The following is a 56,068-nucleotide window of genomic DNA, read 5'->3' as shown; positions in this document are numbered from 1 at the left end:
CCCAGCCGCCGGGGCCGGGATTGCCTTTGCAGGCGCCGTCCGTGTAGATGTCGATTACGGTGTTCGATGCAGATTCGTCAGTCATCAAGGCTCGATGGAAGTCTCATTGCGCGTATGCGGAGCGGCGACCGGCGCGAGGCCGGCTGCGAGCGCGGATTTTTTCAGCTTGCGCGGGCCGATCAGGCGCATGCCGCGCACGCGCTTCACGGCCGTGATCATGTACGCCGCGCCGAAGATGGGCCACCAGCGGTCGCCGGCGGGCTCCATGAATTGATAGCGTTGCAGCCACTTGTCGGTGACGAGCGGCGGACGATAGCAGCCGAAGCGGCCGCGTTCAAGGTCGAATCCGAGCAGCTTGATCCAGTCCTTGATGCGCGTGAACGCGATCATCTCGTGCGCCGACGGCACGAACGGCCGGCCCGCCACCTTGCCGAGCGATTGCCGCGCGCCCCACAGGCTCAGCGAATTGAAGCCGAGGATGATCAACTGGCCTTCCGGCAGCAGCACGCGTTCGGCTTCGCGCAGCAGCCGGTGCGGATCCGGCGAGAATTCCAGCGTGTGCGGCAGCACCAGCAAGTCGACGCTCTGCGCTTCGAACGGCAGGTCGAGCAGGTCGCACCAGACGGTGCTGCGGCCATCGGGCGCGCTGGCGGCGGGCAGGGCGCTGACGCCGGGCGTGGCGGCGCGCGGCGGGGTGAACGGCGCGCTGGATGCGCTTTCGGCGTCGAGCACGAGCGCGCGGCCGGTCATGCGGTTCTCGCGCAAGGCGTCGAGCTGCGGCATGCCGAGCTGCAGCGCGTGATAGCCGAAGATGTCGGACACCACGTGATCGAGCTGCGCCTGCTCCCAGTCGAGCACGTAGCGCCCGGGCGCAGAGCTCGTCCAGGTGGGCCAGTCTATAATCGCTCGGTCAGACATGTTCGGGTTGACGCATAGATGATCGCTATGGATTCGCTTGACGGAAGCTCGCCGGCTCAGAAGCCGAATCAGGAAGCACTGGAATACGTGCCGGTGCCGGCGTTCGAGGACAACTACATCTGGCTCGTCTCGGACGGCCGCGATGCAGTGGTGGTCGACCCCGGCGACGCCGCGCCCGTCGAGGCGTATCTCGCCAAACGCGGCTGGCGGCTGACCGCTATTTTACTCACGCACCATCATCAGGACCATGTCGGCGGTGTGAAAGCGCTGCTCGATCACCGAACGGCCGAGGGCGGCGTTCCGGTCTACGGCCCGGCCAGCGAGCGCATCGAGCATCTGACACAGCGCCTCTCGGGCGGCGACCAGGTGAACATCGCACACCCCGCGCTCGCGTTCTCCGTCATCGACGTACCAGGCCATACGGCCGGCCACATCGCCTATTTCCAGGCGGCCGATCCGCGCGGCACATCCCATCTGTTCTGCGGCGACACGCTGTTCGCCAGCGGCTGCGGTCGCCTGTTCGAGGGCACGCCGCAGCAGATGCTCGCCTCGCTCGATTCACTCGCCGCCCTGCCGGACACCACCCTGGTGCACTGCGCGCATGAGTACACGCTGTCCAATATCCGCTTTGCGCGCGCGGTCGAGCCGGACAACGACGCCCTTGCGCGCTGGGACGCCGCCGCGCAGGCCTTGCGTGTCTCCGGCAAGCCGACGCTGCCTACCACCATCGCTCATGAGAAGGCAGTGAATCCGTTTTTGCGCGCAGACGTCCCGGCCATTCACACGCGTCTGGAAGCGCAATTCGGCGCGCCGGTGGCCGACCGGCTGGCGGCTTTTCGCATGATGCGCGGCTGGAAGGATAAGTTCCGCTGAGCCGGATTTTTCGGGGCGACTTAATCCGAAACGTTGGAAACGCCAGTAGATCGCGGATTTTGCAGGGCTTTCGCGTGCGTTTTTATTGACGTCCTTGGTGTGGTTCCGTACCATCGGCTGCAAATTTCCAAGCCTCATCCTTTGGAAGCCGAGACGTTCCATGCGACTAATTCTTAGCGCGCTGTCCGTCCTGATGCTCGCCGCGTGCGCGAGCCAAGGGCCGACGGCGTCTGATCCTCTTGTCAACACACCTGCCACAGCTTCCGAGCAACAGCAGCAGAAAGTAGCCGATACCATCCGTCGCACTGCGGCCGCCAAGGAAACCATCGACGTCGACAAGACCCCGGTCACCTCACTGGTGGGTTCCGCCGATCTCTGGAGCCGCATCCGCGCGGGCTTCCAGATTCCCGATCTGCAGAGCGACCTGGTCGACATGCAGGTCAACTGGTACGCGCAGCGCCCGGACTACGTCGAGCGCATGACGGGGCGCTCGCAGAAATACCTGTATCACATCGTCGAGGAGCTCGAGCAGCGGCACATGCCGACCGAGCTGGCGCTGCTGCCGTTCATCGAATCGGCGTTCAATCCACAGGCGCTGTCGGTGGCGAAGGCCGCCGGCATGTGGCAGTTCGTGCCGGGCACCGGCCGCGACTACAACCTCAAGCAGAACATGTGGCAGGACGAGCGCCGCGACGTGCTGGCCTCGACCAGCGCCGCGCTCGACTATCTCTCGCGTCTGCACGACATGTTCGGCGACTGGCATCTCGCGCTCGCCGCGTACAACTGGGGTGAGGGCAACGTCCAGCGCGCGATCGCGCGGAACGAGGCCGCGGGCCTGCCGACCGACTATGAAAGTCTGCGCATGCCCAACGAGACCCGGAACTACGTGCCGAAGCTGCAGGCGGTGAAGAACATCGTCAGCAATCCGCAGATGTACGGGCTCACGCTGCCGGACATTCCGAATCACCCGTACTTCGTGACGGTCACCACCGCGCGCGACATCGACGTGACGATGGCCGCGAAGCTCGCCAGCATGAGCGTCGAGGAGTTCCGCTCGCTCAATCCGTCGTTTGCGAAGCCGGTGATTCTCGGCGCGACCAACCCGCAGATCCTGCTGCCGTTCGACAACGCCGCTTCGTTCCAGCGTAATCTGACGTCGTATTCGGGGCCCTTGTCGTCGTGGACCACGTACACCGTGACGGAGCGGGCGCGTCCGACGGCAATCGCCGAGAAGATCGGCGTGGACGCGGAGACGCTGATGTCGGTCAACCGCATTCCGGCGGGCATGCGCCTGAAGCCGGGCTCGACGATCGTCGTCCCGCGCACCGATGACGACGACGAAGACATCAGCGCCGACGTCGCCGCGAACGCGACGCTGGCCGTCGAGCGCGATGTGCCCGACACGCGCCGGCTCGTGATCCGCGTGCGCCGCAAGCAGTCTGTGTCGACGCTGGCCGATCGCTACGACGTCTCCACCTCGCAGGTGAAGTCGTGGAACCGCACGCGCGGCGACATGTTCATGCCGGGGCAAGTGGTCGTGTTGCACGTGCCGTATGGCCGTCCGGTGCCGGCCGAGCCGGGTCCGGTGCGGGTCGAAACGGTGGCGGCGTCGAGCCGTTCGTCGGGCGGGGTGTCGAAGATCGGCACGCGCGTGCCGGAAGCGAAGTCGCGCGGCAAGGCGCCTGCGCATGCGTCGGGCAAGGTGACCAAGGTGTCGGCGGCGCCCGCAGCCAAACCGGCCGCCGCGAAAACCACCGCCAAGCACGCTGCCGCGAGCACGAAAACCAGCAAGAAGAAGTAGCGTCGGACGCTGGTCGCCGGGGCGCTATCCCACGCCGTCACCAAGGTGACGGCGTTTTCTTTTGCCGGCCCCGATTAAACTGGCGGTCCAGAAGAATCAGGAAATACCCGTTCCACATGCTGTCCTCCGTTCGTCTCCGCGTCTTCTTCCTGTTTGCCGCCGGCTATTTCGTCTCGTATGTGTTCCGCGGCGTCAATCTCGGCTTCGCCCCGCTGATCACCCACGACCTGGGCCTTTCCGCCGCCGATCTCGGGTTGCTGACCTCGCTTTATTTCATCGGCTTTGCGGCTGCGCAGATTCCTGTCGGCGTGCTGCTCGATCACTTCGGGCCGCGCCGCGTCACGGCCGGCATGCTGGTGTTCGCGGCGGCGGGCATCGGCGTGTTCGGTGCGGCGCAGGGCATCGCCGGGCTGATGATCGGGCGGCTGTTGATTGGCGTCGGTGTGTCGGTGTGTTTGAGCGCGGCTTTCAAGGCGTCCGCGCAACACTTCGCGCTCGCCCGCCTGCCAATGGTGAACGGCTTCACGATGGCGGTCGGTGGCCTGGGCGGCGTCGTGGTCGGAGCGCCGCTGGCGTCGCTGCTGCACGTCGCGACGTGGCGGGAAGTGTGCTTCGGCTTGGTGGCGTTCACGCTTGTGGTCGCCGCGGCGATCCTGCTCGGTGCGCCAGCCAAGGCGGAAACCGACCCGCACCAGCGCGCCGACGTCATCACGCAGTTCCGGGGCACCTGGAGCATTCTGAAGAGCGGCGTGTTCTGGAAGCTCGCGTCGTTTTCGGTCGTCACGCAGGGCGTCTTCTTCGCGATGCAGTCGCTGTGGATCCGCCCCTTTCTGCTCGACGTGATGGACCTCGCGCCCGCCCATGCCGCGGCGTTGGTGTCGGTGCTGGGTCTCGCGATGATGCTCGGCTGTGTCGGATTCGGCGTGGCTGCGCGCGGCATGGAGCGGCGGGGCGTGTCGGTGTACGCGTTCTGCGGCACCGGCATGGTGCTGTACGTCGTCACGCAGATTCTGATGGTGCTGCGCGTGCCGCTGCCGCCGTCCGTCCTGCTCGCGGCGTACGGTTTTTTCGGCGGCACGGGCATCCTGAGCTACGCGGTCGCCGCGGAATATTTCGCGCCGCACCTGATCGGGCGAGTGCATACCACGCTCACGCTTGTGATCTTTCTGTTGATCTTCGGCTTTCAGGTGGGCGTCGGCGCGATGCTGTCGCTGTGGCACGCCAATGGCGGCCGCTATCCGGCGGCGGCGCACGTTACCGTGTGGATCGGGCTGATCGCGCTGCAGGTGGCGAGCGCGGTGTGGTACTTTCTGCCAGGCCGGACGATGCGCAAGGACGCCGCCGAGGCGCCTCAACCGCTCTCCTGACGGCGCTGGAGACATCCTGAATCTGGCGAAGATGGCCGTTCCACGCTATACTTCGAAGGTTTGAGCATTTCAACCCGCACCCTAGCGCCTACCTCCCATTCACCGTCGTTCGCTGCGCCAGCCAGCGCGCGCCGCACGCCGCCCTTCGCCTGCTTCGAAACCCCGCTTGCCGCGCGCGAGCGAGCCGGTCCAAGCCGCGATGCGCGCCTCGCGAGCCGCCGCCGTCACTGTGCGAAGGAAACCCGCGCGCCTTGAGCGCCTCGAGTAGCTTGAGTACCTCGGGCAGCGGGAAGCCAAGCCTGAATTTCGGACAGACAGGTCGGTAACAGGGTGTTCCCCAAGGAGCTTCCCGTGTTGCCGTCATTTTCCCCCGCACTTCTCGCACTTGCCGACGGCACGGTCTTTCGTGGTCAATCAATCGGCGCGCCCGGTTCGACGATCGGCGAAGTGGTCTTCAACACCGCCATCACCGGCTATCAGGAAATCCTCACGGATCCCAGCTACGCCCGCCAGATCGTCACGTTGACCTACCCGCACATCGGCAACTACGGCGTCAACGCCGAGGACGTCGAGGCCACCAAAGTCCATGCCGCCGGCCTCATCATTCGCGACCTGCCGGTGCTCGCCTCCAACTTCCGCTCCGAACAGACGCTCGCCGACTATCTGAAGGCGCAGGGCGTCGTCGCCATTTCGGGCATCGACACCCGCAAGCTCACGCGCATCCTGCGCGAGAAGGGCGCGCAGAACGGCTGCATTCTCGCCGGCAGCGATGACGAATCGAAGGCGCTCGGCCTCGCGCGCTCGTTCCCGGGTCTCGCGGGCATGGACCTCGCGAAGGTCGTGTCGACGGATAAGAGCTACGAATGGACCCAGACCGAATGGCGTCTCGGTAGCGGCTACGGCAAGCAGGAAGCGCCGAAGTTCCGCGTCGTCGCATTCGACTACGGCGTCAAGTACAACATCCTGCGCATGCTCGCCGAGCGCGGCTGCCATGTGACCGTGCTGCCGGCGCAGTCCACCGCGGCCGACGCGCTCGCGCTCAACCCGGACGGCATCTTCCTGTCGAACGGCCCCGGCGATCCGGAACCGTGCGACTACGCGATTGCCGCGACGCGCGAGTTCATCGCGAAGGGCATTCCCACCTTCGGCATCTGTCTCGGCCATCAGATCATGGGCCTCGCGGTCGGCGCGAAGACCATGAAGATGAAGACCGGCCATCATGGCGCGAATCATCCGGTGAAGGACATGGACGACGGCCGCGTGGTGATCACGTCGCAGAATCACGGCTTCGCAGTCGATGCCGCGACGCTCCCCGCCAACGCCAAGGTCACGCATGTCTCGCTGTTCGACGGCACGCTGCAGGGCTTCGCCCTCACCGACAAGCCCGCGTTCTGCTTCCAGGGCCATCCGGAAGCGTCGCCCGGCCCGCATGACATCGCGTATCTGTTCGACCGCTTCATCAAGCTGATGGAGTCGACGAAGGTCACCGCATAAAGAACATCACAGAGCACAGTTATGCCGAAGCGCACAGACATCAAGAGCATTCTCATCATCGGCGCGGGCCCGATCATCATCGGCCAGGCGTGCGAGTTCGACTATTCGGGCGCGCAGGCCTGCAAGGCGCTGCGGGAAGAGGGCTACAAGGTCATTCTCGTCAACAGCAATCCTGCGACGATCATGACCGACCCCAACACGGCCGACGTCACCTACATCGAGCCCATCACGTGGGAAGTGGTCGAGCGCATCATCGCGAAGGAACGTCCTGACGCAATCCTGCCGACCATGGGCGGACAGACCGCGCTCAACTGCGCGCTGGACCTGTTCCATCACGGCGTGCTGGAAAAGTACAAGGTCGAACTGATCGGCGCGTCGCCGGAAGCGATCGACAAGGCGGAAGACCGTCAGAAGTTCAAGGAAGCGATGACCAAGATCGGCCTCGGGTCGGCCAAGTCGGGCATCGCGCATTCGATGGAAGAAGCGCTCACCGTGCAAGCGCAGATCGCCGAGGCCACGGGCAGCGGCGGTTATCCCACGGTGATCCGTCCGTCGTTCACGCTGGGCGGCTCGGGCGGCGGCATTGCGTACAACAAGGAAGAGTTCGAGGAAATCTGCCGTCGCGGTCTCGATCTCTCGCCGACGCGCGAACTGCTGATCGAAGAGTCGCTGCTGGGCTGGAAAGAGTACGAGATGGAAGTGGTTCGCGACCGCGCGGACAACTGCATCATCGTCTGCTCGATCGAAAACCTCGACCCGATGGGCGTGCATACCGGCGACTCCATCACCGTCGCGCCCGCGCAGACGCTCACGGACAAAGAGTATCAAGTGCTGCGTAACGCGTCGCTCGCGGTGCTGCGCGAGATTGGCGTGGATACGGGCGGCTCGAACGTGCAGTTCGCGATCAACCCGAAGGATGGCCGCATGGTCGTCATCGAGATGAATCCGCGCGTGTCGCGTTCGTCGGCGCTGGCGTCCAAGGCTACGGGCTTCCCGATCGCCAAGGTCGCCGCGAAGCTCGCGTGCGGCTACACGCTCGACGAGTTGAAGAACGAAATCACCGGCGGCCAGACGCCGGCCTCGTTCGAACCGACCATCGACTATGTCGTGACGAAGGTGCCGCGCTTCGCGTTCGAGAAATTCCGTGAAGCGGACTCGCGCCTGACGACGCAGATGAAGTCGGTCGGCGAAGTGATGGCGATGGGCCGCACGTTCCAGGAATCGTTCCAGAAAGCCCTGCGCGGTCTGGAAGTGGGCGTCGATGGTCTCGATGAAAAGACCACGAGCCGCGACGAAGTAATTCGCGAGATCGGCGAACCGGGCCCGGACCGCATCTGGTATCTCGGCGACGCGTTCCGTCTCGGCCTGACGACGGAAGAGATCTTCGAAGAGACGTCCATCGACCCGTGGTTCCTCGCGCAGATCGAACAGATCATCCTGAAGGAGAAGGCGCTCGAAGGCCGCACGCTCGAGAGCCTCACGAAGGACGAACTGCTGTACCTGAAGAAGAGCGGCTTCTCGGACCGGCGTCTGGCGAAGCTCACCGGCTCTGATCAAACCGACGTGCGCAAGAAGCGTCACGAAATGAAAGTGCGTCCGGTCTACAAGCGCGTGGACACGTGCGCGGCCGAGTTCGCGACCAAGACCGCCTACATGTACTCGACCTACGAGGAAGAGTGCGAAGCGAATCCGACGGACAAGAAAAAGATCATGGTGCTGGGCGGCGGCCCGAACCGGATCGGCCAGGGCATTGAGTTCGACTATTGCTGCGTGCACGCCGCGCTCGCGATGCGCGAGGACGGCTATGAAACCATCATGGTCAACTGCAATCCGGAAACCGTTTCGACCGACTACGACACGTCCGACCGCCTGTACTTCGAATCGCTGACGCTCGAAGACGTGCTCGAAATCGTCGACCTGGAAAAGCCGGTCGGCGTGATCGTGCAGTACGGCGGCCAGACGCCGCTCAAGCTCGCACTCGATCTCGAAGCGAACGGTGTGCCGATCATCGGTACGTCGCCGGACATGATCGACGCAGCCGAAGACCGCGAACGCTTCCAGAAGCTGCTGCAGGATCTCGAGCTGCGCCAGCCGCCCAACCGCACCGCGCGCGCTGAAGACGAAGCGCTCAAGCTGGCCGAGGAAATCGGCTATCCGCTGGTGGTGCGTCCGTCGTATGTGCTCGGCGGCCGCGCGATGGAAATCGTCCACGAGCCGCGCGACCTCGAACGCTATATGCGTGAGGCCGTGAAGGTGTCGAACGATTCGCCGGTGCTGCTCGACCGCTTTCTGAACGACGCGATCGAATGCGACGTCGACTGCATCTCCGACGGCGACGACGTGTTCATCGGCGGCGTGATGGAGCACATCGAGCAGGCGGGCGTGCACTCGGGCGACTCGGCGTGTTCGCTGCCGCCGTACTCGCTGTCGAAGGAAACCGTCGACGAGCTCAAGCGGCAAACCGCCGCCATGGCAAAGGCGTTGAATGTGATCGGCCTGATGAACGTGCAGTTCGCCATCCAGCAAGTGCCGCAGGAAGATGGCTCGAAGCAGGACATCATCTACGTGCTGGAAGTGAATCCGCGCGCATCGCGCACGGTGCCGTATGTGTCGAAGGCCACGGGCTTGCCGCTCGCGAAGATCGCCGCGCGCGCGATGGTCGGTCAGAAGCTGAAGCAGCAAGGCGTGACGAAGGAAGTCATTCCGCCGTACTTCAGCGTGAAGGAAGCCGTGTTCCCGTTCGTCAAATTCCCGGCGGTCGATCCGGTGCTCGGACCGGAAATGCGCTCGACCGGTGAAGTGATGGGCGTGGGCCGCACGTTCGGCGAAGCGCTCTTCAAGTCGCAGCTTGCAGCGGGTTCGCGTCTGCCGGAATCCGGCACGGTGCTGCTGACGGTGATGGACGCCGACAAGCCGAAGGCCGTCGAAGTCGCGCAGATGCTGCACGAACTCGGCTATCCGATCGTTGCGACCAAGGGCACGGCCGCGGCGATTGCTGCGGCAGGCGTACCGGTGAAGGTCGTCAACAAGGTGAAGGACGGCCGTCCGCACATCGTCGACATGATCAAGAACGGTGAAATCGCGCTGGTTTTCACTACCGTCGACGAAACGCGCGCGGCTATCGCCGACTCGCGGTCCATCCGCATGAGCGCGCAGGCCAACAAGGTCACTTACTACACGACCATGTCGGGTGCGCGGGCCGCGGTGGAAGGTTTGCGTTACCTCCGCGATTTGGAAGTCTATGATTTACAAGGTCTGCATGCTCGCCTAAACTAAGGCTTCGATTACAGGTCCAAGCCTCACGAGCCGCGGTTAAGCGGTGTCCTCCCGCCAAGGGGGATGCGCTTAACCGCGGTAATTTTTTTACGGCTGTTTTTGTTTGTGGGTTGTTTATGAGCACGATTCCTTTGACGAAGCGCGGCGCGGAGCTGCTGCGCGACGAATTGCAACGCCTGAAGGCTGTCGAGCGCCCGGCAGTCATCAACGCAATCGCCGAAGCGCGCGCGCAAGGCGATCTGTCGGAAAACGCGGAATACGATGCCGCGAAAGAAAAGCAAGGCTTCATCGAGGGCCGCATCGCGGACCTGGAGTCGAAGCTTGCCGCGGCGCAAGTAATTGATCCGACGCAAGTGGAAGCCGAAGGCCGCGTGGTCTTTGGCGCGACCGTCGAACTGGAAGATCTGGCGTCGGGCGATACGGTCACGTATCAGATCGTCGGCGACGACGAAGCCGATCTCGATCATGGTCTCATCTCGGTCAGTTCGCCGATTGCGCGCGCACTGATCTCGAAGTCCGAGGGCGATGTCGCGGCCGTGCAGGCGCCGAGCGGCGCGCGCGAATACGAAATCATCGCTGTGCGCTACGTCTGATGGCGCACCGGGTCTTTCGCCTCGTTTCCATGGTGTGGGTCGGCAGCTTGCTGACTCTCGGCCTCATTGCGGCGCCGGTCCTGTTCTCGATGCTGGATCGGACCGAGGCCGGCTCCGTGGCCGCGCAGCTGTTTCGCATCGAAGCGATCATCGGCGTGGTGAGCGCACTGGTGCTCATCCTGATCGGCAATCGCTATGTGAAGAGCGGCATCGTCGACTACAAGCGCGTGCGCTGGATTGTCGCGATGATGCTGCTGTGCGTGCTGATCGGCTATTTCGGCCTGCAGCCGTTCATGAACTCGCTGCGCATGGCCGCGCAAGAAGCCGGCACCGACCTCGCGAACTCGCCGTATGCCAAGCAGTTCGGCGTGCTGCACGGTATCTCCAGCGCGATCTATCTGATTGAATGCCTGTTCGGCATTGCGCTCGTCTGGCGCTTGCCGGGAGCAGCGCCGGTGGCCATCGTGCCGAAAAACAAGTCGGCGAAGATGGCCGCGAAACGCGCGCGGAGCTGATTTCACTCACGCCCGCCGGGTTCGCGCGGCGCGTGTGCTTCAAGAGAAGCGCACGCGCCGTTCATCATTTCGACGATTGATGTTGACGCTTGGTGCTCGGCTGGCGCTTCTTCGCGCGCTTGACGTTGCCGCCCGCTGTCACGCGTTCGTTGCCCAGCACTTTCAGGGTTTGTTTCTTCGGCTTCTTGAAGGCCGGCGCGTCGCGCGAGATCTTCACCGCCTTGACGATGCGCGGCGCGCGACCCTTGGTTTCACGCTCGGCGGCTTCACCCGCGCTCGGCGGCATGGTGCTGCGGGTGCGGGTGACGCGGCTCTTCTTCGGCGCGGCGCCTTCGGGCCGCCAGACCACCAGCAGCTTGCCGATATGCTGGATCGGCGCGGCGTTCAGGCGATCGCAGATTTCGTCGTAGACCGCGACGCGTGCTTCGCGTTCGTCACCGAATACGCGCACCTTGATGAGCTGATGCGCCTCGAGGTGGACGTTGATTTCCTTGAGCACGGCATCGGTCAGACCCTCCGCGCCGACGAGCACGACGGGCTTGAGCGCATGGGCCTGGGAGCGCAGGTCGGAGCGCTCGGCGGGGGAGAGTGTCAGGGCTGGCATGAGAAAATAGGGACTCGACTAAAATGTGGGCGGCCGGGTAACACGTAGCGACACGTGCGCTGTTGCGACGATTCGACGCGACGCGTGACTGAGAACGCATGACGCGTGACGTCGCCCACCATAAAACAAAACAGGCCGGAAGCGGGGTTTTGGAACGCGCGAGCGCCCTAAGACCGGTCCGGCCAGCAAGCCGCGTATTATCCGCTAAAAGCATCACGCGATGCAGCAAAATACGCACCGGGCGTGCAGCGCGCTTTCGTCGCTGGCGCCACCTCACTTTCGTTTCAATGGCAAAGAACCGTTTCAATCAGTCGTGGCTGCACGACCACATCAACGATCCCTACGTGAAGATGGCGCAGCGGGAAGGTTATCGCGCGCGCGCCGCCTACAAGCTCAAGGAGATCGACGAACAGGACAAGCTCATCAAGCCGGGCATGGTGATCGTCGACCTGGGCTCGACGCCCGGCAGTTGGAGCCAGTACGCGCGCAACAAGTTGGCGCAAGGCTCGAAGCGCGACGCCGAGCGCCAGGGCGGCATCGACGGCACGATCATCGCACTCGACCTCCTGCCGATGGAGCCCATCTCCGACGTCACGTTCCTTCAAGGCGACTTCCGCGAGGACGATGTGCTCGCACAACTTGCTGAAATGGTCGGCGAGCGTCAGGTCGATCTTGTTATTTCAGACATGGCCCCCAACCTGTCTGGTGTTGCGAGCGCGGATGCGGCTCGCATCGAACATCTCTGCGATCTGGCGCTGGAGTTCTCCCAGAACCATCTGAAACCGGAAGGTGCGCTGTTGGTCAAATGTTTCCATGGCAGCGGCTATAGTCAGATTGTCGAGAAGTTCAAACACCAGTTCAAAGTGGTGGCGCCGCGCAAACCGAAGGCGTCTCGCGACAAATCGTCGGAGACATTCATCCTCGGGCGCCGGCTCAAGCATCCGGGCTGATCGGGCTCCTTAAACAAAATCGGCGAATAAGAGCGATATATTCGCCGATTATGCCGAAAACACTGCCCCTGCCGCTATTTATGCGGTAGTTAAACCTTATGGCAGGGGTTAGCGGTCTGGATTAGAATGCTTTGGTGGCGCCGCAAGGTTTATGTAGGCGCCCGTCTATGAGTGAGGAGTGGTGCTTTGAACAACAATATGTTCTCTAAGGCGGCAGTGTGGCTCGTGATCGCACTGGTGCTGTTCACGGTGTTCAAGCAGTTCGACAAGCCACGCGTGCAGGAAGGGGTGTCCTATTCGCAGTTCATGGACGACGCGAAAGCCGGCAAAGTCAAGAACGTCACCGTTCAGGGCCGCAATCTCACGGTGACTCCGGCAGATGGCCAGAAATACCAGATCGTGTCGCCGGGCGACATCTGGATGGTCGGCGATCTCATGAAATACGGCGTTCAGGTCAGCGGCAAGGCTGACGACGAACCCAACGCTCTCGTTTCCGCGCTGTACTACCTCGGGCCGACAATTCTCATCATCGGCTTCTGGTTCTACATGATGCGGCAGATGCAGGGGGGCGGCAAAGGCGGGGCGTTTTCATTCGGCAAGTCGCGAGCGCGGCTGATCGACGAGAACAACAACGCAATCAATTTCACCGACGTCGCGGGTTGCGACGAAGCCAAGGAAGAAGTGTCCGAGCTGGTGGATTTCCTGCGTGATCCGCAGAAATTCCAGAAGCTGGGCGGGCGCATTCCACGCGGCGTGCTGCTGGTCGGCCCTCCGGGTACCGGCAAGACGCTGCTGGCACGTGCCATCGCCGGCGAGGCGAAGGTGCCGTTCTTCAGCATTTCGGGTTCTGACTTCGTGGAAATGTTCGTCGGCGTGGGCGCGGCCCGGGTCCGCGACATGTTCGAGCAGGCCAAGAAGCATGCGCCGTGCATCGTGTTCATCGACGAAATCGACGCTGTCGGCCGTCATCGCGGCGCAGGCATGGGCGGCGGCAACGACGAACGCGAGCAGACGCTGAATCAGATGCTGGTTGAGATGGACGGGTTCGAGGCGAATTCGGGCGTCATCGTGATCGCCGCCACCAACCGTTCCGACGTGCTCGACAAGGCGCTGCTGCGCCCGGGCCGCTTCGACCGCCAGGTGTATGTCGGTCTGCCGGACATCCGTGGTCGCGAGCACATCATGAAGGTGCACCTGCGCAAGGTGCCGATCGCCAACGACGTCGACGCGTCGGTCATCGCGCGCGGCACGCCGGGCTTCTCGGGTGCGGATCTCGCGAATCTGGTGAACGAAGCCGCGCTGTTCGCGGCGCGTCGCGGCAAGCGCATCGTCGAGATGCAGGATTTCGAAGACGCGAAGGACAAGATCTTCATGGGTCCGGAGCGCAAGTCGGCTGTCATGCGTGAGGAAGAGCGTCGCAACACGGCGTATCACGAGTCGGGCCACGCCGTGGTGGCCAAGCTGCTGCCGCATGCCGACCCGGTTCACAAGGTCACGATCATGCCGCGCGGCTGGGCGCTGGGCGTCACTTGGCAGTTGCCCGAACATGACCGCGTGAACCTGTACCGCGACAAGATGCTGGAAGAAATCGCCATCCTGTTCGGCGGCCGCGCAGCCGAGGAAGTGTTCCTGAATTCGATGTCCACGGGCGCCTCCAACGACTTCGAACGCGCAACCAAAATGGCGCGTGACATGGTGACGCGCTACGGCATGTCGGATGTGCTCGGCACGATGGTCTACGTCGATACCGAGGAAAACGGCATGTTCGGCAAGATGGGCGCGAAGTCGGTGTCCGAGGCGACGCAGCAGAAGGTCGACGCGGAAATCCGCCGCATCCTCGACGAGCAATATGGGCTCGCCCGCAGGCTGCTCGAAGACAACCGCGAACGGGTCGAGGCCATGACGAAGGCGCTGCTCGAATGGGAAACCATCGACGCTGACCAGATCACCGACATCATGTCGGATCGTCCGCCGCGTCCGCCGAAGAATTTGCCGCCGCCGTCGGGCGACACGCCTCCGGGCGGCAGCAGCGGCACCGAGGTCAAGCCGGGCAACGCGCCGGCCACGGCCTGAGTTTCACGCTTCCGTTGATGGGCCGGTGTGCTTTGCACGCCGGCCCATTTTCAATTTCAGGGCACGGAATGCAGTCCTTTCCTTCGCCTGTTTTGTCCTGGCCACTCAGCTTGAGCAACCTGCACGCATCTTCACCGTCAGCCGAACCGCTGCAATGCGGCCGCTTCGTGCTGCGCTTCGAACGCCCGCTCGTCATGGGCATTCTCAACGTCACGCCGGATTCCTTCTCGGACGGCGGCCGCTTTCTGTCGCGTGAAGACGCGCTGGCCCGCGCCGAGAAAATGCTCGCCGATGGCGCCGACATGATCGACATCGGTGGCGAATCGACGCGGCCTGGCGCGCCGCCGGTGCCGCTCGACGAGGAACTCGAGCGCGTGGTGCCGATCGTCGAGGCCTTGCGCGCCGTCAACGTGCCGCTTTCCGTCGATACCTATAAGCCCGCCGTCATGCGCGCCGTGCTCGATGCCGGCGCGGACATGATCAACGACATCTGGGGCTTGCGTCAGGAAGGCGCGTTCGACGCCGTGAAGCACAGCGATTGCGGCCTGTGCGTGATGCACATGCTCGGCGAACCGCGCACGATGCAGGTCCACGAGCCGTTCTATCAGGACGTTGTCGCGGACGTGCGCGGCTTCTTCGAAGCGCGCCTGGCCGCGCTCGGCAACGCGGGCATCGCGGCTTCGCGTGTCGTGTTCGATCCCGGCTACGGTTTCGGCAAGACGGTGGCGCATAATTACGCGCTGCTCGCTCATCTGCGCGAAACATTGCCTTCCGCCACGAATGTTCCGCTGCTCGCCGGCATGTCGCGCAAGTCGATGCTGGGTGCCGTCACCGGCCGCGGCGCCGGCGAACGCGTCGCGGCGAGTATCGCGGCGGCCGTCTGCGCGGCGGAGCAGGGCGCGGCGATCATCCGGGTACACGACGTCGCTGAAACCGTCGATGCCCTCAAGGTCTGGCAGGCCACTCACGAGGCCGCGTCCGGCAGGCATGATTGACGGCGGGCTTCGAACGGCAAGGATCACGGTGCAGGCGCGCGCACCGGTTTAGAACGAACGTCAACACATCCGCGGGCCTATAACAGGCGCCCTATGTCCGCGAGGAGGGTCAAGCAACGATGGCACGTCAATATTTCGGCACGGACGGTGTGCGGGGGCGCGTAGGCGTGGCTCCGATCACGCCGGATTTCGTCCTCAAGCTCGGCTACGCAGCCGGCAAAGTGCTCGCCGGCGCAGATCGCGCTCATTCCAGGAAAGGCAATCGTCCTACGGTGCTGATCGGCAAGGACACGCGCGTCTCCGGCTACATGCTGGAAGCGGCGCTCGAATCGGGCTTCTCGGCCGCGGGCGTCGACGTGATGCTGGCCGGCCCGATGCCGACGCCCGGCGTCGCCTACCTGACGCGGGCGTTGCGGCTGTCGGCGGGCGTGGTGATCAGCGCATCGCACAATCCGTACAACGACAACGGCATCAAGTTCTTCTCGGCGGACGGCAACAAGCTGCCCGACGAAGTCGAGCTGCAAATCGAGCAACAGCTCGAACAACCGATGGAATGCGCGCCCTCCGAGCGTCTCGGCAAGGCACGGCGTCTGGACGACGCCGGCGGCCGCTACATCGAGTTCTGCAAGAGTACGTTTCCCGCGAACTTCGACTTGCGCGGACTCAGACTCGTCGTCGATTGCGCTCATGGCGCCGCCTATGATGTCGCGCCGCATGTCTTCCACGAACTCGGCGCGGAAGTGGTGTCGATCGGCGTGGCGCCGAACGGCTTCAACATCAACGATGGCGTCGGCGCCACCGCGCCCGACGCGCTCGTGCGCGCGGTGCTGGAGCACAAGGCCGATCTCGGCATTGCGCTGGACGGCGACGCTGACCGCCTGCAGATCGTCGATGCGACCGGCCGGCTCTACAACGGCGACGAACTGCTCTACGTGCTCGTCAAGGACCGCATCGCGACCGACGGCCAGGTGCAGGGCGCGGTCGGCACGCTGATGACCAACATGGCCGTCGAAGTCGCGCTGAAGGAGGCGGGCGTGCAGTTCGTGCGCGCCGCGGTGGGCGACCGCTACGTGCTCGAAAAGCTGCGCGAGAACGGCTGGCAACTGGGCGCCGAAGGCTCGGGCCACATCTTGTCGCTGGACCGTCATTCGACCGGCGACGGCATCGTCTCGGCGCTGCTGGTGCTGGCGGCGATCCAGCGCAGCGGCAAGTCGCTGGCCGAGTTGCTCGACGGCGTCAGTCTGTTCCCGCAAAAACTCATCAATGTGCGCATGAGCGCCGGCGCGGACTGGAAGAGCAGCGAGGCAATTCGTCGCGCAGTGGAGCAAGCCGAGCGTTCCCTCCAATCGCACGGGCGGGTGTTGATTCGCGCGTCCGGCACTGAACCGGTGCTGCGCGTGATGGTGGAAGCCGCCGCGCAACAGGACGCCGTTCAGCACGCGGAAACGATTGCTCAGGTGGTGAAGGAAGCGACTTCGTGAGCGTTTACTGAAATTTGTCACATTTCGCTAAAAGCGGGCGCATGCCCGCTTTTTTATTTGCGATCAATCATTTGACAAATCCGCCACCTGCCGACTTTCAACGCGTAAGCAGAATGACACGTTGCCTTCACGATTAGTCATATTACTGTCACGAACTCCTCCTATATTTCGCGGTGTCGTCTCTACGCACACGACACACGCTCACTACTGGAGATCAAGAATGAAATTGATGCACACCGCGCTGGCCGGACTGATTGGTGCACTCTTCGCCGTTTCTGCCCAAGCAGCCGACCTCACCGGCGCGGGTTCCACCTTCGCAGCCCCGATCTACACCAAGTGGGCGGATGCCTACCAGAAGTCCGGCGGCGGCAAGGTGAACTACCAGGGCATCGGCTCGTCGGGCGGGATCAAGCAGATCATCGCCAAGACGGTGGATTTCGCCGGTTCGGACGCTCCGCTGAAGGACGACGAACTGGCCAAGGACGGCCTGTTCCAGTTCCCGACGGTGGTGGGCGGCGTCGTGCCTGTGATCAACGTGCCGGGCATCAAGGCCGGTGAAGTCACGCTGTCGGGCCAGGTGCTCGGCGATATCTACCTCGGCAAGATCAAGAAGTGGAACGATCCGGCGATCGCTGCGCTGAACCCGAAGGCGAAGCTGCCGGATACGGACATCGCCGTGGTCCGCCGCGCCGATGGTTCGGGCACCAGCTTCATCTGGACGAACTACCTGTCGAAGGTCAACGCGGACTGGAAGTCGAAGGTCGGCGAAGGCTCGACGGTGAACTGGCCGACGGGTACGGGCGGCAAGGGCAATGACGGCGTCGCGGCCTTCGTGCAGCGTCTGCCGGGCGCGATCGGCTATGTGGAATGGGCCTACGCGAAGCAGAACAAGATGACCTACGTCGGCATGAAGAACTCGGCGGGCACGGTGGTCGAGCCGAAGACGGACACGTTCAAGGCCGCTGCTGCGGGCGCGGACTGGTCGAAGTCGTTCTACCAGATCCTGACGGATGAGCCGGGCAAGAACGCATGGCCGATCGTCGGCGCAACGTTCGTGCTGCTGCACGCCACGCAGGACAAACCGGCGCAAGGCACGGAAACGCTGAAGTTCTTCGACTGGGCGTTCAAGAACGGCGGTCAGGCTGCCAGCGACCTCGACTACATCTCGCTGCCGGATTCGGTCGTTGCCGAAATCAAGACGCAATGGAAGGCGAAGGTCAAGGACGCTTCGGGCAAGGCCGTCGCAGAGTAAGGCACTTGCCGTTTGAAACTGTCCTAAGCTGTTGAGGCGGCGGACAGTCAGCAGCAAAGCAAGCCGGGCGGCAGGCCGAAAGGCCTGTCGCGCGGTCTGACACGTAGCGAAACCAAGGCTCCCATGTCGGACATCAACTTATCGTCGGCTGTGCCGGCAGCGCACACCCAGCGCGCGCCCAGCCCGCTCGGCGACCTCATTTTCGGCGGCGTGGCGCGGCTTGCAGCCGTCATCACGCTGCTTCTCCTGGGTGGCATCATCGTTTCGCTGCTCATCGCGTCGATGCCGACCATTCAAAAGTTCGGCCTGTCGTTCCTCTGGCGTGCCGAGTGGGATCCACCCAGCGATGCCTTCGGCGCGCTCGTGCCCATCTACGGCACCATCGCGACCTCGCTGATCGCGCTCATCATCGCCGTGCCGGTGAGCTTCGGCATCGCGCTGTTCCTGACCGAACTCTCGCCCGCGTGGCTGCGCCGTCCGCTCGGCGTCGCCATCGAACTGCTGGCCGCGATCCCGTCGATCGTCTACGGCATGTGGGGCCTGCTCGTGTTCGCGCCGATCTTCGCCGAATACTTCGAGAAACCGCTCGGCAAACTGCTCGGCGGCGTGCCCGTGATCGGCATGTTCTTCCAGGGCCCGCCGATCGCCATCGGCATCCTGTGCGCCGGCGTGATCCTCGCGATCATGATCATTCCGTACATCGCCTCGGTGATGCGCGACGTCTTCGAAGTCACGCCCGTGCTGCTGAAGGAATCGGCGCATGGCATCGGCTGCACGACCTGGGAAGTGATGTGGAAGATCGTGCTGCCCTATACGCGTGCCGGTGTGATCGGCGGCGTGATGCTCGGCCTCGGCCGCGCGCTCGGCGAAACCATGGCGGTCACCTTCGTGATCGGCAACACCAACCTGCTCGACAACGTCTCGTTGTTCTCGCCCGGCAACAGCATCACCTCGGCGCTCGCGAACGAGTTCGCTGAAGCGAGCCCGGGCCTGCACACGTCGGCGCTGATGGAACTCGGTCTGATTCTGTTCGTGATCACCTTCTTCGTACTCGCGCTTTCCAAGCTGATGCTGCTGCGCATGGAACGTGGGGAGGGCCGTAAATAATGAGCCGTCCTGCTACTTTCAACCAGGATCCGGCGCGCCTCCAGGCGACGCGCCAGAAACTGCAAAGCCGCCGCCGCGGCACCAATGCGATTGCGCTGACGCTCTCGCTCGCAGCCATGGCCTTCGGTCTGCTGTGGCTCGTGTGGATTCTCTATACGACGCTCAAGCTCGGCATCGGCGGGCTGTCGCTGGAACTGTTCACGCAGTCCACGCCGCCGCCGAATACCGATGGCGGCGGTCTCGGCAGCCTGTTGCTGGTCGTGATCGCCACCTTCGTCGGCACGCCGCTCGGCATTCTCGCGGGCGTGTATCTCGCCGAGTACGGCCAGAAGCGCTGGCTCGCGAGCGTGACGCGCTTCATCAACGACATCCTGCTGTCGGCGCCGTCGATCGTCGTCGGTCTGTTCGTGTATGCGATCGTCGTGGCGAAGATGGGCCGCTTCTCGGGCTGGGCCGGCGTGATTTCGCTGGCGCTGCTGCAGATCCCGATCGTGATCCGCACGACCGAGAACATGCTGAAGCTCGTGCCGAATGCGCTGCGTGAAGCGGCCTTCGCGCTCGGTACGCCGAAATGGAAGATGGTGATGTCGATCACGCTGAAGGCGTCGGTTGGCGGCATCGTCACCGGCGTGCTGCTGGCGGTCGCGCGTATCACCGGCGAAACCGCGCCCTTGTTGTTCACGGCGCTGTCGAACCAGTTTTTCTCGATGGACTTGAATCAACCGATCGCCAATCTGCCGGTCACGATCTACAAGTTCGCGATGAGTCCGTTCCCGCAGTGGCAATCGCTCGCGTGGGCCGGTGTGTTCCTGATTACGCTCGGCGTGCTGGGTCTGAATATCCTGGCGCGTGCGATCTTCTCGAAGAAATAAGGGCGGAGTGATTCCATGAATATGGTCGAAAGTGGTGTCAACCACCTGAACGCGAAGACTGAAGACAAGCCGGTCGAGCGCGGTCCGGTGCCGGGCAGCGTGCGTCCGACGCACGGCGCGCCGTCGCTGGATTCGATGAAGCCGAAGATCGAGGTGAACAACCTCAACTTCTTCTACAACAAGTATCACGCGCTGAAGAACATCAACCTGCGCATTCCCGAGAAGAAGGTCACGGCGTTCATCGGGCCGTCGGGTTGCGGCAAGTCCACGCTCTTGCGCACCTTCAACAAGATGTACGCGCTCTATCCGGAACAGCGCGCCGAAGGCGAGATCCTGATGGACGGCGTGAACCTGCTCGACACCACCAAGGACATCTCGTTGCTGCGCGCGCGTGTGGGCATGGTGTTCCAGAAGCCGACGCCGTTCCCGATGTCGATCTACGACAACATTGCGTTTGGCGTAAAGATGTTCGAGCAGCTGTCGCGTTCGGAAATGGACGATCGCGTCGAATGGGCGCTGACCAAGGCGGCGCTCTGGACCGAAGTGAAGGACAAGCTGCAGCAGAGCGGCTATGGTCTGTCGGGTGGTCAGCAGCAGCGTCTGTGCATTGCGCGCGGCATTGCGATCCGGCCGGAAGTGCTGTTGCTCGACGAGCCGTGCTCGGCGCTCGATCCGATCTCGACGGGCCGCATCGAAGAGCTGATCGCCGAACTGAAGAGCGATTACACGGTCGTGATCGTCACGCATAACATGCAGCAAGCGGCGCGTTGTTCGGACTACACTGCCTATATGTATCTGGGTGAACTGATCGAATTCGGCGATACCGAAAAGATCTTCATCAAGCCGGCCCGCAAGGAAACGGAAGACTACATCACGGGCCGCTTCGGCTGATCGTCAGCCCAGGCAAAACACACAGGCTTAAGGAGCACACATGTCCGACAAACATCTTTCAAGCCAGTTCGACGCTGACCTCAATGCGGTGTCGTCGAAGGTGCTGGAAATGGGCGGTCTGGTCGAGTCGCAGATCATCGCGGCGATGCAGGCGCTGAACGAATTCGACATCGGCATTGCCGACCAGGTGATCGTCGCGGAAGCGCGTCTGAACACAATGGAAGTCGAGATCGACGAGGAGTGCAGCAACATCATCGCGCGTCGCCAGCCGGCCGCGCGCGACCTGCGTCTGTTGATGGCGATCTCGAAGACCATTACGAATCTCGAGCGCGCCGGCGACGAAGCCGAGAAGATCGCCAAGCGCGTGAAGCGCATCAACGAAGACGGCGCGGGCCGCACGGTGAACATCGCGGAGATCCGTTTGTCGGGCGAGATGGCGGTGTCCATCTTGCGCCGCGCGCTGGATGCGTTCGCGCGTCTGGACACGGTGGCGGCCGCGCAGATCGTGCGCGATGACAAGGCTATCGACGATGAATTTCGCGCCTTCGTGCGCAAGCTCGTGACGTACATGATGGAAGACCCGCGCACGATTTCGGCGGGGCTGGACTATCTGTTCATCGCGAAGGCGGTGGAGCGCATTGGCGACCACGCGAAGAACATTGCCGAGTTCATCATCTACATCGTCAAGGGCACGGATGTGCGGCACAAGTCGCGCGATCAGCTCGAACGCGAGGCGTTGAGTTAATCCGCCGCGTATCAACCCAAGTAAAAAGGTCCAGAGGTGCCGATGCCCAGCAGTATCCTCGTCGTCGAAGACGAACCCGCGATCTCCGAGTTGATCTCGGTGAATCTCCAGCATGCGGGGCATTGCCCCATTCGCGCTTATAACGCGGAGCAGGCGCAAAACCTGATCAGTGACGTGCTGCCCGATCTCGTGCTGCTCGACTGGATGCTGCCCGGCAAGTCGGGCATTGCATTCGCGCGCGAGCTGCGCAACAACGAGCGCACGAAGCACATTCCGATCATCATGCTGACGGCGCGTGGCGACGAGCAGGACAAGGTGCTCGGACTGGAGATCGGCGCGGACGACTACGTCACGAAGCCGTTCTCGCCGAAGGAGCTGATGGCGCGCATCAAGGCGGTGCTGCGCCGGCGCGCGCCGCAGCTGACTGAAGATGTGGTGGCGATCAATGGTCTGCGGCTCGATCCGGCGACGCATCGCGTTGCGGCGAGTCATTCGGGCAACGACATCAAGCTCGATCTCGGCCCGACCGAGTTTCGTTTGCTGCACTTCTTCATGACACATCCGGAGCGTGTTCATAGCCGCACGCAATTGCTCGACCAGGTGTGGGGCGATCACGTGTTCGTGGAGGAGCGTACGGTCGATGTGCATATCAAGCGTTTGCGTGCCGCGCTCAAGCCGGCGGGCTGCGATGCTATGATCGAAACGGTCCGCGGCAGCGGGTACCGGCTCGCGAAGAGCGCCTGAAACGTGGCCTGACGCGGCCTGATGCGGCCGGGCGGGTTTGACGCTTGAGGTGCTGCCGGGTTGTTGTCGGGCTGTTGTCTGGTTTGCCGGCGGGATTGCTGGTTCAACGTCACTCAGATTCATCGCCACCATGAACATCATCTGGACGCGTGCGATCGTGTCCTTCGCGCTGCTCGCTGGCATCAGCGCCGCGCTTGGCGCGCTGGCCGGCGTGCGGGTCGCGCTGGCCTTCGCGGTGCTCATGCTTGTCGTGCAGGGCTTCTTCGTCACGTATCACATGCAGCGTCTGTGGCGTCTGCTGGAAGCGCCGGTCTACGGCGAGGTGCCGAGCGCGCTCGGCGTCTGGGGCGAGATCTACTACCGTCTGCACAAGCTCGCGAAGCGCTGGCATGCCCAGGTGCGGCAGGTCGAGCAGCAGCATGCGCGTTTCATCCAGGCTATCCAGGCCTCGCCTAACGGCGTCGCGATGCTTGACGACCACGATCAGATCGAATGGTGCAACGCGATTGCCGAGCAGCATTTCGGGCTCGATGCGAAGCGCGACTTGCGTCAGCACATTACGCATCTCGTGCGTCATCCCGACTTTATCCGCTATCTGAATTCACACCATTACGAAGAGACGCTCGTGATGCGCGGCATGGGCGTGAACCGCAAGTACACGGTGTCGGTGCAGGTGTTTCCGTATGGCGACAACCGCAAGTTGGTGCTTACGCAGGACATTACTGAGCTGGAGCGCACGGACTCGATGCGTCGCGACTTCGTCGCCAATGTTTCGCATGAACTGAAGACGCCGCTTACGGTGCTGTCGGGCTTTCTCGAGACGATGCGCGAGTTGCCGCTCGATGAAGCGGATCGCATGCGTTATCTCGACATGATGAACCAGCAGGCGCTGCGCATGCAGAACATCGTTCGGGATCTGCTGGTGCTGGCGAATCTCGAGGGCGACATGCGTCCGCCGGGCGATGAGGTGCTGGACATGCGCTCGGTCATCAGGCATATCGAGGACGATGCGAACAATCTTTCCAATGGGCGGCATCGGATTACGTTTCATAGCGACGACTCGCTGACCGTGGCGGGTGTTGAGACGGAAGTGATGAGTGCGCTGGGTAATCTCGTGACCAACGCAGTGCGGTATACGCCTGACGGGGGGACGATTGATGTGTCGTGGGAGCGGCAGCAGGGCCGTGCTGTGTTCTCGGTGCGGGATAGTGGGTTCGGTATCCCGGCAGAGCACATTCCGCGGCTCACGGAGCGGTTCTATCGCGTGGACAGGAGCCGTTCGAGGGATACCGGTGGAACCGGTTTGGGTCTTGCCATCGTCAAGCATGTGCTGCAACGGCATCATGCAGAGCTTGATGTCAAAAGTGAAGTGGGGAAGGGGAGTACGTTTGTCGTCAGGTTTCCCGCTTCGCGGACGGCTTTGAGGAAGTCGTTGGCAGCTTAGGGGGTTTGCTGGCGCTTGATGTTTTTCGCTTGCGCTTCTATGGACTTCCCGTGTTCGCGTCGGTCTGTTAGCACTGCCCCTCCCCGGGGCGGGGGTAACTTTCTTTGCCGCTGCAAAGAAAGTCACCAAAGAAAGCAGCTTTCTTACCGCCCAGCGTAGTCACACGGACGCAGCACAGAACCCGGTTTCTGGCCCGGCAGTAGCGAGTGCCCTCACAGGCCTAACCGGGCTTGGATCGCGGACCCACTGTGAAATCGCACCATTGAACAGACTGGTGCAGCCCCTCAAAGCTCCGGCGCTGCGCTACGCGCCGCCGTCCGGTCAATCGGGTCTGCGGGTTCTCTGTTGCTAACGCCTCCATCTCTTGCTCTTGCCTCCCACCGGTTTCCCTTGCATACCCTGCGGCAGCGCGTAGCGCTGGGCCGGCGCTTTCAATGGCTGCACCAGTTCGTTAAACGGCAGTTTGTCCCAGTGGGTCCGCGATCCAAGCCCGGTGTGGCCTATGAGGGCACTCGCTAGTGCAGTGCCAGAAACTTGGTTCTGTGCTGCGCTGCTATGCGGACCTTGGGCGGGAAGAAAAGCTGCTTTCTTTGGTGACTTTCTTTGCAGCGGCAAAGAAAGTTACCCCCGCCCCGGGGAGGGGCAGTACTAACAGACCGACGCGAATACAGGAAGTCCATAGAAGCGCAGGCAAACCAAACACAAGCACCCCACGCGAAGGACCCGAGCGAAGACCGGGGCAGTGCCAACAGACCGACGCGAACACGGGAAGTCCATAGAGGCGCTGGCAAACCAAACACAAGCAACCCACGCGAAGGACCCGAGCGAAGACTCCCGCCCCGGGGAGGGGCAATACTAATAGACCGACGCGAAAACGGGAAATCAATCGAAGCGCAAGCGAACCAACCCAACCCGCGCAAAAAATCAAGAACAGAACTTCGCCAAGAGCCCCAACTGCGCATTGCGAATAGACTTCCCGGGCCGGCGCTTCCGATAGTGCCCATCGCTCTGCATGACCCAAGCCGACTGATTATCCCCGAGACAAACCGACAACCCTTCAGCAATAACCCGCCGCTTCAACCGCCGATCGCGGATCGGAAACGCGACCTCCACCCGGCGGAAGAAATTGCGATCCATCCAGTCCGCGCTCGACAGAAACACATCTTCCTTGCCATTGGCATAAAAATAGAAGATCCGATGATGTTCGAGAAACCGCCCGACGATCGACCTCACGGTAATGTTCTCCGAAAGATCCTCCACACCAGGCTTCAGCGAACACACCCCACGCACGATCAAATCGATCTTCACGCCCGCCCGTGAAGCCTCATACAACGCTTCGATCACAGTAGGCTCAAGCAGCGCATTCATCTTCGCAACAATGCGTGCCCGCCGCCCGAGCCGCGCGTGCTCCGCCTCCGCGCGGATCGCGTCGATCAGCTTCGCGTGCAGCGTGAACGGCGACTGCCACAACTGATGCAGCGCGATCTCCCCGCCGATACCGGTCAGCTGCTGAAACACATGATGCACGTCCTCGCACATTTCCTGGTCAGCGGTCATCAGCCCGAAGTCGGTATAAAGACGCGCCGTGCGCGGATGATAATTACCCGTGCCCAGATGCGCATAACGCTTCAACACCAGCTTGCCGCCCTGCGACACGCGACGCACGATCAAGACCATCTTCGCGTGGCATTTGTGCCCCACCACGCCATACACCACATGCGCGCCCACCGCCTCCAGCTGCGAAGCCCAGCTGATGTTCGTTTCCTCATCGAAGCGCGCCAGCAGCTCCACCACCACCGTCACTTCCTTGCCATTGCGCGCCGCCTGCATGAGCGCGTCCATCAGCGGCGAATCCGTGCCCGTGCGATAGATGGTCTGCTTGATCGCGACGACTTGCGGATCCTTCGCAGCCTGCAGCAGCAACTCCAGCACAGGCTGAAAACTCTCGTACGGATGATGCATCAGGATATCGCCCTGATCGATCGCATCGAAGAGATTGGTCGTGTTGGCGATCGCCTTCGGCACCGACGGAATATGCGGCACGAACTTCAGATCCGGCCTATCAACCATTTCGGGCAACTGCATGAGCCGCACCAGGTTCACCGCCCCGTTCACGCGGTACAGGTCGCGCTCGCTCAACTGGCTTTCGTCGAGCAGGCGGCGCACGAGATGCGGCGGCGTCTCCGCCGACACTTCGAGCCGCACCGCATTGCCCAGATGCCGCGCCGGCAGTTCGCCCTGCAGCGCGACCCGCAAATTGGTGATTTCATCTTCGTCGACGAACAGCTCGCTGTTGCGCGTAATGCGAAACTGGTTGCAGCCCCGCACGATCAGATGCGGAAACAGGTCGTTGACGAAATGCTGCATGAACGAGCTCAGCAGCACAAAACCGTGCGGATAGCCCGACAGCGCTTCCGGCATGCGCACAAGCCGCGGCAGCGCGCGCGGCGCCTGCACGATGCCCATCATCGCCTGTCGCCCGAAGGCATCCGTGCCCTCCAGTTCAACAACGAAGTTCAGGCTCTTGTTCAGCACGCGCGGGAACGGATGCGCGGGATCAAGGCCGATCGGCGTCAGCACCGGCAGCAGTTCATTGTGGAAATAATCGCGCGCCCAGGCGGTCTGCTGTTCGCTCCAGCTTTCGGCGCCGTGAAAGTAGATGCCTTCCATTTCGAGCGCCGGCAGTACGATGTCATGCAGCATCGAGTATTGCTGGCGCACGAGACGCTGCGCGCGTTCGGACACGAGGTCGTACACATGCTGCAACGACATCCCGTCCGGCGAAAGCGTGCCAGGGTTGTCGCGCATCTGCTCTTGCAGACCCGCCATGCGGACTTCGAAGAACTCGTCGAGATTGCTGCTGGTGATGCAAATGAAGCGCAGGCGTTCCAACAAGGGTACCGTCGTATCGGCGGCTTGCGCGAGGACGCGCTCGTTGAAACCCAATATGCCCAGTTCGCGGTTGAAAAGCGGATAGCGGATGGACATCGGCGGGATGGAAGGTGTCTCGATCAAATGGGCAAAGGTGCTCTCGGATGCTCTCACAGTTTGATGTATTTTTGATGACAGAACGATTTTCACAAATTCTACTCACAATGCGAATAGCGTCTCCGGAGCGTGCGCACCAGGTCCAAGAAGGGACTGTCAGAAAAGGGCGGACGCGGAAGGCGCGGGCATGCAATAGAATTTGTGCGGAATTCGTGCGCTGCAACAGCGCCGCTGCCACCGCGCCGAAATAGCAATGCCGAAGTAACAAGGCTTTCCCACATCACGTTTTCTGGATCTCCGATGGTCACACACCCCCATCTTCTTGCCGCAGTCGACCTCGGATCGAACAGTTTCCGGCTGATCGTCGGCCGGGTCGAGGAAACGCCCGCCGGTAGCCAGATCTATCAGGTCGATGCACTGCGCGAGCCGGTCCGCCTCGGCGGCGGGCTCTCACGGGACAAGCTCCTCGACCGCGCCTCGCAGGTGCGCGGCTGGGACGCGCTGAAGCGTTTCGGCGAACGGCTGCGCGATTTTCATCCGGACCAGGTGCGGGCGGTCGCCACCAATACCTTGCGCGTGGCGAAGAACGCGCATGACTTCCTCGCCGAAGCCGAAGCGGCGCTCGGCTTTCCGATCGAAGTCATCGCCGGACGCGAGGAAGCGCGCCTGATCTATGCCGGCGCCGCGCATTCCGTGCCGGCGATCGCGGGCCGGCGTCTGGTCGTCGACATCGGCGGCGGCTCGACCGAATTCATCATCGGCTCGCATTACACGCCGATCCACATGGAGAGTCTTTACATTGGCTGCGTGAGCCATACCCTCCAGTTCTTCCCGTCCGGCAACGTCGACGAATACACGATGCGCCAGGCCGAACTCGCCGCCAAACGCGAGATCCAGATCATTTCGAGCGAGTACAAGCAGACCGGCTGGGATCAGGCGATCGGTTCGTCGGGCACGGCGCGGGCGCTGGCGGAACTGATCGAGGCGAACGGCTTCAACGACGAAGGCATCACGCACGGCATCTCGCGCGGCGGTCTCGAGCGGCTGAAGCGCGCGCTCATCAAGGCGGAAAACGTCAATCGGCTGAAACTCACCGCGCTCAAGCCGGATCGCGTGCCGGTGCTGGCGGGCGGACTCTCGATCATGCTCGGCGTGTTCGAGGAACTGGGCATCGACTATGCGGACACGACCGATGCCGCGCTGCGTCTCGGCGTGCTCTACGACCTGCTGGGCCGTTCGCAGCATCAGGACATGCGTACGGTCACCGTGGAGGGCTTCAAGCGGCGCTATAGCGTCGATGCGGCGCAGGCGGACCGCATCGGCGAGCTCGCCATCAGCTTCCACGATCAACTGGGCGAGCCCAACGAAGACCTGCGCGCGGAAAATCGCATGTTCCTCGCGTGGGCGGCGTCGCTGCATGAGATCGGGCTGTCGATCGCGCACAGCGCCTATCACAAGCATTCCGCGTACATCGCCAGCAACGCCGACATGCCGGGCTTCTCGCGCACCGATCAGGCGCGCCTCGCCACGCTCGTGCTCGGGCACGCCGGCAAGCTAGGCAAGCTCGCGCAGACACGCGACGTCGACTGGACGCTCCTGTTCTGTCTCCGCCTTGCAGCGCTGCTGTCGCGCCGGCGCGCGGAGGTCGGCTTGCCCGGCATCGAGGTGCGTGCGGCGGGCGGCGGCTTCGAGGTGCGTCTGCCGAGCGACTGGGTCACGAACAATCCGCTCACCGATTACAGCCTCGTCCAGGAGGCCATGGAATGGGAGAAGATCGGGCGTCCGTATCGCGTGGTCTATACGGGTGACTGAAGCGTCAATGAAGCGTCAATGAAGCGCCGATGTCTGAATGGAGAAGGCCCCGCCGCCATTGCGCACCGGGGCCTTTTTCTTGAGCGCGCCGCAAGTGCGGCTCAGCGTCCCTGCATGTCGCCGATGAAGTGGCGCGCATAACGCGCGTTGATATCGGAGAGACGGAACAGCGTGAGGAAATCGGCGGTATTGAAGTCGGGATCCCACGCGGGCGCGCCGCAAATCTTCGCGCCCAGCCGCAGATAACCCTTCACCAGTGGCGGCGGGCTGACATTCGCGCCGGTACGCAGCTCCTCGACCGGCAGCGGCGTATGCGGGAACGCGCGATATTCGGGCGCCGTGAGCGCATCGGCGGCAAGCGAGGTGTAAAGATTCGCCGCGTAGTGACCGCCGTCGATCATGCCGACGCTCGCGCAACCCAGCATCGTTTCATAGCCGTTCTGCATCATGTAGGCAGCGAGGCCGCCCCACAGCGACATGATCACCGCGCCATTGCGATAGTCGGGATGCACGCACGAACGGCCCACCTCGACGAGCTTCGGACGCAGGTGCGTGAGGCGCGATACGTCGAACTCGCTTTCCGCGTACAGGCGGCCGATGCGCGCGGCCTGATGCGGCGGCAGCACGCGATACGTGCCCACCACTTGCAGGCTGTCGAGATCGCGGACGAGAAGGTGATCGCAATAGGCGTCGAAGACATCGACGTCGAGTCCGGCGGGACCGGAAAGACGCGCGCCCATCTCTTCCGAGAACACGCGATAGCGCAGGCGTTGAGCGTCGCGCAGGGCGTCGTCGTCGCGTGCCCACGAGACTTGCAGGCGCTCGCGTCCAGTGTGGGTTTCTGACGTGCGCGGAAGGTGACGGCGCGATTCGAGCGAGAAGGATGCCGCTCCGAGTTGCAGGACGGGCGTCGGCAGATCTTGCATTGGCTTTCCTCGACAGGACGTGGCTGTGGCTGGAGTCCTCGCCAATGTAGTAATCCGCGATGACGCTCGCATGGCATGGCAATGACGTTTCGGTGAAACGCCTTGGGGCCCTGTCATGTGCCGCCGTCCGCGTGATGCGCTTCAGTTCATAGCAGGTCCGGATTGATGACCGCGCGCAACACCGTCTGACCGTCGCCCAGGCGTGTGCGCGACTGAAACCACCAGACGCCCGATTTCTTCACCGACCATTCGGCTTCCGTACCCGTCATGAGGAGGGCGGCAAGGCGGCCGAGCGTCGGCTGATGGCCGATCACCACGACCGTCTCGCCGATGCCGTCGGGCCAGCCCGCGGCGTCGAGCACGGCTTGCGCGCTGTTGCCGGGCGCGAGCGCATCGACGACACGATACCGGTCGCCAAATGCTTCGGCCGTCTGGATCGTGCGCGTCGCGGGGCTGGCGAGCAGGAGGGCGTCGTCGCCGACGCGCGCCTTCAGCCACCTCGCGACGCCCTGCGCCTGCTTGCGCCCGCGCGACGTGAGCTGGCGGGCGAGATCGCTCGGCGCCTGATCTTCGGCTTCGGCATGGCGCCAGAGAATGAGGTTCATCGCTTGTCTCCGCTGAGAAAGGGGTGATGCGCAGGATGCATAGGCAGGAAATTGCATGCCCGCGCGTAGCTGCCAAGAAGCATGCATGTCCGGCATTGCGGATGCGTGGCCGGCACGCTACAATTCGCGGCTCGTCGGAGCGTAGCGCAGCCTGGTAGCGCATCTGATTTGGGATCAGAGGGTCGTAGGTTCGAATCCTATCGCTCCGACCACCACACACGAAGGGGTTACAAGTTACGGCTTGTAACCCCTTTGCCGTTTCTGAAGATCAATCGGCTCGTTGATGAACGTGTCGATGAAGAACGTGTGGATGAAGATCCAGTGAGATTCAATCAGCCGGGCGTCCAGCCGATGCTCGGTCCAATCCTGTCCAGGAGCACCATGCCGCGTATCGTTCTCGCATTTGTCACTGTCTCCACACTGGCGCTCGGCTTGTCCGCATGCGCGGAACCTCCGAACCAGAAACATCCGCCGCAGGACCCGCCCGATTACAAGGGCGTGCCCACCGACATGACGCCGCCGATGATCATCGCACCGGCACAACCGCAATAACGCTCACGACGGCCAGCGCCTAGGCGAAGCCCCGATGCAGGCACACCGGGCTTCTGACCCGCGCCGACCGTTCGCGCGGATACCGCGCACGGGCTGAAGACATTCTAAGAAGGCGCGCAGGGCAGGGCTGTGTGCGCTTGTTTCGGAGCGTAACGGGATGCAAAGGCAGAGTGAAAGGCGCCCAGTCTGCAAGATACGGAAATAGCTACCTACCGCACACACTGACGAATCATTCGAGCGAATATTTTGCTGGAAAGGTATGATCCAACAAATTGTTTCAAAATGTATCGATCATGAATCTGCTGTGGGTTTTCGCCGTCGTCGCCCCTTTGGGTTTGGCCTCGCTGTTCGCGTTTGCCGCGCGTATCGATCCGTTGTCGGGACACTGGCGCGCGCCGGCCGCCCCGGTCCCGGAGGATCACGCCATGGCCGCCGACGCCTGAAACAGTACGCGTGGGGGGGCGGCCGTCACGCCGCCGTGGCAACCGTTATTGCTTGCAGCGAATCACCATCGAGCGATTTTTGATGTTCGCTCCGAAGATGCCTCCCACCGAACCGCCGGCTGTCGCGCCGTTGTCGGTATCCTTCGAAATCACGTCGTAGCCGTATGAGCCGCAGGTTTCTCCCGCCTGCTTGTAGCAGGCAGCCCAACTGGTGGAGGCGTCGCCGCCGCTGCAGTTGATGGCGAAGCCGGTATCGCCCGAGGGCAGATAGGTCATCTTCGTCGTATGCGCGCAGCCTGCGAGCGCACCGGTCAATGCGAGCGCCGCGCAGACGGCCACAGCGTTCATCGTGTTCTTCAAATTCATCGATCTTCCTTGTAACGTCCGCCGCGCGTTCAGCGCGACGGCAGATAGCGCGCCGGGTCCACCGAGCGGCTCATGTAGCGCACTTCGAAATGCAGCATCGTGCGGTTGCTGTCGGTATCGCCCATCTCGGCGATCTGCTGGCCCTGCTGCACGGTCTGGCCTTCCTTCACCAGCAGGACGCGGTTGTGCGCGTAGGCGGTGAGATAGTCGTCGTCGTGCTTGACGATCAGCATGTTGCCGTAGCCGCGCAGGCCGTTGCCCGCGTAGACGACGCTGCCGGCCGCCGCCGCGATGACGGGCGTGCCCGCCGCATTGGCGATGTCGACGCCCTTCGAATTCTTGCCGTCGAAGCCACGAATCACGCTGCCCTGCGCAGGCCAGACGAGCGACACGCCCGGTCCGGCCTTGGCCTGTGCCGCCGGTGGTACTGCCGACTGCGTGCCGGAACTCGTGTCCGTCGAGCCCGACGAGGCCGCGGCCGCGGAGGAGGTCACGCTGCCGGCGGGCGGGGCGACGCGCAGCACCTGGCCGACCTCGATGGCGTCGGGGTTGGAGAGCCCGTTCCAGCGCGCGATATTGGCGACGCTGGTGCGCTTTGCGCGCGCGATCTTCGATACCGTGTCGCCGCGTTCCACTCGATAGAAGCCGGGCCCGACCGGCGCCGAGCCGCAGGCGGCCAGCACCGCGATGAGTGACGTGCAGACGAGCCGTCGCATTCCTGTTTGCAAACCTGACCTCGCAAGGCGTCGCCACGCGGAGTCGGAGCACTGCCGCGCGGCGGAAAGAAAGGCAGGATTTTACAGGCTCGGGTTTGCCCGAACAGAAAGCCGCCCGCAGTGCGTCATGCCACGGGCGTCACGACCAGTCTGAGCGACGCCGTTTCGGTCTTGCCGGGCGCGAGCCAGCGCAGGCCGCGGCCGTTGTGGATGGCGTCCGGCAGGCCGATCCACGGCTCGACGCAGTAGAAGTCCGAAGTATCCGATTCAGTCCAGGTGGTGACGGCGTACCACGGCACCGAGTCGGGCTGTTGCAGTTCGAAGCGCACCGCGCGGCCGAGACCGGGCAGATTCAGCTGCATCGGTTCGTCGAGCTGGCGCGTGAGACAGTGAAACACGTCGACGATGGCTGGATCGGCCAGCGAATAACTCGCGAGGCCCGCTTCGGCGGCGGTGATGCATCCGTCCGGCAACTGCCGGCGACGTTCGGTGTGCGGCAGCTGCACACTGCTTTCGGCGCGCTGGCCATGCGGCAGATGGAAGTAGAAGTGATGTCCGGCGTAGTACGGCAGCGGCACTTCGCCCGGGTTCGACGTGGTGAGTTCCACTTCGAGCGTGTGCGCATCGACGATGCGGTAGGCCGCCTCGAAGCGGAACGCGAACGGATAGCCGGCGCGGGTGGCGTCGCTGTCGACGAGGGTCATGCGCACGCCGTGGCCATCCGCGTCGCGTGTCCAGGTGAAGGGCAGGTCGCGCGCGAAGCCGTGCGTGGGCAGCGCATGGACGATGCCTTCGGGATCGCGCCAATGCCCGATCTGCCCGTCGACGAAATGCCGCCCGAGGAACGGGAACAGCAACGGGTTGCCGCCGCGGATCTTGGCGGGCTTGGACCAGTCGGGCGCGTCGGGCCAGTGAATGACGGGCTCGCCGCCGACCCGCCAGGTCATGAGCCGACCGCCGGCATGCGGCGCGAGCAGAAGGGCGGCGCCATCGCGCTCGATTTCGATGACTTCCTGTTCCATTGACATGATGGCCATGCGCTCCGTTGAGGGTAGGGCTTGCGCGCGTCGTGATGAGGAGATGGCGCTGCTCGCGAGTGGGATGATTCTGCCTCAGATTGTCTACAGGGAAACCCTTTGCGGGAAATTGCGACTGACCGATGCCCGGTCGATATGGTCTTATAGTTCCCAGTGTTGGGAACCAGACGGACAAGGAGTGACCATGGATCTGGCGATGGCGATGGGTGTCGCGATGTTCGGCCTCTTCGGCGCGAGCACGGCGCTTTTTCTGTACAAGCTGAAGGCCTGACTGGCCGTCGCGCAGCCAATTGCACAAGGGCGTTTCTTTCGGATTGCCTTTGAATTGCTTTCGTTCGTTTATCGATTCGCCGACGATTGTCTGTCGGTGTCTTTTGTGTGCTGTTTTGTGTGCGGTAGCGCTTGGCGCTCGATAGGCCTGTCGGCATAATCGGGTCCGTTCGTGCGCCGTGTCACCCTGCCTTCCTGCCTGATCTCCCTGTACGCCTCGTCTGGCTTCGCGCGACGCGCGGGATGCCGGGGTGCAATTCCACGGCGCGTCCCTCCCTTCCCGAAAAAGGACCGACGCGTGACTCTGTGGTTTCTCGTATTCCTGAGCGTCCTGCAGGGCGTTACCGAACTCTTCCCCGTCAGCAGTCTCGGCCATACCTTGCTGGTTCCCGGACTGATCGGCATGCATATCGACAAGCATGCCCCGCAATTGCTGCCGTTTCTCGTCGCGCTGCATCTCGGCACCGCGATCGCCTTGCTGTGGTATTTCCGCGCGCGCTGGGTCGCGCTGATCCGCGGCTTCTTTGCGTCGCTCGGCGGCCGCAAGAACGACGACGGCCACATGATGTGGGCGCTCATCATCGGTACGATTCCGACGGGCATCGTCGGCTTGCTGCTCGAAAAGCGCCTTGAGGCACTTTTTCACGATTTGCGGATCGTGGCTGCGGCGCTGATCGTCAATGGCGTGTTGTTGTGGTTCGGCGACCGTCTGCAGAAGCGCCGCGCGCTGCAGGCGCCGGAGAAGCTCACGTTCAAGCAGGCGTTTCTGGTGGGGCTGGCGCAGATCGGCGCGCTGATTCCGGGTTTCTCGCGCAGCGGCCTGACGATGATCGCGGGCGTCGGCGCTGGCCTGACGGCCGAGGCGGCGGCGGAGTTTTCGTTTCTGCTCGGTACGCCGATCATTTTTGCAGCCGGCGTGCTCGAACTGCCGAAGCTGTTCCATGCGCCGGGCCAGCTGTTCGATTCGGTGCTCGGCGGCGTGCTGACGGGCATCGCGGCCTATCTCAGCGTGCGCTTCCTGATGCGTTACTTCGAAGGGCACGGCAAGCTGGCGTCGTTCGGCGTGTACTGCGTGATCGCGGGGATCTTCTTCCTCGGCTGGTTCATGCTGCATCCGCAGCCGCTCTAGCCAGACGAAGCGGGGCGTGGGCGCCCCGGAATGAGGTAAAATCGCCGTCTCTTCAGATGCGCGGTCCGGTTTCTCCGGGCCGCGCGCGTCGATATCCGCCCTTAGCTCAGCTGGATAGAGCAACGGCCTTCTAAGCCGTAGGTCACACGTTCGAGTCGTGTAGGGCGGGCCAGCAGATTCGAGCGCTTACGCGACTCATTCTTTCTCGTACGGCCCCGCTGTGTTGTTTTACGCGATTCGTGACCCCGGTTTTCGTTGTGTCAGGATATCCGGGAACCCCGCATCAGCAGCCCATCTCACGTTTCGCCATGGCGGAGGCGGGTGTTGATTGGTGAGCCCGCCAAGTGAATGATAGCCGCACGGCGCATCTGAAGTTGCTTGCGACGGCTTCATCGCCATGATCACGCCGTGCCCCCTCGCGATCCAGACGTCAATCGATCCCGATCCCGCATCGCTCCGCGTGGCTCGCTCGCTTGGCCCAGTTCCTGCCCGTCCTGACCCAATGCCTGCTGGGTGGCCGCTTGCTGCTGCGGCACACTCCCCGCCCTGCAACGCATCCACAGTGTTTCAGTAGCCCACGACACCCAATCACGCCGCCCGCCCACGGTGCGCCCATGCGCCAACATGGCGCGCGATGCGCCGCACTGGTGACGCGTACGGGTCAACCGTCCGCAAGCAAATCGGAAAGGACCGCAAAAAGGATCGACGCCTTGAACAACCGCGCCTACGAAACCAGCCCGTCGCAGTGCTCGCGATGGAACCGCAAGCAGACGCGCCTGCGCCCGGAGGCGCGGCGTGTGCTGCTCGCATTGCCGGAGCGCGTGCTCGGCGCCTCGCTGGCGGCGCTGTTCGAACTGAAGGGTTTCCCAACGCACCTGGCGTTGGACGCCGCGGCGGTCAAACTCAGCATCGCCGAATGGCGTCCTCATGTGCTGTTGCTGGATACGCGTATCGGCGGCAGCGCCAACTACGCGCTGGTGCCTGATCTGCGCGCCGCCGCCGACGACGCGGACCGCCTGATCGTCGCGATGAGCGGCTTCCTCCCGGAGGAGCCCATTGCGCTGCTCAAGGATGCGGGCTACGACGGCCACTGCCGCCGTCCGTGTCCGGTGTGGCAGATGACCGATCTGCTCGACGAATACTTCGCCTGCCACGCCGTGCGCTGACGAGCGGCACGTGACGCACGCTCGTGCGCGGCCCCATCGCACGCGCATACCCCGAAGGTCCGAACACGCCGCTCAGCGCCAGCATCGCGACGAGGCTCGCGGACAGCATCATCCACGTCATCGAGAAGCCGCTGCTCAAGTCGCGCACCACACCCGCCACGACCGGCGCCAGCGCCGCGATCACGAAGCCAACGCCCTGCACGAACGCGACGAGCCGCGCGGCAAGCGCGTGATCGTCGGCGTGATCGAGCGTCAGGACGAGCGACAGCGCGAACACGCCGCCCAGTCCGCCGCCCATCAGCGCGACCGTCACGACGGGCGCGGCAAGCGGCGCGAGCAGCAGCAAGCCGAAGCCGCCCAACTGCGCGACGAGGCCCAGCGCGAGCCACGGACGACGATCCTTCGCATGCCCGAACCAGTGTCCGAAACGCGCGGCGGCCATCGGCAGGAGCAGGGCCGAAGAAGCCTGAAAAACGGTCAGCAACGCGAGCAGCGCGCCGCTTGCGGTCACGCTTTGGCCGAGTTGCTGGTAATACGCGGGCATCCATGCGACGAGACTCGTATAGCCGCCATTGACGAGCCCGAAGAAAACGCCGAGCGTCCACGCGCGTCGATTCAGAAAGAGCGACGGCGCCGCCGCGGCGGGCTGCATCGAGGAAGGACGCGGCAGCGCATCCGCGCGCATCAGCATCAGCCAGACGGCCAGCGCGACGAGCGCGGGCAGCGCCCAGACCGCGAGCCCCGCCTGCCACGACACGCGTGACGCCACACCCGGCGTGATGCTCGCGCCGAGCCCGCCGCCCGCCATGATCGAAGCGGAATAAAGACCCATCGCAAACGGCAGGCGCGCCGCGAAACGCGCCTTCATGACGCCCGGCAAGAGCGCCTGGATCACCGCGACGCCCGTCCCCGCGACCGCCGCGCTGACGATCAGCGCCGTGGCGTTGCCCGCGAACCAGCGCCCCGCGCAAGCCGCCGCGATCGCGATCAGCCCGAGCGCCACGCCGCGCGGGTTGCCGACTGCCCGGGCGAGTGCGCTCGCGCCGAACGCGCACACGCCCATCGCGACGACCGGCAAGCCGGTGAGCATCGATGCCCCGCGAAACGACAGCCCCGTCTCAGGCAGGATCACGCTCATCAGCGGGCTGACCGAGGTCAGCAGCGGCCGCAGATTCAGGCCGATCACGACGATCACCACGAGCCACGCAAGGTCCGAAGTACGCGGCTTCATCGCGCGGGATCCGGCAGCCATGAGCAGACGATGCAGTTCGATTTTTTCATGAAGCGGCCCTCGGTAAATCGTTCGTTTGGTTGACCATTTTAACGATTTTTGGTCAACCAAGAATACGCGCACGCTGATACACCGGATTCGTGCGCCGGCGCAGGCACTCGCTACAATGCGAGACAATCCAGGCACCGAACGCACCATGGCCGCAAGCAATCCCCACCCGGAAAACGATTCCCCCACGAACCCACCCGCGCCCGAAGCACGCGTCCATGCGGCGATCACCTCCGCGCTGCTGCAGGGCAAGCTCGCGCCGGGCGCGCAACTGGTCGAGCGCGAGCTTGCCGCCGCCTTCGGCTGCACGCGCGGCGCGATCCGCAAGGTGCTGGCGCGCCTCGGCGCGGAAGGCAAGCTGACGCTGGAAGCGAATCGCGGCGCGTTCGTGCCGTCGCCGACGGTGGCCGATATCCGGGCGGCCTATCGCGCGCGGCAGGTGGTGGAGGCGGGCATCGTCGCGTCGCTGTGCGGCGCGCTCGGCACGCAGGCGAAGCGCGCGCTGCGGGCCCATGTCAAAGCCGAGCAGCGGGCGGTGAAGGCGGGCAGCGTGGAGGAATGCGTGCGTCTCGCGGGGCGCTTCCATGTGTTGCTGGCGGAACTCGCGAACGTTCCCGAGGTGCAGGCGTTCCTGTCGAAGCTGGTCGCGAAGACCGAGCTCTACAAGGCGCTGTTCGATCCGTCGAAGGTGTCCAACTGCGCATCGGACGAACACGAGCAGCTCGTCGATGCCCTCGAAGCCGGCAATCTGGACGCAGCGCTCGCGACGATGCGCCTGCATATCGACGAGCTGGAATCGCGCGTGCTCGCGCAGGCCGGGGCCGCGCGCGGCAACGATCTGGCGACGCTCTTCGCGGGCGCCTGACACGAAGCGCATCGACGAAGCACATCGCACTGAACCGCAAGAACGCAACGGGCCGCGGTCAACCAACCGCGGCCCGTCTTGTTACAACGCTGCTGAAAGCTTATTGCGAGAAGTTGAGCGCGTTCGTCAGATCGCCCATCTTCGCTGCGCCGTTCGTCGTCAGCGCCGCGTCACGCGCGGTCAGGCCCGGCAGCGACGGCAGGTTGAAGCGCTTGGTGATAAAGCGCAGGATCGACGTCGTGTCGTATTGCGTGTGATCGACGAAGCCCTTCTTCGCATACGGCGACACGATCAGCGCCGGGATACGCGTGCCCGGACCCCAGCGGTCGCCCTTCGGCGGCGCGACGTGATCCCAGAAGCCGCCGTTCTCGTCGTAGGTCACCACGACGACCATGTTCTTCCACTGCGGGCTCTTCTGCAGATGGCTGATCAGGTCGGCGATGTGCTGGTCGCCCGACGCCACGTCGGTATAGCCGGCGTGCTCGTTCAGGTTGCCCTGCGGCTTGTAGAACGACACTTGCGGCAGCGTCCCCGCGTCGATCGCCTTGATGAACTCCGCACCGTTGGTGCCGCCGTCCAGCAAGTGCTGCGCGCGGTTGGTCGTGCCCGGCGCCAGATCGGCGAAGTAGTTGAACGGCTGATGGTGGGTCTGGAAGTCAGGCACCACGTTGACCGCGCCATTGATGACCGAACGGTCCGCCAGCGCCGCACCCCACGATCCGCCGAACCACGCCCAGCTCACGTTGGCCTTGTTCAGCAGGTCGCCGATGTGCTGTTGCGTCTGCGGCGGCAGCGTCGTTGCCACGGTCGGGTCCGCGAGGTTCGCGTCGCCGCCCGTCGCCGGCTTGTTGCCGCTCGGTTGATACGGCGGCTGCATCGTGTTGACCGCGTAGAAGTCGGGCGTCAGGTTGCCCGAGTTCACGAACAGCCCCGACGTGTTGGCCGTGAGGGCCGAGCCGGCGGCCGTCGCCAGTTTCAGCGACACACCGTCCGGATTCACCGCCGAGATCGAGCCCTTCGCCACGCTCGTATCCGCATTCGGATAGACCGGCGTACAGGCGCAGATCAGCCACTGGTGGTTCAGGAACGAACCGCCGAACGCGCCCATGAAGAAGTTGTCCGCCAGCGTGTATTGCTGCGCGATCTTGTAGAGCGGCAGCTTCTCAGCCGGCGTGTCGTAGTGACCCATCACCAGCGCGCCCGAATCGCCCCAGGCAACGAACTTGTCGTTCTTGCCGCCGTCGATCTGCATCTGGTTCTCGTAGAAGCGGTGATACAGATCCCGCGTCGTCACGTTGAGCGCCGTGTTGAAGCCCTTCGGATCGTCGATCGCGAAAGGGGCGTTCGGGAGATTCGTGGTCATCGCCGCGGTGATCGCCGGCGTCACGCCGGTCGCCGTCAGGCCGCCCCAGATGGTCGGCAGCGTCGTCAGCACGCTGCCGTCGCGGTCGAGCTGCTGCGCGTTCGCGGCCGTCACGTTCTGCAGGCCGTTCGCGCCCGGGAAGTGGCCATACAGGTTGTCGAAGCTGCGGTTCTCCGCATAAATCACCACGACGTTCTTCACTGAGGAAATGTCGTCGTGATGGTCGTCGCCGCCGCAAGCGTAGAGGCCGAATGCAACGGTGGCCGCCAGCGGCACCGCGCATACGAGTTTCTTGTTCATTGAGGAATCTCTCTTGTGTTGGGGACCGGCGCGTGACGCAAGCTTGGTCAGTTTTGAAAGCCTTTGCCCGCCGGCGTGCGCAGTGTGGCAATTCGTTTTGACGCGAACATGTAATAAGGCTTTCGATTACGTAATCTGCAATTAATAATTTTTGGGCGGAGACGCAGGCGCAACGGGGAAGACGGCGCTGTCACATGAAAGACACACGTTCGACATACGCTTCGGCATCTTTCAAATTCGCTTTTTCAAGCCCATGTCTTCGATGCGTTTTCCTTTCGTTCTCTGCTCGCTCGCCCTTGCTGCGTTGACCGCGGCGCTCAGCGGCTGCGATTCCCATGCGGCCGACGTCAACACGGGAACGAACGCGGCAGCGGCCAGCGCAGGCAAAAACGCCGTCGTCAAAGTCGCGGCGCAACCGCAGTCGCGCGCCGAGGTCTTCGCTCACGTCAAGCAGATGACCGTGCTCGGCGAGAAGCTGTTCTTCGATCCCTCGCTGTCCGGCTCGGGCAAGCTCGCCTGCGCGTCGTGCCACAGCCCGCAGCACGCGTTCGGTCCGCCCAACGCGCTCTCGGTGCAACTGGGCGGCAGCGACATGCATCAGACGGGCATTCGCGCGGTGCCGTCGCTCAGGTATCTGCAGAGCGTGCCGGCCTTCACGCGGCACTTCCACGACTCGGACGACGAAGGCGACGAAAGCGTCGATGCCGGTCCTACCGGCGGCCTCACCTGGGACGGCCGCGTGGATCATGGCGCGGATCAGGCGCGCATTCCGCTGTTGTCGTCGTTCGAAATGGGCAGCACGCCGGCGAAGGTCGCGGCGGCGGTGAAGGCCTCGCCTTATGCCGACACATTTCGCCAGGCCTATGGCGCCGACGTCTTCCAGAACGACGAGCGGGTGTTCGCCGCGGTGCTGGTCGCGCTGGAAACCTTCGAGCAAAGCCCTGAGCGCTTCTATCCGTACACGAGCAAGTACGACGCGTTCCTTGCCGGCCGCGCGAAGCTCAACGACGCCGAGATGCGCGGCCTGCAACTCTTCAACGACGAGAGCAAGGGCAACTGCGCGGCCTGTCACATCAGCACGCGCGCGAAGGATGGCTCGCCGCCGCAGTTCAGCGACTTCGGTCTGATCGCGCTCGGCGTGCCGCGCAATCGGGCGCTGCCGGTCAACCGCAACCCGAAGTATCACGATCTTGGCGCGTGCGGTCCGGAGCGAACCGATCTCAAGGAGCAGGATGAGTACTGCGGCATCTTCCGCACGCCGTCGCTGCGCAACGTCGCGACGCGCAAGACCTTCTTCCACAACGGCATCTATCACAAGCTGGACGACGTGGTGCGCTTCTACGTCGAACGCGATACGAATCCGGAGAAGTTCTATCCGGTGTCGAAGACGGGCGCGGTCCAGAAGTTCGACGACCTGCCGAAGAAGTACTGGGACAACATCAACACCGAGCCGCCCTTCGACCGCAAGAAGGGCGACAAGCCGGCGCTCGACGAAGCCGAGATCAAGGATGTCGTGGCGTTCCTGGGCACGCTCACCGACGGCTACGATCCCGCAAAGGACCAGGACGCGCAGAAGGGGACGGGCATCGGCGAGATGAAGTCGGTGTCGAACTGAGCGGGCGACCGGAAGCGCCGCCCGAGGCGTATCCCCGCCCCGCGCGGCGGCCGAACCCCGCGCATCATGCTATTCTCGTTGCGGCCCGCTCTCGCGGGCTGACGTTGGTGTATCGCCGTTGCCGCTGTGGTTGCACGTGTGCGTGAACGTGCAGGCGGCCATACTCATCCGCGACGAGGAGAACCCAATGCCGAATCCATCCCGAGCCCTGGCTCGCCTGACGCTGACGCTTGCGGCCGGCGCATGCGTCATCGCCGGCACCACGGCACAAGCCGCCAACCTCGGCTTCCTGAACAACACGCCGATCACCTACATGAAGCAGCGCGACCTGCAGGCGCTCAACAACGCCGCGCAGAAGGCGCTCGAGACCAAGCAGAACGGCGAATCGCTCGACTGGGACAACAAGGGCGCCGGCAATCCGGTGCCGGTCAACGGCACGGTCACGCCGCAGAGCAGTTTCGAGTCCGACGGCATGAAGTGCCGCAAGGTCGAGCTCGTCGCGCACGCGAAAGGGCAGACCCAGACCTGGACGCCGACCGCCTGCAAGGCCAGCGACGGCAAATGGAAGCTGAAGAAGCAGTGAAGGCGCGATGAACCGGGCAAGCAGAAGAACAAACCGAAGCACGCGCAACGGGGCGAGCCGCGCATGACCCACCGCACCGTGTCATGCGGCGTGGTCATGCTGAACGCACAGGGCGACGTGCTGCTGTGTCACGCCACCGAAACCACGCACTGGGACGTGCCCAAGGGCGCGTCCGATCCCGGCGAGAGCCCGCGCGAGGCGGCGTTGCGCGAGCTCGTCGAGGAAACCGGCATCGTGCTCGCGCCTGAGCGGCTGAAAGATCTCGGGCGCTTTCTTTATCGCCGCGACAAGGACCTGCATCTGTTTGCCGTGCGCGTCGGCGACGACGAAGTGCAGCTCGAAAACTGCGTGTGCGAATCCTACTTTCCGCGTTACGGCGACGGCACGATGATCCCCGAGATGGATGCGTACCGCTGGGTCAGTCCGGGCGATGTCGACCGGTTCGCGAGCCGCAGCCTCACGCGTCTGTTCCAGACCACGCTGTCGCTCGCGGACCTGCACGAGACGCTTTGATCAGTCGAGCGTGCGGTCGTTGGGATGGTCGAAGAGCAGCTTCATTTCCGGCGACATCGGGAACTGAAGGTTCACGCCGTCCGGGGGAATCGGGCTCATGAACCAGGTGTCGTAGAGCTTGGCCGCTTCGCCGGAGCGCTGCATGCCGGCGATCACGTCGTCGACGATCTTCTTGAACACCGGATCGCCCTTTCTCATCATGCAGCCATAGGCCTCGTTCGCCAGCGACGCGCCGGTCACGAGATACTCGCCGCGCGCGTTGCCCTCCTGCGCGATCTTGCCGTACAGCAGCGGGTCGTCCATGACGAAGGCCACGGCGCGGTCGGAGCGCAGCGCGGCGAAGGCCTCGGCGTGATCGCGCGCGCTGATGATGCGCAGGTTCAGCTTCTTGTCGATGCTCATCTGCCGCAGCATGCGTTCATCGGACGTGCCGGCAGTGGTCGCGACTGTCTTGTTGGCGAGATCGGCGTAATCGCGGATGCCCGACTTCTTCTTCACCGCCATGCGGATGCCGTAGCGGAAGAAGCTGTTCGAAAACGCCACCAGCGGCTCGCGGTCGGCGACATGCGCGGTGGAGCCGCATTCCAGGTCGACCTGATTGTTCACCACGTATGAGATGCGGTTGGCCGAAGTGACCATCACGTTCTTCACCGCGAGGTTGGGCATGTCGAGCCGCTTCCTGATTTCGTCGACGATCCGGAGCGCGATGGCATACGAATAGCCGACCGGCTGCTGCTTGACCGTGTACGAGAACGGCACCGACGACTCGCGCGTGCCCAGCACGATCGCGCCGTTCTCGGCGATCTTGCGCAGCGTAGCGGAAGGCGGCAACTGATCCACGGCGGCGTTGGCGCGGGTCGTCTCCGCGGCGCTCGTGGCCTGCGCGCGGGCGCAGACGAGCAGGATCAGGCAGGCGAGGGCGGCGCTTCGATGCGCCCGGAACCCGTGCGCGAAGGCATGCGGCAGCTTCATGATGTCCTCGTGAGGAGCGGCGTGCGACGACTGAAACCCGCTACAACAGCGCGCCGCGTGGCCGCGCGGCGCGTCTTCTGTGTCTTCTTTACAGCGAGCCCGTCAGGCCGGCTTGCCCCAGCTGTCGCGCAGGCTGACGATGCGGTTGAACACCGGCTTGCCCGGCTGCGAATCCACGCGGTCCGCGACGAAATAGCCATGCCGCTCGAACTGGACGCGGTCTTCGGCATTCGCTTCGCGCGCGCTCGGCTCGAGATACGCGTTCACCACGCGCTTCGAATCCGGGTTGAGCGCGTCCAGGAACTCCGCGCCACCCGCGCCGGGCTGCGGTTCCTTGAACAGGCGATCGTAGAGACGCACTTCGGCCGCATACGCGGTTGCCGCGCTGACCCAGTGGATCGTGCCCTTGACCTTGTAGTTGTTCGCGCCTTCGGTGCCCGAGCGGCTGTCCGGGAAGTAGTTGCAGTGCACGGCGGTCACGTTGCCGTGCTCGTCCTTGTCCGCGCCCGTGCACTCCACCACGAAGCCGTATTTCAGGCGCACCTTGTTACCCGGGAAGAGGCGGAAATAACCCTTCGGCGGCGTTTCCTGGAAGTCCTCGCGCTCGATCCACAATTCACGCGAGAACGGGAACGAACGCACGCCGCGATCCGGATGATGCGGATGCACCGGCGCGCTGCACGCTTCGCTCTGGCCTTCCGGATAGTTGTCGATGATGAGCTTGAGCGGGTCGAGCACGGCGATCGCGCGCGGGGCTTTCTCGTCGAGATCGTCGCGCAGTGCGCCTTCCAGCACACTCATGTCGATCCACGAATCCACCTTGGTCACGCCGACGCGCTCCACCATCAGCCGGATGCTCTCCGGCGTGAAGCCGCGCCGCCGCACGCCGACGATGGTCGGCATGCGCGGATCGTCCCAGCCCTCGACGTGATTTTCCTGCACGAGTTGCAGCAGCTTGCGCTTGCTGGTGATCGCGTAAGTAAGATTCAGGCGCGAGAACTCGATCTGCTGCGGCAGCGGACGCTGAAACACGCCGTCGTTGGCGAGTTGCGCGAGGAACCAGTCATACAGCGGACGGTGATCCTCGAACTCCAGCGTGCACAGCGAGTGCGTGATGTTCTCGATCGCATCCGAGACGCAGTGCGCGTAGTCGTACATCGGGTAGATGCACCAGGTGTCGCCGGTCCGGTAGTGATGCGCGAAACGGATGCGGTAGATCACCGGGTCGCGCATGTTGAAGTTCGGCGAGGCCATGTCGATCTTCGCGCGCAGCACGTGCTCGCCTTCCTTGAACTCGCCCGCCTTCATGCGGCGGAACAGGTCGAGGTTCTCGTCGGGCGTGCGGTCGCGGTACGGCGAATTGATGCCGGCCTCGGTGGCCGAGCCGCGCGTGGCGCGCATCTCTTCGGCGGTCTGGCTGTCGACATACGCCTGGCCCTTCTTGATGAGCATCTCGGCGTATTCGTACAGCTTGTCGTAGTAGTCGCTCGCGAAGTACTTGTGCTCGCGGCCGTTCTTGTTCCATTCGAAGCCGAGCCACTCGACGGCGTCGATGATGGAATCCACGTACTCGACGCTTTCCTTCTCCGGATTCGTGTCGTCGAAGCGCAGATGGCACACGCCGCCGTATTGCGCGGCGAGGCCGAAGTTCACGCAGATGCTCTTCGCATGGCCGATATGCAGATAGCCGTTCGGCTCGGGCGGAAAGCGCGTCTCGACCCGCTGCGACCATTTGCCGGAGCGGTTGTCGTCTTCGATGATGTTGCGAATGAAATTGGAGGGGGCCGGGGCGTCGTTGCGATCGGTGTTCATGCGAAAAAGAGTGCCAGCGGATGCGCTCGCGCGCGTGAAACGGTTCGGGAAGCGTTCCCGCGAGACGGGCAGGGACGCGTACGAATGCCTTGAAGATGGGGTCGATTCTACCTTACGCAACCGCTGGCTTCCGGCGATGCGTGCGGGCTGCGTGGGGACTGCGTGGACGATGCCCGCTGCCTTGCGTGCCCGCGAGTTTCATTACACCGATTACGGCGTGCGGCGCGCTTCGTAACCGCCGTAACCGGACGTAAATCGCGTTGAAAGGCGCTCGCACGGGCTTTTATGATCGGCTCGACTGCTTGAAGCACGGGCGTTTTGCGACGCGCTTCTTCAGCATACAAGCACAACACATCACAACGACAACACAAGGAAGCTCATCATGAAGCGGATCCTCGCCACCACTTTCAAGCTCGCCGCCGCAGCGGCACTCGTGTCGAGCCTCGCGGCCTGCGCCGTCTCGCGCCAGCAGGCCCATGCGGGCGTGGGCGCCGCTGCGGGCGGCGCGCTTGGCTATTTGGTCACGGGCGGCCCGATCGGCACGGTCGCGGGCGCGGCGGCGGGCGGCGTGATCGGCGCGGGCGTGCGCTGATTCACGGGCGCCGCCCTCGGGCTAGATCGTCTTCGACGCCCGCAACGCCGCAATCTGAGCCTCGTCATAGCCGAGCAGTTCGGCCAGCACGCCTTCCGTGTGCTCGCCGAGCAGCGGCGGATGCGAACGTGCCTCGGGCGGCGTCGCGCTCATCTTGATCGGGCTTGCGACCAGCTTCACCGTGCCGCCGCTCGGATGCGGCAGATCGATCTGCATCCGGCGCGCCAGCACCTGCGGGTCCTCGAACACCTCGCCGAGATCGTTGATCGGCCCGCACGGCACGCCGGCTTCCTCCAGCTGCGCAATCCACTCATGCTTGCCCTGACGTTGCACCATGTCGGCGAGCAGGGGCACGAGCACTTCGCGATTGCGCACGCGTGACGGATTGGCCGCGAAGCGTGGGTCGTCGGCGAGATGCGCGCAGCCGCCCGCTTCGACGAACTTGCGGAACTGCCCGTCGTTGCCCACCGCGACGATGATCCAGCCGTCGCTGGTCTGGAACGTCTGGTATGGCACGATGTTGGGGTGCGCATTGCCCCAGCGCACCGGCGGCTTGCCGCTCGCGAGGAAGTTGGTGTTCATGTTGGCGAGCATCGCGACCTGCACGTCGAGCAGCGCCATGTCGATGTATTGCCCCTCGCCGGTACGGTCGCGATGCGCGAGCGCCGTGAGCACGCCGACGGTCGCATACATGCCGGTCATCAGATCGGCGATCGCCACGCCCGCCTTTTGCGGGCCGCCGCCCGGCGGGCCGCCGCCCGGCTGGCCGTCGCGCTCGCCGGTGATGCTCATGAAGCCGCCGATCCCCTGCACGATGAAGTCGTAACCCGCACGCGCAGCATAGGGTCCGGACTGCCCGAAGCCCGTGATCGAGCAATAGACGAGGTCCGGTTTGATGGCCTTCAGCGATTCATAGTCGAGCCCGTACTTCTTCAACTGCCCGGCCTTGTAGTTCTCCAGCACGACATCGCTCTGCGCGGCCAGTTCGCGCACGATGCGCTGGCCTTCGGGCGTCGCGATGTCCACGGTCACCGAACGCTTGTTGCGGTTCGCCGCGAGGTAGTACGCGGCCTCGCGGGTGTCCTCGCCGGCGGGCGTCCGGAGATAGGGCGGGCCCCACTGGCGGGTGTCGTCGCCGGTTTCCGGCCGTTCGATCTTGATGACGTCCGCGCCGAAATCGGCGAGGGTCTGCGCGCACCACGGTCCCGCGAGCACGCGGGTCAGGTCCAGCACGCGGATATGGCTCAAGGCTCCCATTCGTCTTTCGCTTCCTCTTGTTCGTGGCTTTCGTGGCTGCAGCGGCGTCTGACGGCGCCGGCCGCCGGTTTCGCGACTGTCGCACAGAACCGCGCCGCGCGCGATACCGAAGGCAGTGTGACGGCGGCGGCACGGGCATGCGCGAGCCTGCGCCGGCGCGCCGCCCGCCCGGCCGGACGCGACGAATCCCGTATAATCGACAGTCACCCTCGCCACGCCGGCCGGGCTTGCCGTCGATTCATGAGCGAGCCGCCCGCGGGCACCATCAAAGAACCGAAGACACGCCCCGTACGCTATGAAAGCCGCCGAAATACGCGAGAAATTCCTGAAGTTTTTCGAATCGAAGGGCCACACGATCGTGCGTTCGTCGAGCCTCGTGCCCGGCAACGACCCGACGCTGCTCTTCACCAATTCGGGCATGGTCCAGTTCAAGGACGTCTTCCTGGGCGCGGAATCGCGGCCGTATTCGCGTGCGACTACCGCGCAGCGCAGCGTGCGCGCGGGCGGCAAGCACAACGACCTGGAGAACGTCGGCTACACGGCGCGGCACCATACGTTCTTCGAGATGCTGGGCAATTTCTCGTTCGGCGACTATTTCAAGCGCGACGCCATCCATTACTGCTGGGAGCTGCTGACCAAGGTCTACGCGCTGCCGGCGGAGAAGCTCACCGTCACGGTCTATCAGGAAGACGACGAAGCCTTCGACATCTGGGCGAAGGAAATCGGCGTGCCGGTCGAGCGCATCATCCGCATCGGCGACAACAAGGGTGCGCGCTACGCGTCCGACAACTTCTGGCAGATGGCCGACACCGGCCCGTGCGGCCCGTGCTCGGAAGTGTTCTACGACCACGGCCCGGAAATCTGGGGCGGCCCGCCGGGATCGCCGGAAGAAGACGGCGACCGCTTCATCGAGATCTGGAATCTCGTGTTCATGCAGTTCAACCGCGACGCGCAGGGCAACATGACGCCGCTGCCCAAGCAGTGCGTCGATACCGGCATGGGCCTCGAGCGCCTCGCCGCCGTGCTGCAGCACGTGCACAGCAACTACGAAATCGATCTCTTCCAGACCCTCATCAAAGCCGCGGCGCGTGAAACGGCCACGGCGGATCTGGAGAACAACTCGCTGAAGGTCATTGCGGATCACATCCGCGCGTGCTCGTTCCTGATCGTCGACGGCGTGATCCCCGGCAACGAAGGCCGCGGTTACGTGCTGCGCCGGATCGTGCGCCGCGCGATCCGCCATGGCTACAAGCTCGGCCGGAAGGGCGCGTTCTTCCACAAGCTGGTGGCGGACCTGGTCGCGGAAATGGGCGCGGCCTATCCGGAACTTGCGGACGCGCAGCAGCGCGTCACCGACGTCCTGCGCCAGGAGGAAGAGCGTTTCTTCGAGACCATCGAGAACGGCATGTCGATCCTCGAAGGCGAGCTGGCCGAACTGGACAAGAAGGGCGTAAAGCAGCTGGACGGCGAACTCGCGTTCAAGCTGCACGACACTTACGGCTTTCCGCTCGACCTGACGGCGGACGTGTGCCGCGAGCGCGGCGTGACGGTCGACGAACCCGCGTTCGACGACGCCATGGCGCGTCAGCGCGACCAGGCGCGTGCGGCGGGCAAGTTCAAGCTGGCGGCGGGCCTTGAGTACTCGGGCGCGAAGTCCACGTTCCACGGCTACGAAAAGGAAATCTTCGACGACGCGAAGGTGCTCGCGCTGTATGTGGACGGCGTGACGGTGAACGAGGCGCAGCACGGCCAGCAGGCCGTCGTGGTGCTCGATCACACGCCGTTCTATGCGGAATCCGGCGGCCAGGTCGGCGACCAGGGCGTGCTCGCGAACGCCAGCGTGCGCTTTGCCGTCGCGGACACGCTGAAGGTGCAGGCGGATGTCGTCGGCCATCATGGCACGGTGGAACAGGGCACGCTGAAGGTGGGCGACGTGGTGAAGGCGGAGATCGACGGCGTGCGCCGCGCCCGCACCGCGCGCAATCATTCGGCCACCCATCTGATGCACGAGGCGTTGCGCGACGTGCTGGGCGGCCATGTGCAGCAGAAGGGCTCGCTCGTCGATGCCGACAAGACGCGCTTCGACTTCGCGCACAATGCGCCGATGACGGATGACCAGATTCGCCGCGTCGAGCAGATCGTCAATAACGAAATTCTCGCGAACGCGCCGGGCGTGGTGCGCGTGATGGCCTACGACGACGCGGTGAAGGGCGGCGCAATGGCGCTGTTCGGCGAGAAGTACGGCGACACGGTGCGCGTGCTCGACCTCGGCTTCTCGCGCGAACTCTGCGGCGGCACGCACGTGCAGCGTACCGGCGACATCGGCTTCTTCAAGATCGTGGTGGAAGGCGGCGTGGCGGCGGGGATTCGCCGCGTGGAGGCGATCACCGGCGACAACGCCGTGCGCTACGTGCAGGAACTCGATCAGCGCATCAACGCGGCGGCCAGCGTGCTGAAGGCGCAGCCGGCGGAACTGACACAGCGCATCGCGCAGGTTCAGGAGCACGTGAAGACGCTGGAGAAGGAACTGGGCGCGCTGAAGTCGAAGCTGGCGGCGAGCCAGGGCGACGAACTGGTATCGCAGGCGGTCGACGTGGCGGGCGTGCAGGTGCTCGCCGCGCAGCTCGAAGGCGCCGACGTGAAGACGCTGCGCGAAACCGTCGACAAGCTGAAGGACAAGCTGAAGCACGCGGCGATCGTGCTGGCGTCGGTGGACGGCGGCAAGGTCAGCCTGATTGCGGGCGTGACGCCGGATGCGTCGAAGAAGGTCAAGGCGGGTGAGCTCGTCAATTTTGTCGCGCAGCAGGTGGGCGGCAAGGGCGGCGGCCGTCCCGACATGGCCCAGGCAGGCGGCACCGAGCCGGCCAAGCTGCCGGCCGCGCTCGCCGGCGTGACGGCGTGGGTGCAGCAGCAGCTCTGAGCGTTTTCAGCGCTCGCAAGGAACGGCTCGATCGGTTCAGATCGGGCCGTTTTTTATTACAGCCTGTCAGGCACATCGCGTGCAACGCACTCAGGGTTCACAACAACTCAAGGGAGACACACGATGAATCGCACATTCGCATCGATCGTTCTGGCTTCGGCCATGCTGGTTGCAACAGGCGCTGCTCAGGCGAAGGGCTGTATCGAAGGCGCAGCCGTGGGCGGCGTGGCGGGGCATGTGGCCGGCAAGCACGGCGCGGTGGGCGCCGTGGGTGGCTGTGCAATCGGCCATCACGAAGCCAGCAAGAAGGAAAAGAAGGCGCAGGAAGCCAACGCGGCCAGCGCGCCGAACAGCAAGTAAGTCTTTTGCAGCAGGGCTTCCGGCGGCGCGTCCGACGGATCGGGCGCGCCGCCGCTCCAAGCCGCTAGAATGGCCGGATCGCCGGACGCGCTTGTCATCTGCGCGCGTCCGTTCATCACGATTCCCGGCCCTCCGCTTCTCATGACAGCGCCCACGGACACGACCCAGCATTTCGCCTCGGACAATTACGCGGGCATTTGCCCCGAAGCGCTCAAGGCGCTCATCCAGGCCAACAACAGCGGTCACGAACCCGCCTATGGCGACGATTCCTGGACCACCCAGGTCTGCGACCGCATCCGCGACCTGTTCCAGACCGACTGCGAAGTGTTCTTCGTCTTCAACGGCACGGCGGCAAACTCGCTGGCGCTGGCGTCGCTGTGCCAGTCGTATCACTCGGTGATCTGCCATGAGCTCGCGCATATCGAAACCGACGAATGCGGCGGCCCGGAGTTCTTCTCGGGCGGCTCGAAGCTGCTCACGGCGCAGGGCGCGAACGGCAAGCTCACGCCCGACGCGATCGAGGAGATCGTCACGCGACGCGCCGACATCCACTATCCGAAGCCGAAGGTCGTCGCGCTGACGCAGGCGACGGAAGTCGGCACCGTTTATACGGTCGAGGAAATCCGCGCGATCGCGGCGATCGCCAAGCGGCGGCACCTGAAGGTCCACATGGACGGCGCCCGCTTCGCGAACGCGGTGGCGAGCCTGAATGTGCATCCGTCGGAGATCACGTGGCGCGCGGGCGTCGACGTGCTGTGCTTCGGTGGCACGAAAAACGGCTTGCCCGTGGGGGAAGCGGTGGTGTTCTTCGACCGCGCGCTCGCCGCCGATTTCGCGTATCGCCTGAAGCAGGCGGGACAGCTCGCCTCGAAGATGCGCTTCATCTCCGCGCCGTGGCTGGGCCTGCTCGACGACGACGTCTGGCTGCGCAACGCGCGCCACGCCAACGCGATGGCGCAACGGATGGCCACGCGTCTCGCCGGCCTTCCCGGCGTGAGGCTCATGTTCGAACCCGAGGCCAACGCGGTCTTCGCCGAATTGCCGGCGCAGGTTGCCACGGCGTTGCGCGCGAAGGGCTGGCGCTTCTATCAGTTCATCGGTTCGGGCGGATGCCGTCTGATGTGTGCGTGGGATACGCGCGAAGAGACGGTCGATCGTTTCACCGATGAGGTCCGTGCGCTGTGCACGGGCGCGGCAAACTAGCCTCGAACCTCTCTGCCGCGCCGGATTGACACGTCCGGCGGGCCGCTCCTAACATGGCGCCACGCCGACCGTCCCGCGTCCCGACGCGCATGCCACGATGACCAAACCTGTCCGAACCACTCGCGCGGATTATGCGCATTTCCTGTCGATCAGCACGCGCTGGTCGGATAACGACGTGTATGGGCACATCAACAACGTCGTCTACTACAGCTATTTCGACACCGTCGTGAACGAGTACTTGCTGCGTCACGGCGTGCTCGACTACAGCGGGGGCGAGACCATCGGCCTCGTGGTGGAGACGCGCTGCAACTTCTTCGCGCCGGTGGTGTTTCCGGAGCCGATCGAGGCGGGCCTGCGCGTGGAGAAGCTTGGCACGACGAGCGTGCGCTACGAAGTGGCCATCTTCGCGCAGGGCGCCGACGAAGCCGCCGCGCAAGGGCATTTCGTGCACGTCTACGTCGATCGCGTGACGCGCCGGCCCGTGGCGCTGCCCGCGCCGCTCGTCGCTGCGCTGAAGCCGCTGCTCGCTCGCTGAGGCCGCGCCTTGCTCCAGTGGTTCAGCGTGAATCTGCTCAACGGCGTGAGCACCGGCTTGCTGTTGTTCATGCTGTCCGCCGGACTCACGCTGATTTTCTCGATGCTCGGCGTGCTCAACTTCGCGCACGCGAGCTTCTATATGCTCGGCGCCTATGTCGGACAGACGCTCGCGGCTGCCGGCAACTTCTGGCTGGCGCTCGTCGCGGCGCCGGTGCTCGTCGGGCTGGCGGGCGCGTTGTTCGAGCGCTTGCTGTTGCGCCGTGTGCATGCGCGCGGCGCGCTCGCCGAACTGCTGCTGACCTTCGGCGCGGCGCTGCTGATCGGCGAAGCCGTCAAGCTCGTCTGGGGTCTCGGGCCGTTGCCCGCAGCCATTCCTGATGTGCTGGAGGGCCCGCTTTTCACGCTATATGGCGCGTCGTTCGCGCGCTATCGCGTGTTCATGATGGCCGTGGCTATCGTCATGCTGGGCGCGCTGTGGCTCATGCTGCGCACGTCGCGGATGGGTCTCGTCGTGCGCGCGGCACTGACGCATCCCGCCGCCGTCGAAACGCTCGGCCACGACGTGCCGCGCGTCTTTACCACGGTATTTGCCGCCGGCACCGCGCTCGCCGCGCTGGGCGGCGTGATCGGCGCGCCGCTGGCCGTCATCGAACCCGGCATGGCCGATGCGATGGGCCCGATCGTGTTCGTCGTCGTGGTCATCGGCGGGCTGGGTTCATTGTATGGCGCGCTCGTCGCGTCATTGCTGATCGGCTGTGCGCAGACCTTCGCGGTGAGCGCGAGCGTGTCGGCGGGCAGTATCGCCGCCGTGTTCGGCGTGATGCTGCCGCCCGCGTGGGGCGCGCTGACGGTGACGCAACTCGCGCCCGTGCTGCCTTACCTGCTGCTCGTCGCGATGCTCGCCGCGCGGCCACGCGGACTCTTCGGCGAGCGCAGCCGCGATGCGTAAGTCCATCAGGCCCGCGATGTTTGCCTATATCGCGTTGCTCGCGGCGCTCGCATTGCCGCCGATGTTCTCCACTCAGTCATGGTTGCTCGCGTATCTCGCGCAGACCGCGACGCTGATCGTCTTCGCGCTGTCCTACAACCTGCTGCTTGGCGAAACCGGTCTGCTGTCCTTCGGGCACGCGGTGTATGCCGGCCTCGGCGCGTTCGCAGCGGCGCATGTGTTTAATCGCGCGGGCCTGCCGTTGCCGCTGTTGCCGCTTGCTGGCGGCATGGTCGCGATGGGCGTCGCCGCGGTCTTCGGCCTCATCTCGACGCAACGCGCCGGCACGGCGTTCGCGATGATCACGCTCGGCATCGGCGAACTGATTGCGGCCTGCGTCTGGCTCGTGCCGGGATGGTTCGGCGGGGAGGGCGGCGTGACCATCGACAGGGCGAGCGGCCCGCCGGTGTTCGGCTGGTCTTTCGGGCCGCCGCGCGAGGCGTATGCGCTGATCGCGGGCTGGTGCGCGGTGTCCGTGCTCGCGCTGTACGCCTTCTCGCGCACGCCGCTGTGCCGCCTCGCCAACGCCGTGCGCGACAACCCCGCGCGCGCCGCCGCGATCGGCTTCGCGCCGGCGCGAGTGCGCTTCACGATGCTGGTCGTGTCGGCGTTCTTTGCGGGCGTCGCGGGCGTGATGGGGCTGATCAATGTCGAACTGGTGTCGGCGGAAAGCGTCGGTCTTGCGCGCTCGACGAGCGTGCTCGTCGCCACTGTGATCGGCGGCACGGGGACGTTCTTTGGGCCGATCGTGGGCACGGTGCTGCTGACTTTTGTGAGCGTCGCCGTGGCGAACATCACCGCCGCCTGGCCGATGTACCTCGGACTCTTCTTCGTATGGGTCGTGATCGCGGCGCCGCAAGGTGTCGCGGGACTGGTGCGGCGCGACCCGCGCACGTTGTGCCTCGGCGGCCTCAGCGCGCTGGCGTGGGGCGTTGCGACTGTGGCGGTCGTCGAGACGCTGTACGCGCGCCAGACCGGCGCCCTCACGTTGCCCGCCGGCGCGTGGCTCGTGGCGCTGCCCTGCGCGGCGCTCGGTTTCTGGCTGGCGCGCCGCGTGCGGCCCGCGTCATGAACACCGCGCTCGAGTTGTTCGGCATCAGCAAGCGCTTCGGCGCGACCCACGTGTTGCGCGGGGTCGATTTGCGCGTCGCGCAAGGCGAGCGGCATGCGTTGATCGGCCCGAACGGAGCGGGCAAATCGACGCTCTTCGATCTCATCTCGGGCCGCACGCGTCCGGATGGCGGGCGCATCATGGCGCAGGGCGTGGACATCACGGGCCGCTCGCCGCCGCGCGTGGCGCGTCGGCTCGCGCGCAGTTTCCAGACGACCAGCGTGTTCGGCGGCTTGTCCGTGCTCGACAACCTGCGCTGCGCGGCGTTGGGCGCGGCGGGGTCGCGTTTGATCGATCGTTGGTGGCCGTCGCGGCAGGTCGAGGACCGCGCCCGCGCGATGCTCGATGCGATCGGCCTCGCCGACCGCGCCGACGAGCCCGCCGCGCGCCTCGCGTATGCCGAGCAGCGCGCGCTCGATCTCGGCATCGCGCTCGCCACCGATGCGCCGCTCATCCTGCTCGACGAGCCCACGGCCGGCATGAATCGCGCCGAAGCGGCGCGGGCACTCGCGCTGATTCGGGCGATCACGGAAGGCCGCACGTTGCTCGTCATCGAACACGACATGGACGCGGTGTTCGGACTCGCGGACCGCATCTCGGTGCTCGTGCGGGGGCGCGTAATCGCGACCGGCACGCCGGCCGGGATTCGCGCTGACGCTGACGTGCAGGCGGCTTATCTCGGCGGAGTCGTTCCGTGAGCGCCGTATTGCGCATCGACAACCTATGCGCGTGGTACGGCGCGGCGCAGGTGCTGCACGGCGTGAATCTGCGCATCGAGGCCGGCGAAGCGGTGGCGCTCGTCGGCCGCAACGGCTCAGGGCGCTCGACGCTGGCGAAGGCCATCATGGGCCTCGTCCAGTGCGCGGGAGAGATGCGTTATGGCGAGGTGTCGCTGGTCGGGATGCGGCCGCACCGGATTGCGCGGCTGGGCATCGGCTATGTGGCAGAGACTCGCGACGTGTTTCCCGCGCTGACGGTGCGCGAGAACCTGCTGCTCGGAGAGCGGCGCGGCACGCGGTTCACGAAGGATGACGCGTATCGCCTGTTTCCGGTGCTGGGTGAACGCGCGGCGGTGAAGGCCGGCGCGTTGTCAGGCGGTGAACAGCAGATGCTCGCGCTTGCGCGCACGCTGGCGGGCGATCCGTCGCTCGTGGTGATCGACGAACCCGGGGAAGGGATCGCGCCTCAGGTGCTCGCGCAGGTGGCGGAGTGTCTGAAGCTGTTGCGCGCACGCGGGGTGGGAATGCTGCTGATCGAGGAGCGCTTGAGCATCGCGCGGGCGCTCGATGCGCGCGTCGCGGTGATGGGGCATGGGGCGGTGCAGTTCGAAGGGCCGATGGAAACGCTCATGCAGCGCACCGGGATTGTCCAGCAGTGGCTCTCGATCGGTAGCTCTGTTGTTTCGAGTTAATATGGCATGAGAAGACCCGCATCACTGTGACGAGGAGGCCGACGTGGTGGCCATGACCATTCAAGATATCGACGAGCAACTTGAAACGCGGCTGCGCAGACAAGCAGCCCGTCACGGCCGCTCAATGGAAGACGAGGCGCGTGACATATTGCGTGCGGCGCTGTCGACTGATCCCGCGGCCGGGAAAAACCTGGCTGATTCGATCCGCGGCCGGATCGAACCCCTCGGTGGTATTGAACTGGAACTGCACAAGCGCGAGGCTATTCGCGATCCGTCGGGTTTTGATGAATGATTGTTCTCGATACCAACGTCTTCTCCGAATTGATGCGTCCAGTGCCGGAAGCTCGAGTTCTCAACTGGCTGGCAAACGAGCCGCGCTCCG

The 56,068-nt window shown here is 64.2% G+C and carries 52 protein-coding genes and 2 tRNA genes (2 of these 54 only partly in view); 40 read left to right on the top strand and 14 right to left on the bottom strand.

Annotated features, from left to right (window positions below; all coding sequences use genetic code 11):
• Both rnhA and QCE63_RS10910 read right to left on the bottom strand, forming a co-directional pair.
• A protein-coding gene (gene rnhA, locus QCE63_RS10915; protein WP_309832834.1) for a ribonuclease HI crosses the window boundary here: on the bottom strand, nt 1-85 show its beginning. 377 nt of this gene lie to the left of the window's left edge; the window shows 85 of its 462 coding nt (coding positions 1-85); its start codon is at nt 83-85; its stop codon lies off the left edge, out of view.
• Nucleotides 85-918 (bottom strand): class I SAM-dependent methyltransferase, encoded by an 834-nt coding sequence (locus QCE63_RS10910; RefSeq protein ID WP_309832833.1) that lies wholly within the window; start codon nt 916-918, stop codon nt 85-87. The genes rnhA and QCE63_RS10910 overlap by 1 nt, the downstream gene beginning before the upstream one ends.
• An 18-nt stretch (nt 919-936) precedes the next feature.
• Here QCE63_RS10910 and gloB point away from each other — a divergent pair, with 18 nt between their 5' ends.
• The 7 genes from gloB (at nt 937) to QCE63_RS10875 (ending at nt 10,837) form a co-directional block, all read left to right on the top strand.
• Complete coding sequence (gene gloB / locus QCE63_RS10905) at nt 937-1,791, top strand: hydroxyacylglutathione hydrolase (protein WP_309832832.1); 855 nt, start codon at nt 937-939, stop codon at nt 1,789-1,791.
• Between the two features lie 160 nt (nt 1,792-1,951).
• Complete coding sequence (locus tag QCE63_RS10900) at nt 1,952-3,592, top strand: transglycosylase SLT domain-containing protein (protein WP_309832831.1); 1,641 nt, start codon at nt 1,952-1,954, stop codon at nt 3,590-3,592.
• Nucleotides 3,593-3,708: 116 nt separating this feature from the next.
• Nucleotides 3,709-4,959, top strand: a complete 1,251-nt coding sequence (locus QCE63_RS10895) for an MFS transporter (protein ID WP_309832830.1) — start codon at nt 3,709-3,711, stop codon at nt 4,957-4,959.
• A gap of 351 nt (nt 4,960-5,310) precedes the next feature.
• Nucleotides 5,311-6,453, top strand: a complete 1,143-nt coding sequence (gene carA / locus QCE63_RS10890) for a glutamine-hydrolyzing carbamoyl-phosphate synthase small subunit (protein WP_309832829.1) — start codon at nt 5,311-5,313, stop codon at nt 6,451-6,453.
• A 21-nt stretch (nt 6,454-6,474) separates the two neighbouring features.
• Nucleotides 6,475-9,729, top strand: coding sequence for a carbamoyl-phosphate synthase large subunit (gene carB, locus QCE63_RS10885; RefSeq protein WP_309832826.1), 3,255 nt, complete (start codon nt 6,475-6,477; stop codon nt 9,727-9,729).
• Between the two features lie 116 nt (nt 9,730-9,845).
• Nucleotides 9,846-10,322 (top strand): transcription elongation factor GreA, encoded by a 477-nt coding sequence (gene greA, locus QCE63_RS10880; RefSeq protein ID WP_309832824.1) that lies wholly within the window; start codon nt 9,846-9,848, stop codon nt 10,320-10,322.
• Nucleotides 10,322-10,837 carry a DUF4149 domain-containing protein gene (locus QCE63_RS10875; RefSeq protein WP_309809065.1) on the top strand — a complete coding sequence of 172 codons (516 nt, stop codon included), beginning with the start codon at nt 10,322-10,324 and terminating at the stop codon, nt 10,835-10,837. The genes greA and QCE63_RS10875 overlap by 1 nt, the downstream gene beginning before the upstream one ends.
• Before the next feature lie 64 nt (nt 10,838-10,901).
• Here QCE63_RS10875 and QCE63_RS10870 read toward each other — a convergent pair whose 3' ends face one another.
• Nucleotides 10,902-11,441: a YhbY family RNA-binding protein gene (locus QCE63_RS10870; protein ID WP_309832820.1), complete on the bottom strand. Its 540-nt coding sequence runs from the start codon at nt 11,439-11,441 to the stop codon at nt 10,902-10,904.
• A 287-nt stretch (nt 11,442-11,728) separates the two neighbouring features.
• On the opposite strand from QCE63_RS10870, the gene QCE63_RS10865 reads away from it, so the two are divergent.
• From QCE63_RS10865 to phoR, 11 genes are all read left to right on the top strand, one after another.
• Nucleotides 11,729-12,391 (top strand): RlmE family RNA methyltransferase, encoded by a 663-nt coding sequence (locus QCE63_RS10865; RefSeq protein ID WP_309833772.1) that lies wholly within the window; start codon nt 11,729-11,731, stop codon nt 12,389-12,391.
• A 186-nt stretch (nt 12,392-12,577) separates the two neighbouring features.
• The gene (gene ftsH, locus QCE63_RS10860) at nt 12,578-14,464 is read left to right on the top strand and encodes an ATP-dependent zinc metalloprotease FtsH (protein WP_309832819.1); all 1,887 of its coding nucleotides are present in this window, start codon (nt 12,578-12,580) and stop codon (nt 14,462-14,464) included.
• A 194-nt stretch (nt 14,465-14,658) separates the two neighbouring features.
• Nucleotides 14,659-15,459, top strand: a complete 801-nt coding sequence (gene folP / locus QCE63_RS10855; protein ID WP_309833771.1) for a dihydropteroate synthase — start codon at nt 14,659-14,661, stop codon at nt 15,457-15,459.
• Nucleotides 15,460-15,578: 119 nt separating this feature from the next.
• Nucleotides 15,579-16,940: a phosphoglucosamine mutase gene (gene glmM / locus QCE63_RS10850; protein ID WP_309832817.1), complete on the top strand. Its 1,362-nt coding sequence runs from the start codon at nt 15,579-15,581 to the stop codon at nt 16,938-16,940.
• Nucleotides 16,941-17,160: 220 nt separating this feature from the next.
• Nucleotides 17,161-18,192, top strand: coding sequence for a phosphate ABC transporter substrate-binding protein PstS (gene pstS / locus QCE63_RS10845; protein WP_309832816.1), 1,032 nt, complete (start codon nt 17,161-17,163; stop codon nt 18,190-18,192).
• Between the two features lie 123 nt (nt 18,193-18,315).
• Nucleotides 18,316-19,299 (top strand): phosphate ABC transporter permease PstC, encoded by a 984-nt coding sequence (gene pstC / locus QCE63_RS10840; RefSeq protein WP_309832814.1) that lies wholly within the window; start codon nt 18,316-18,318, stop codon nt 19,297-19,299.
• The gene (gene pstA, locus QCE63_RS10835; protein WP_309832812.1) at nt 19,299-20,171 is read left to right on the top strand and encodes a phosphate ABC transporter permease PstA; all 873 of its coding nucleotides are present in this window, start codon (nt 19,299-19,301) and stop codon (nt 20,169-20,171) included. The genes pstC and pstA overlap by 1 nt, the downstream gene beginning before the upstream one ends.
• Before the next feature lie 15 nt (nt 20,172-20,186).
• A complete protein-coding gene (gene pstB / locus QCE63_RS10830) occupies nt 20,187-21,062 on the top strand; it encodes a phosphate ABC transporter ATP-binding protein PstB (protein ID WP_309832811.1) in 876 nt (291 codons plus the stop codon).
• Between the two features lie 40 nt (nt 21,063-21,102).
• A complete protein-coding gene (gene phoU / locus QCE63_RS10825) occupies nt 21,103-21,807 on the top strand; it encodes a phosphate signaling complex protein PhoU (RefSeq protein ID WP_309832810.1) in 705 nt (234 codons plus the stop codon).
• 42 nt (nt 21,808-21,849) lie between these two features.
• The gene (phoB, locus tag QCE63_RS10820; protein ID WP_008342029.1) at nt 21,850-22,551 is read left to right on the top strand and encodes a phosphate regulon transcriptional regulator PhoB; all 702 of its coding nucleotides are present in this window, start codon (nt 21,850-21,852) and stop codon (nt 22,549-22,551) included.
• Nucleotides 22,552-22,681: 130 nt separating this feature from the next.
• On the top strand, nt 22,682-23,995 hold the full coding sequence (gene phoR, locus QCE63_RS10815) for a phosphate regulon sensor histidine kinase PhoR (protein WP_309832809.1): 1,314 nt from the start codon (nt 22,682-22,684) through the stop codon (nt 23,993-23,995).
• A gap of 924 nt (nt 23,996-24,919) precedes the next feature.
• Here phoR and ppk1 read toward each other — a convergent pair.
• Nucleotides 24,920-26,983, bottom strand: a complete 2,064-nt coding sequence (gene ppk1, locus QCE63_RS10810) for a polyphosphate kinase 1 (RefSeq protein ID WP_309832808.1) — start codon at nt 26,981-26,983, stop codon at nt 24,920-24,922.
• A gap of 300 nt (nt 26,984-27,283) precedes the next feature.
• On the opposite strand from ppk1, the gene ppx reads away from it, so the two are divergent.
• Entirely contained in the window at nt 27,284-28,795 is a 1,512-nt protein-coding gene (gene ppx / locus QCE63_RS10805) for an exopolyphosphatase (protein WP_309832807.1), read from the top strand.
• Nucleotides 28,796-28,896: 101 nt separating this feature from the next.
• Here the strand turns inward: ppx and QCE63_RS10800 are convergent, their stop codons facing one another.
• Nucleotides 28,897-29,721: a GNAT family N-acyltransferase gene (locus tag QCE63_RS10800; protein WP_309832805.1), complete on the bottom strand. Its 825-nt coding sequence runs from the start codon at nt 29,719-29,721 to the stop codon at nt 28,897-28,899.
• 146 nt (nt 29,722-29,867) lie between these two features.
• On the bottom strand, nt 29,868-30,326 hold the full coding sequence (locus QCE63_RS10795; RefSeq protein WP_309832804.1) for a histidine phosphatase family protein: 459 nt from the start codon (nt 30,324-30,326) through the stop codon (nt 29,868-29,870).
• A 135-nt stretch (nt 30,327-30,461) separates the two neighbouring features.
• Between QCE63_RS10795 and QCE63_RS10790 the strand changes: the two genes are divergently transcribed.
• The 3 genes from QCE63_RS10790 to QCE63_RS10780 all read left to right on the top strand — a co-directional run bounded on the left by QCE63_RS10790 (nt 30,462) and on the right by QCE63_RS10780 (nt 31,321).
• Nucleotides 30,462-30,538, top strand: a tRNA-Pro gene (locus QCE63_RS10790).
• 40 nt (nt 30,539-30,578) lie between these two features.
• Entirely contained in the window at nt 30,579-30,878 is a 300-nt protein-coding gene (locus QCE63_RS10785) for a hypothetical protein (RefSeq protein WP_309832802.1), read from the top strand.
• A 293-nt stretch (nt 30,879-31,171) separates the two neighbouring features.
• The gene (locus QCE63_RS10780) at nt 31,172-31,321 is read left to right on the top strand and encodes a hypothetical protein (RefSeq protein WP_309832801.1); all 150 of its coding nucleotides are present in this window, start codon (nt 31,172-31,174) and stop codon (nt 31,319-31,321) included.
• Nucleotides 31,322-31,366: 45 nt separating this feature from the next.
• Here QCE63_RS10780 and QCE63_RS10775 read toward each other — a convergent pair whose 3' ends face one another.
• From QCE63_RS10775 to QCE63_RS10765, 3 genes are all read right to left on the bottom strand, one after another.
• The gene (locus QCE63_RS10775) at nt 31,367-31,687 is read right to left on the bottom strand and encodes a hypothetical protein (RefSeq protein WP_404990097.1); all 321 of its coding nucleotides are present in this window, start codon (nt 31,685-31,687) and stop codon (nt 31,367-31,369) included.
• Between the two features lie 29 nt (nt 31,688-31,716).
• Nucleotides 31,717-32,403: a peptidoglycan DD-metalloendopeptidase family protein gene (locus tag QCE63_RS10770; protein ID WP_309832800.1), complete on the bottom strand. Its 687-nt coding sequence runs from the start codon at nt 32,401-32,403 to the stop codon at nt 31,717-31,719.
• A gap of 125 nt (nt 32,404-32,528) precedes the next feature.
• Nucleotides 32,529-33,431 (bottom strand): aldose epimerase, encoded by a 903-nt coding sequence (locus QCE63_RS10765; RefSeq protein ID WP_309833769.1) that lies wholly within the window; start codon nt 33,429-33,431, stop codon nt 32,529-32,531.
• A gap of 577 nt (nt 33,432-34,008) precedes the next feature.
• On the opposite strand from QCE63_RS10765, the gene QCE63_RS10760 reads away from it, so the two are divergent.
• From QCE63_RS10760 to QCE63_RS10750, 3 genes are all read left to right on the top strand, one after another.
• Complete coding sequence (locus QCE63_RS10760; protein WP_309832798.1) at nt 34,009-34,839, top strand: undecaprenyl-diphosphate phosphatase; 831 nt, start codon at nt 34,009-34,011, stop codon at nt 34,837-34,839.
• A 95-nt stretch (nt 34,840-34,934) separates the two neighbouring features.
• Nucleotides 34,935-35,011 (top strand) — tRNA-Arg (locus QCE63_RS10755).
• A gap of 538 nt (nt 35,012-35,549) precedes the next feature.
• A complete protein-coding gene (locus QCE63_RS10750) occupies nt 35,550-36,005 on the top strand; it encodes a hypothetical protein (RefSeq protein ID WP_309832797.1) in 456 nt (151 codons plus the stop codon).
• Here the strand turns inward: QCE63_RS10750 and QCE63_RS10745 are convergent.
• Complete coding sequence (locus tag QCE63_RS10745) at nt 35,905-37,236, bottom strand: cyanate transporter (RefSeq protein ID WP_309832796.1); 1,332 nt, start codon at nt 37,234-37,236, stop codon at nt 35,905-35,907. The genes QCE63_RS10750 and QCE63_RS10745 overlap by 101 nt on opposite strands.
• Nucleotides 37,237-37,402: 166 nt before the next feature.
• On the opposite strand from QCE63_RS10745, the gene QCE63_RS10740 reads away from it, so the two are divergent.
• A complete protein-coding gene (locus tag QCE63_RS10740) occupies nt 37,403-38,149 on the top strand; it encodes a GntR family transcriptional regulator (protein ID WP_309832795.1) in 747 nt (248 codons plus the stop codon).
• Between the two features lie 100 nt (nt 38,150-38,249).
• On the opposite strand, the gene QCE63_RS10735 is transcribed toward QCE63_RS10740, so the two are convergent.
• On the bottom strand, nt 38,250-39,812 hold the full coding sequence (locus QCE63_RS10735) for an acid phosphatase (RefSeq protein ID WP_309832794.1): 1,563 nt from the start codon (nt 39,810-39,812) through the stop codon (nt 38,250-38,252).
• Nucleotides 39,813-40,065: 253 nt separating this feature from the next.
• Between QCE63_RS10735 and QCE63_RS10730 the strand changes: the two genes are divergently transcribed.
• From QCE63_RS10730 to QCE63_RS10720, 3 genes are all read left to right on the top strand, one after another.
• Nucleotides 40,066-41,427, top strand: a complete 1,362-nt coding sequence (locus QCE63_RS10730) for a cytochrome c peroxidase (RefSeq protein ID WP_309832793.1) — start codon at nt 40,066-40,068, stop codon at nt 41,425-41,427.
• 187 nt (nt 41,428-41,614) lie between these two features.
• Entirely contained in the window at nt 41,615-42,010 is a 396-nt protein-coding gene (locus tag QCE63_RS10725) for an RT0821/Lpp0805 family surface protein (RefSeq protein ID WP_309832792.1), read from the top strand.
• 63 nt (nt 42,011-42,073) lie between these two features.
• The gene (locus QCE63_RS10720; RefSeq protein WP_309832791.1) at nt 42,074-42,523 is read left to right on the top strand and encodes an NUDIX hydrolase; all 450 of its coding nucleotides are present in this window, start codon (nt 42,074-42,076) and stop codon (nt 42,521-42,523) included.
• On the opposite strand, the gene QCE63_RS10715 is transcribed toward QCE63_RS10720, so the two are convergent.
• Together QCE63_RS10715 and QCE63_RS10710 are read right to left on the bottom strand one after the other, a co-directional pair.
• Nucleotides 42,524-43,495 carry a transporter substrate-binding domain-containing protein gene (locus tag QCE63_RS10715; protein WP_309832789.1) on the bottom strand — a complete coding sequence of 324 codons (972 nt, stop codon included), beginning with the start codon at nt 43,493-43,495 and terminating at the stop codon, nt 42,524-42,526. It lies immediately after the preceding gene.
• A 102-nt stretch (nt 43,496-43,597) separates the two neighbouring features.
• Nucleotides 43,598-45,307 carry a glutamine--tRNA ligase/YqeY domain fusion protein gene (locus QCE63_RS10710; RefSeq protein ID WP_309832788.1) on the bottom strand — a complete coding sequence of 570 codons (1,710 nt, stop codon included), beginning with the start codon at nt 45,305-45,307 and terminating at the stop codon, nt 43,598-43,600.
• Nucleotides 45,308-45,689: 382 nt separating this feature from the next.
• Here QCE63_RS10710 and QCE63_RS10705 point away from each other — a divergent pair, with 382 nt between their 5' ends.
• On the top strand, nt 45,690-45,899 hold the full coding sequence (locus QCE63_RS10705; protein WP_309832787.1) for an ornithine carbamoyltransferase: 210 nt from the start codon (nt 45,690-45,692) through the stop codon (nt 45,897-45,899).
• A gap of 21 nt (nt 45,900-45,920) precedes the next feature.
• Here QCE63_RS10705 and QCE63_RS10700 read toward each other — a convergent pair whose 3' ends face one another.
• Nucleotides 45,921-47,156: a CaiB/BaiF CoA-transferase family protein gene (locus QCE63_RS10700; RefSeq protein WP_309832786.1), complete on the bottom strand. Its 1,236-nt coding sequence runs from the start codon at nt 47,154-47,156 to the stop codon at nt 45,921-45,923.
• Nucleotides 47,157-47,451: 295 nt separating this feature from the next.
• On the opposite strand from QCE63_RS10700, the gene alaS reads away from it, so the two are divergent.
• The 10 genes from alaS to QCE63_RS10650 all read left to right on the top strand — a co-directional run.
• On the top strand, nt 47,452-50,076 hold the full coding sequence (gene alaS, locus QCE63_RS10695) for an alanine--tRNA ligase (protein WP_309832785.1): 2,625 nt from the start codon (nt 47,452-47,454) through the stop codon (nt 50,074-50,076).
• A gap of 123 nt (nt 50,077-50,199) precedes the next feature.
• Nucleotides 50,200-50,436, top strand: a complete 237-nt coding sequence (locus QCE63_RS10690; RefSeq protein WP_309832784.1) for a hypothetical protein — start codon at nt 50,200-50,202, stop codon at nt 50,434-50,436.
• A 141-nt stretch (nt 50,437-50,577) separates the two neighbouring features.
• Nucleotides 50,578-51,639, top strand: coding sequence for a low specificity L-threonine aldolase (locus QCE63_RS10685; RefSeq protein ID WP_309832782.1), 1,062 nt, complete (start codon nt 50,578-50,580; stop codon nt 51,637-51,639).
• A gap of 97 nt (nt 51,640-51,736) precedes the next feature.
• Entirely contained in the window at nt 51,737-52,174 is a 438-nt protein-coding gene (locus tag QCE63_RS10680; RefSeq protein WP_309832780.1) for a thioesterase family protein, read from the top strand.
• A gap of 69 nt (nt 52,175-52,243) precedes the next feature.
• Nucleotides 52,244-53,125, top strand: coding sequence for a branched-chain amino acid ABC transporter permease (locus tag QCE63_RS10675; protein ID WP_309833768.1), 882 nt, complete (start codon nt 52,244-52,246; stop codon nt 53,123-53,125).
• Nucleotides 53,118-54,236: a branched-chain amino acid ABC transporter permease gene (locus QCE63_RS10670; protein ID WP_309832779.1), complete on the top strand. Its 1,119-nt coding sequence runs from the start codon at nt 53,118-53,120 to the stop codon at nt 54,234-54,236. The genes QCE63_RS10675 and QCE63_RS10670 overlap by 8 nt, the downstream gene beginning before the upstream one ends.
• Complete coding sequence (locus QCE63_RS10665) at nt 54,233-54,973, top strand: ABC transporter ATP-binding protein (protein WP_309832778.1); 741 nt, start codon at nt 54,233-54,235, stop codon at nt 54,971-54,973. Before QCE63_RS10670 ends, QCE63_RS10665 begins: the two co-directional genes overlap by 4 nt.
• A complete protein-coding gene (locus QCE63_RS10660; RefSeq protein ID WP_309832777.1) occupies nt 54,970-55,686 on the top strand; it encodes an ABC transporter ATP-binding protein in 717 nt (238 codons plus the stop codon). The genes QCE63_RS10665 and QCE63_RS10660 overlap by 4 nt, the downstream gene beginning before the upstream one ends.
• A gap of 52 nt (nt 55,687-55,738) precedes the next feature.
• The gene (locus QCE63_RS10655) at nt 55,739-55,978 is read left to right on the top strand and encodes a FitA-like ribbon-helix-helix domain-containing protein (protein WP_309833767.1); all 240 of its coding nucleotides are present in this window, start codon (nt 55,739-55,741) and stop codon (nt 55,976-55,978) included.
• A protein-coding gene (locus QCE63_RS10650; RefSeq protein WP_309832776.1) for a type II toxin-antitoxin system VapC family toxin crosses the window boundary here: on the top strand, nt 55,975-56,068 show its 5' end (the start). The gene runs 356 nt beyond the window's last position; only the first 94 of its 450 coding nucleotides appear in the window; the start codon lies at nt 55,975-55,977; the stop codon falls past the right edge of the window. Before QCE63_RS10655 ends, QCE63_RS10650 begins: the two co-directional genes overlap by 4 nt.

It is taken from the genome of Caballeronia sp. LZ065 (genome assembly GCF_031450975.1).
Lineage (GTDB): Bacteria > Pseudomonadota > Gammaproteobacteria > Burkholderiales > Burkholderiaceae > Caballeronia.
The sequence above is the reverse complement of the archived record's forward strand: the minus strand, read 5'-3'. Positions and strand labels throughout refer to the sequence as shown.

Bases quoted from the DNA above. Each gene is read 5' to 3' on its own strand.
- QCE63_RS10910 (WP_309832833.1), bottom strand. From the start codon at position 918: ATGTCTGACCGAGCGATTATAGACTGGCCCACCTGGACGAGCTCTGCG.
- gloB (WP_309832832.1), top strand. From the start codon at position 937: ATGATCGCTATGGATTCGCTTGACGGAAGCTCGCCGGCTCAGAAGCCG.
- QCE63_RS10900 (WP_309832831.1), top strand. From the start codon at position 1,952: ATGCGACTAATTCTTAGCGCGCTGTCCGTCCTGATGCTCGCCGCGTGC.
- QCE63_RS10895 (WP_309832830.1), top strand. From the start codon at position 3,709: ATGCTGTCCTCCGTTCGTCTCCGCGTCTTCTTCCTGTTTGCCGCCGGC.
- carB (WP_309832826.1), top strand. From the start codon at position 6,475: ATGCCGAAGCGCACAGACATCAAGAGCATTCTCATCATCGGCGCGGGC.
- greA (WP_309832824.1), top strand. From the start codon at position 9,846: ATGAGCACGATTCCTTTGACGAAGCGCGGCGCGGAGCTGCTGCGCGAC.
- QCE63_RS10875 (WP_309809065.1), top strand. From the start codon at position 10,322: ATGGCGCACCGGGTCTTTCGCCTCGTTTCCATGGTGTGGGTCGGCAGC.
- QCE63_RS10870 (WP_309832820.1), bottom strand. From the start codon at position 11,441: ATGCCAGCCCTGACACTCTCCCCCGCCGAGCGCTCCGACCTGCGCTCC.
- QCE63_RS10865 (WP_309833772.1), top strand. From the start codon at position 11,729: ATGGCAAAGAACCGTTTCAATCAGTCGTGGCTGCACGACCACATCAAC.
- folP (WP_309833771.1), top strand. From the start codon at position 14,659: ATGGGCATTCTCAACGTCACGCCGGATTCCTTCTCGGACGGCGGCCGC.
- glmM (WP_309832817.1), top strand. From the start codon at position 15,579: ATGGCACGTCAATATTTCGGCACGGACGGTGTGCGGGGGCGCGTAGGC.
- pstS (WP_309832816.1), top strand. From the start codon at position 17,161: ATGAAATTGATGCACACCGCGCTGGCCGGACTGATTGGTGCACTCTTC.
- pstC (WP_309832814.1), top strand. From the start codon at position 18,316: ATGTCGGACATCAACTTATCGTCGGCTGTGCCGGCAGCGCACACCCAG.
- pstA (WP_309832812.1), top strand. From the start codon at position 19,299: ATGAGCCGTCCTGCTACTTTCAACCAGGATCCGGCGCGCCTCCAGGCG.
- pstB (WP_309832811.1), top strand. From the start codon at position 20,187: ATGAATATGGTCGAAAGTGGTGTCAACCACCTGAACGCGAAGACTGAA.
- phoU (WP_309832810.1), top strand. From the start codon at position 21,103: ATGTCCGACAAACATCTTTCAAGCCAGTTCGACGCTGACCTCAATGCG.
- phoB (WP_008342029.1), top strand. From the start codon at position 21,850: ATGCCCAGCAGTATCCTCGTCGTCGAAGACGAACCCGCGATCTCCGAG.
- phoR (WP_309832809.1), top strand. From the start codon at position 22,682: ATGAACATCATCTGGACGCGTGCGATCGTGTCCTTCGCGCTGCTCGCT.
- ppk1 (WP_309832808.1), bottom strand. From the start codon at position 26,983: ATGTCCATCCGCTATCCGCTTTTCAACCGCGAACTGGGCATATTGGGT.
- ppx (WP_309832807.1), top strand. From the start codon at position 27,284: ATGGTCACACACCCCCATCTTCTTGCCGCAGTCGACCTCGGATCGAAC.
- QCE63_RS10800 (WP_309832805.1), bottom strand. From the start codon at position 29,721: ATGCAAGATCTGCCGACGCCCGTCCTGCAACTCGGAGCGGCATCCTTC.
- QCE63_RS10795 (WP_309832804.1), bottom strand. From the start codon at position 30,326: ATGAACCTCATTCTCTGGCGCCATGCCGAAGCCGAAGATCAGGCGCCG.
- QCE63_RS10780 (WP_309832801.1), top strand. From the start codon at position 31,172: ATGAATCTGCTGTGGGTTTTCGCCGTCGTCGCCCCTTTGGGTTTGGCC.
- QCE63_RS10775 (WP_404990097.1), bottom strand. From the start codon at position 31,687: ATGAATTTGAAGAACACGATGAACGCTGTGGCCGTCTGCGCGGCGCTC.
- QCE63_RS10770 (WP_309832800.1), bottom strand. From the start codon at position 32,403: ATGCGACGGCTCGTCTGCACGTCACTCATCGCGGTGCTGGCCGCCTGC.
- QCE63_RS10765 (WP_309833769.1), bottom strand. From the start codon at position 33,431: ATGTCAATGGAACAGGAAGTCATCGAAATCGAGCGCGATGGCGCCGCC.
- QCE63_RS10745 (WP_309832796.1), bottom strand. From the start codon at position 37,236: ATGAAGCCGCGTACTTCGGACCTTGCGTGGCTCGTGGTGATCGTCGTG.
- QCE63_RS10740 (WP_309832795.1), top strand. From the start codon at position 37,403: ATGCGAGACAATCCAGGCACCGAACGCACCATGGCCGCAAGCAATCCC.
- QCE63_RS10735 (WP_309832794.1), bottom strand. From the start codon at position 39,812: ATGAACAAGAAACTCGTATGCGCGGTGCCGCTGGCGGCCACCGTTGCA.
- QCE63_RS10730 (WP_309832793.1), top strand. From the start codon at position 40,066: ATGTCTTCGATGCGTTTTCCTTTCGTTCTCTGCTCGCTCGCCCTTGCT.
- QCE63_RS10725 (WP_309832792.1), top strand. From the start codon at position 41,615: ATGCCGAATCCATCCCGAGCCCTGGCTCGCCTGACGCTGACGCTTGCG.
- QCE63_RS10720 (WP_309832791.1), top strand. From the start codon at position 42,074: ATGACCCACCGCACCGTGTCATGCGGCGTGGTCATGCTGAACGCACAG.
- QCE63_RS10715 (WP_309832789.1), bottom strand. From the start codon at position 43,495: ATGAAGCTGCCGCATGCCTTCGCGCACGGGTTCCGGGCGCATCGAAGC.
- QCE63_RS10710 (WP_309832788.1), bottom strand. From the start codon at position 45,307: ATGAACACCGATCGCAACGACGCCCCGGCCCCCTCCAATTTCATTCGC.
- QCE63_RS10705 (WP_309832787.1), top strand. From the start codon at position 45,690: ATGAAGCGGATCCTCGCCACCACTTTCAAGCTCGCCGCCGCAGCGGCA.
- QCE63_RS10700 (WP_309832786.1), bottom strand. From the start codon at position 47,156: ATGGGAGCCTTGAGCCATATCCGCGTGCTGGACCTGACCCGCGTGCTC.
- alaS (WP_309832785.1), top strand. From the start codon at position 47,452: ATGAAAGCCGCCGAAATACGCGAGAAATTCCTGAAGTTTTTCGAATCG.
- QCE63_RS10690 (WP_309832784.1), top strand. From the start codon at position 50,200: ATGAATCGCACATTCGCATCGATCGTTCTGGCTTCGGCCATGCTGGTT.
- QCE63_RS10685 (WP_309832782.1), top strand. From the start codon at position 50,578: ATGACAGCGCCCACGGACACGACCCAGCATTTCGCCTCGGACAATTAC.
- QCE63_RS10680 (WP_309832780.1), top strand. From the start codon at position 51,737: ATGACCAAACCTGTCCGAACCACTCGCGCGGATTATGCGCATTTCCTG.
- QCE63_RS10675 (WP_309833768.1), top strand. From the start codon at position 52,244: ATGCTGTCCGCCGGACTCACGCTGATTTTCTCGATGCTCGGCGTGCTC.
- QCE63_RS10670 (WP_309832779.1), top strand. From the start codon at position 53,118: ATGCGTAAGTCCATCAGGCCCGCGATGTTTGCCTATATCGCGTTGCTC.
- QCE63_RS10665 (WP_309832778.1), top strand. From the start codon at position 54,233: ATGAACACCGCGCTCGAGTTGTTCGGCATCAGCAAGCGCTTCGGCGCG.
- QCE63_RS10655 (WP_309833767.1), top strand. From the start codon at position 55,739: ATGACCATTCAAGATATCGACGAGCAACTTGAAACGCGGCTGCGCAGA.